The 56,001-nt window shown below is 63.7% G+C and carries 53 protein-coding genes, 1 tRNA gene and 1 riboswitch (2 of these 55 cut by a window edge); of the genes, 34 read left to right on the forward strand and 20 right to left on the reverse strand.

Going from position 1 to position 56,001, the window contains the following annotated elements; genetic code table 11:
- From FJW04_RS13925 to FJW04_RS13975, 11 genes are all read left to right on the forward strand, one after another.
- On the forward strand, window positions 1–355 hold the 3' portion of the coding sequence (locus FJW04_RS13925; RefSeq protein WP_140714751.1) for an NADH-ubiquinone dehydrogenase. The gene continues 341 nt to the left of window position 1, outside the view; only the last 355 of its 696 coding nucleotides appear in the window; its start codon lies off the left edge, out of view; its stop codon occupies window positions 353–355.
- Window positions 356–428: 73 nt separating this feature from the next.
- Entirely contained in the window at window positions 429–2,510 is a 2,082-nt protein-coding gene (gene nuoG / locus FJW04_RS13930) for an NADH-quinone oxidoreductase subunit NuoG (RefSeq protein WP_140615823.1), read from the forward strand.
- A 2-nt stretch (window positions 2,511–2,512) separates the two neighbouring features.
- Window positions 2,513–3,556: an NADH-quinone oxidoreductase subunit NuoH gene (gene nuoH, locus FJW04_RS13935; protein WP_015317345.1), complete on the forward strand. Its 1,044-nt coding sequence runs from the start codon at window positions 2,513–2,515 to the stop codon at window positions 3,554–3,556.
- On the forward strand, window positions 3,556–4,047 hold the full coding sequence (nuoI, locus tag FJW04_RS13940; protein ID WP_015317346.1) for an NADH-quinone oxidoreductase subunit NuoI: 492 nt from the start codon (window positions 3,556–3,558) through the stop codon (window positions 4,045–4,047). The genes nuoH and nuoI overlap by 1 nt, the downstream gene beginning before the upstream one ends.
- Window positions 4,048–4,282: 235 nt before the next feature.
- Window positions 4,283–4,903, forward strand: a complete 621-nt coding sequence (locus tag FJW04_RS13945; RefSeq protein WP_015317347.1) for an NADH-quinone oxidoreductase subunit J — start codon at window positions 4,283–4,285, stop codon at window positions 4,901–4,903.
- Window position 4,904: 1 nt separating this feature from the next.
- Window positions 4,905–5,213 (forward strand): NADH-quinone oxidoreductase subunit NuoK, encoded by a 309-nt coding sequence (gene nuoK / locus FJW04_RS13950; RefSeq protein ID WP_023798863.1) that lies wholly within the window; start codon window positions 4,905–4,907, stop codon window positions 5,211–5,213.
- A 10-nt stretch (window positions 5,214–5,223) separates the two neighbouring features.
- Window positions 5,224–7,197, forward strand: a complete 1,974-nt coding sequence (gene nuoL / locus FJW04_RS13955; RefSeq protein WP_140714753.1) for an NADH-quinone oxidoreductase subunit L — start codon at window positions 5,224–5,226, stop codon at window positions 7,195–7,197.
- Window positions 7,197–8,702: an NADH-quinone oxidoreductase subunit M gene (locus tag FJW04_RS13960; RefSeq protein WP_015317350.1), complete on the forward strand. Its 1,506-nt coding sequence runs from the start codon at window positions 7,197–7,199 to the stop codon at window positions 8,700–8,702. Before nuoL ends, FJW04_RS13960 begins: the two co-directional genes overlap by 1 nt.
- Before the next feature lie 19 nt (window positions 8,703–8,721).
- Window positions 8,722–10,158 (forward strand): NADH-quinone oxidoreductase subunit NuoN, encoded by a 1,437-nt coding sequence (gene nuoN, locus FJW04_RS13965; protein ID WP_015317351.1) that lies wholly within the window; start codon window positions 8,722–8,724, stop codon window positions 10,156–10,158.
- 4 nt (window positions 10,159–10,162) lie between these two features.
- The gene (locus tag FJW04_RS13970) at window positions 10,163–10,984 is read left to right on the forward strand and encodes a biotin--[acetyl-CoA-carboxylase] ligase (protein ID WP_140615830.1); all 822 of its coding nucleotides are present in this window, start codon (window positions 10,163–10,165) and stop codon (window positions 10,982–10,984) included.
- 91 nt (window positions 10,985–11,075) lie between these two features.
- A complete protein-coding gene (locus tag FJW04_RS13975; protein ID WP_140615832.1) occupies window positions 11,076–12,746 on the forward strand; it encodes a ribonuclease J in 1,671 nt (556 codons plus the stop codon).
- On the opposite strand, the gene FJW04_RS13980 is transcribed toward FJW04_RS13975, so the two are convergent.
- Complete coding sequence (locus tag FJW04_RS13980; protein ID WP_140714755.1) at window positions 12,736–13,626, reverse strand: MBL fold metallo-hydrolase; 891 nt, start codon at window positions 13,624–13,626, stop codon at window positions 12,736–12,738. The two genes, FJW04_RS13975 and FJW04_RS13980, sit on opposite strands and share 11 nt — an antisense overlap.
- Window positions 13,627–13,752: 126 nt before the next feature.
- Between FJW04_RS13980 and mce the strand changes: the two genes are divergently transcribed.
- From mce to FJW04_RS14010, 6 genes are all read left to right on the forward strand, one after another.
- The gene (gene mce / locus FJW04_RS13985) at window positions 13,753–14,157 is read left to right on the forward strand and encodes a methylmalonyl-CoA epimerase (protein WP_140714757.1); all 405 of its coding nucleotides are present in this window, start codon (window positions 13,753–13,755) and stop codon (window positions 14,155–14,157) included.
- The gene (locus FJW04_RS13990) at window positions 14,154–14,438 is read left to right on the forward strand and encodes a DUF1467 family protein (RefSeq protein ID WP_023769792.1); all 285 of its coding nucleotides are present in this window, start codon (window positions 14,154–14,156) and stop codon (window positions 14,436–14,438) included. The genes mce and FJW04_RS13990 overlap by 4 nt, the downstream gene beginning before the upstream one ends.
- 652 nt (window positions 14,439–15,090) lie before the next feature.
- Window positions 15,091–16,419, forward strand: a complete 1,329-nt coding sequence (proS, locus tag FJW04_RS13995; RefSeq protein ID WP_015317358.1) for a proline--tRNA ligase — start codon at window positions 15,091–15,093, stop codon at window positions 16,417–16,419.
- Window positions 16,416–17,702, forward strand: a complete 1,287-nt coding sequence (locus FJW04_RS14000) for a lipoprotein-releasing ABC transporter permease subunit (protein WP_015317359.1) — start codon at window positions 16,416–16,418, stop codon at window positions 17,700–17,702. Before proS ends, FJW04_RS14000 begins: the two co-directional genes overlap by 4 nt.
- Window positions 17,654–18,382 (forward strand): ABC transporter ATP-binding protein, encoded by a 729-nt coding sequence (locus tag FJW04_RS14005; protein ID WP_181172934.1) that lies wholly within the window; start codon window positions 17,654–17,656, stop codon window positions 18,380–18,382. Before FJW04_RS14000 ends, FJW04_RS14005 begins: the two co-directional genes overlap by 49 nt.
- A 647-nt stretch (window positions 18,383–19,029) precedes the next feature.
- Window positions 19,030–20,280 carry a site-2 protease family protein gene (locus FJW04_RS14010; RefSeq protein ID WP_140615838.1) on the forward strand — a complete coding sequence of 417 codons (1,251 nt, stop codon included), beginning with the start codon at window positions 19,030–19,032 and terminating at the stop codon, window positions 20,278–20,280.
- A 20-nt stretch (window positions 20,281–20,300) separates the two neighbouring features.
- Here FJW04_RS14010 and lipB read toward each other — a convergent pair whose 3' ends face one another.
- From lipB to FJW04_RS14045, 7 genes are all read right to left on the reverse strand, one after another.
- Entirely contained in the window at window positions 20,301–21,044 is a 744-nt protein-coding gene (lipB, locus tag FJW04_RS14015) for a lipoyl(octanoyl) transferase LipB (protein ID WP_140714761.1), read from the reverse strand.
- A 143-nt stretch (window positions 21,045–21,187) separates the two neighbouring features.
- A tRNA-Leu gene (locus FJW04_RS14020) sits at window positions 21,188–21,272 on the reverse strand.
- Window positions 21,273–21,460: 188 nt separating this feature from the next.
- Window positions 21,461–22,360 (reverse strand): succinate--CoA ligase subunit alpha, encoded by a 900-nt coding sequence (gene sucD, locus FJW04_RS14025; protein WP_015317363.1) that lies wholly within the window; start codon window positions 22,358–22,360, stop codon window positions 21,461–21,463.
- Between the two features lie 14 nt (window positions 22,361–22,374).
- Window positions 22,375–23,559: a malate--CoA ligase subunit beta gene (locus tag FJW04_RS14030; protein WP_015317364.1), complete on the reverse strand. Its 1,185-nt coding sequence runs from the start codon at window positions 23,557–23,559 to the stop codon at window positions 22,375–22,377.
- Window positions 23,560–23,580: 21 nt separating this feature from the next.
- Window positions 23,581–24,543: a CoA ester lyase gene (locus FJW04_RS14035; RefSeq protein ID WP_140714763.1), complete on the reverse strand. Its 963-nt coding sequence runs from the start codon at window positions 24,541–24,543 to the stop codon at window positions 23,581–23,583.
- A gap of 11 nt (window positions 24,544–24,554) precedes the next feature.
- Entirely contained in the window at window positions 24,555–25,745 is a 1,191-nt protein-coding gene (locus tag FJW04_RS14040) for an aminotransferase class V-fold PLP-dependent enzyme (protein ID WP_140714764.1), read from the reverse strand.
- A gap of 123 nt (window positions 25,746–25,868) precedes the next feature.
- Complete coding sequence (locus tag FJW04_RS14045) at window positions 25,869–26,537, reverse strand: response regulator transcription factor (RefSeq protein WP_140714952.1); 669 nt, start codon at window positions 26,535–26,537, stop codon at window positions 25,869–25,871.
- A gap of 387 nt (window positions 26,538–26,924) precedes the next feature.
- On the opposite strand from FJW04_RS14045, the gene mgtE reads away from it, so the two are divergent.
- Window positions 26,925–28,343 carry a magnesium transporter gene (gene mgtE / locus FJW04_RS14050; RefSeq protein WP_015317368.1) on the forward strand — a complete coding sequence of 473 codons (1,419 nt, stop codon included), beginning with the start codon at window positions 26,925–26,927 and terminating at the stop codon, window positions 28,341–28,343.
- A 139-nt stretch (window positions 28,344–28,482) separates the two neighbouring features.
- Window positions 28,483–28,869, forward strand: coding sequence for a MerR family DNA-binding transcriptional regulator (locus tag FJW04_RS14055; protein WP_006203215.1), 387 nt, complete (start codon window positions 28,483–28,485; stop codon window positions 28,867–28,869).
- Between the two features lie 6 nt (window positions 28,870–28,875).
- Here FJW04_RS14055 and FJW04_RS14060 read toward each other — a convergent pair whose 3' ends face one another.
- Together FJW04_RS14060 and FJW04_RS14065 are read right to left on the reverse strand one after the other, a co-directional pair.
- Window positions 28,876–29,382: an isoprenylcysteine carboxylmethyltransferase family protein gene (locus FJW04_RS14060; protein ID WP_140714766.1), complete on the reverse strand. Its 507-nt coding sequence runs from the start codon at window positions 29,380–29,382 to the stop codon at window positions 28,876–28,878.
- Window positions 29,379–30,377: a DUF1624 domain-containing protein gene (locus FJW04_RS14065; RefSeq protein ID WP_140714768.1), complete on the reverse strand. Its 999-nt coding sequence runs from the start codon at window positions 30,375–30,377 to the stop codon at window positions 29,379–29,381. The genes FJW04_RS14060 and FJW04_RS14065 overlap by 4 nt, the downstream gene beginning before the upstream one ends.
- Before the next feature lie 236 nt (window positions 30,378–30,613).
- Between FJW04_RS14065 and FJW04_RS14070 the strand changes: the two genes are divergently transcribed.
- The gene (locus FJW04_RS14070; protein ID WP_140714770.1) at window positions 30,614–31,813 is read left to right on the forward strand and encodes an MFS transporter; all 1,200 of its coding nucleotides are present in this window, start codon (window positions 30,614–30,616) and stop codon (window positions 31,811–31,813) included.
- A gap of 3 nt (window positions 31,814–31,816) precedes the next feature.
- Here FJW04_RS14070 and FJW04_RS14075 read toward each other — a convergent pair whose 3' ends face one another.
- The gene (locus FJW04_RS14075) at window positions 31,817–32,992 is read right to left on the reverse strand and encodes an aromatic ring-hydroxylating dioxygenase subunit alpha (RefSeq protein ID WP_140714772.1); all 1,176 of its coding nucleotides are present in this window, start codon (window positions 32,990–32,992) and stop codon (window positions 31,817–31,819) included.
- A gap of 143 nt (window positions 32,993–33,135) precedes the next feature.
- A riboswitch (cobalamin riboswitch) is annotated at window positions 33,136–33,335 on the forward strand.
- Between the two features lie 35 nt (window positions 33,336–33,370).
- Here FJW04_RS14075 and FJW04_RS14080 point away from each other — a divergent pair.
- From FJW04_RS14080 to cobO, 4 genes are read left to right on the forward strand one after another with little or no spacing between them, the layout of a single operon-like run.
- On the forward strand, window positions 33,371–33,550 hold the full coding sequence (locus tag FJW04_RS14080; RefSeq protein WP_015317373.1) for a CbtB domain-containing protein: 180 nt from the start codon (window positions 33,371–33,373) through the stop codon (window positions 33,548–33,550).
- A gap of 15 nt (window positions 33,551–33,565) precedes the next feature.
- The gene (locus tag FJW04_RS14085; protein ID WP_140714774.1) at window positions 33,566–34,369 is read left to right on the forward strand and encodes a CbtA family protein; all 804 of its coding nucleotides are present in this window, start codon (window positions 33,566–33,568) and stop codon (window positions 34,367–34,369) included.
- A complete protein-coding gene (gene cobU, locus FJW04_RS14090) occupies window positions 34,362–34,877 on the forward strand; it encodes a bifunctional adenosylcobinamide kinase/adenosylcobinamide-phosphate guanylyltransferase (RefSeq protein WP_015317375.1) in 516 nt (171 codons plus the stop codon). Before FJW04_RS14085 ends, cobU begins: the two co-directional genes overlap by 8 nt.
- Window position 34,878: 1 nt before the next feature.
- Window positions 34,879–35,493, forward strand: coding sequence for a cob(I)yrinic acid a,c-diamide adenosyltransferase (gene cobO / locus FJW04_RS14095; protein WP_140714776.1), 615 nt, complete (start codon window positions 34,879–34,881; stop codon window positions 35,491–35,493).
- Here cobO and cbiB read toward each other — a convergent pair.
- Complete coding sequence (cbiB, locus tag FJW04_RS14100) at window positions 35,490–36,464, reverse strand: adenosylcobinamide-phosphate synthase CbiB (protein WP_140714778.1); 975 nt, start codon at window positions 36,462–36,464, stop codon at window positions 35,490–35,492. The genes cobO and cbiB overlap by 4 nt on opposite strands.
- Here cbiB and cobD point away from each other — a divergent pair.
- Window positions 36,463–37,509, forward strand: a complete 1,047-nt coding sequence (cobD, locus tag FJW04_RS14105; protein ID WP_140714780.1) for a threonine-phosphate decarboxylase CobD — start codon at window positions 36,463–36,465, stop codon at window positions 37,507–37,509. The two genes, cbiB and cobD, sit on opposite strands and share 2 nt — an antisense overlap.
- Window positions 37,506–38,015, forward strand: a complete 510-nt coding sequence (locus FJW04_RS14110; RefSeq protein ID WP_140714782.1) for a tyrosine phosphatase family protein — start codon at window positions 37,506–37,508, stop codon at window positions 38,013–38,015. The genes cobD and FJW04_RS14110 overlap by 4 nt, the downstream gene beginning before the upstream one ends.
- Here FJW04_RS14110 and FJW04_RS14115 read toward each other — a convergent pair whose 3' ends face one another.
- Complete coding sequence (locus FJW04_RS14115) at window positions 38,016–38,819, reverse strand: creatininase family protein (protein ID WP_140661022.1); 804 nt, start codon at window positions 38,817–38,819, stop codon at window positions 38,016–38,018.
- 56 nt (window positions 38,820–38,875) lie between these two features.
- Window positions 38,876–39,259: a RidA family protein gene (locus tag FJW04_RS14120; RefSeq protein ID WP_140714784.1), complete on the reverse strand. Its 384-nt coding sequence runs from the start codon at window positions 39,257–39,259 to the stop codon at window positions 38,876–38,878.
- 267 nt (window positions 39,260–39,526) lie between these two features.
- Between FJW04_RS14120 and FJW04_RS14125 the strand changes: the two genes are divergently transcribed.
- The 7 genes from FJW04_RS14125 to FJW04_RS14160 all read left to right on the forward strand — a co-directional run bounded on the left by FJW04_RS14125 (window position 39,527) and on the right by FJW04_RS14160 (window position 46,284).
- The gene (locus tag FJW04_RS14125; RefSeq protein WP_140714786.1) at window positions 39,527–40,531 is read left to right on the forward strand and encodes an ABC transporter substrate-binding protein; all 1,005 of its coding nucleotides are present in this window, start codon (window positions 39,527–39,529) and stop codon (window positions 40,529–40,531) included.
- Window positions 40,532–40,542: 11 nt separating this feature from the next.
- On the forward strand, window positions 40,543–41,367 hold the full coding sequence (locus FJW04_RS14130) for an ABC transporter ATP-binding protein (RefSeq protein WP_140714788.1): 825 nt from the start codon (window positions 40,543–40,545) through the stop codon (window positions 41,365–41,367).
- Window positions 41,354–42,202 (forward strand): ABC transporter permease, encoded by an 849-nt coding sequence (locus FJW04_RS14135; protein ID WP_015317384.1) that lies wholly within the window; start codon window positions 41,354–41,356, stop codon window positions 42,200–42,202. The genes FJW04_RS14130 and FJW04_RS14135 overlap by 14 nt, the downstream gene beginning before the upstream one ends.
- A 3-nt stretch (window positions 42,203–42,205) precedes the next feature.
- Complete coding sequence (locus FJW04_RS14140) at window positions 42,206–43,507, forward strand: cytosine deaminase (protein WP_140714790.1); 1,302 nt, start codon at window positions 42,206–42,208, stop codon at window positions 43,505–43,507.
- Window positions 43,507–44,910, forward strand: coding sequence for an FAD-binding oxidoreductase (locus tag FJW04_RS14145; protein ID WP_140714954.1), 1,404 nt, complete (start codon window positions 43,507–43,509; stop codon window positions 44,908–44,910). Before FJW04_RS14140 ends, FJW04_RS14145 begins: the two co-directional genes overlap by 1 nt.
- Before the next feature lie 205 nt (window positions 44,911–45,115).
- The gene (locus tag FJW04_RS14155; protein ID WP_181172935.1) at window positions 45,116–45,697 is read left to right on the forward strand and encodes an NAD(P)H-dependent oxidoreductase; all 582 of its coding nucleotides are present in this window, start codon (window positions 45,116–45,118) and stop codon (window positions 45,695–45,697) included.
- On the forward strand, window positions 45,697–46,284 hold the full coding sequence (locus FJW04_RS14160) for an NAD(P)H-dependent oxidoreductase (RefSeq protein WP_140714794.1): 588 nt from the start codon (window positions 45,697–45,699) through the stop codon (window positions 46,282–46,284). Before FJW04_RS14155 ends, FJW04_RS14160 begins: the two co-directional genes overlap by 1 nt.
- A 48-nt stretch (window positions 46,285–46,332) precedes the next feature.
- Here the strand turns inward: FJW04_RS14160 and FJW04_RS14165 are convergent, their stop codons facing one another.
- From FJW04_RS14165 to FJW04_RS14185, 5 genes are all read right to left on the reverse strand, one after another.
- Window positions 46,333–48,798, reverse strand: coding sequence for an FAD-dependent oxidoreductase (locus FJW04_RS14165; protein ID WP_140714796.1), 2,466 nt, complete (start codon window positions 48,796–48,798; stop codon window positions 46,333–46,335).
- Window positions 48,795–49,976, reverse strand: coding sequence for a pyridoxal phosphate-dependent aminotransferase (locus FJW04_RS14170; RefSeq protein WP_140714798.1), 1,182 nt, complete (start codon window positions 49,974–49,976; stop codon window positions 48,795–48,797). Before FJW04_RS14170 ends, FJW04_RS14165 begins: the two co-directional genes overlap by 4 nt.
- Window positions 49,969–50,874 carry a homocysteine S-methyltransferase family protein gene (locus FJW04_RS14175; protein ID WP_140714800.1) on the reverse strand — a complete coding sequence of 302 codons (906 nt, stop codon included), beginning with the start codon at window positions 50,872–50,874 and terminating at the stop codon, window positions 49,969–49,971. Before FJW04_RS14175 ends, FJW04_RS14170 begins: the two co-directional genes overlap by 8 nt.
- Window positions 50,871–53,324: an FAD-dependent oxidoreductase gene (locus FJW04_RS14180; protein ID WP_140714802.1), complete on the reverse strand. Its 2,454-nt coding sequence runs from the start codon at window positions 53,322–53,324 to the stop codon at window positions 50,871–50,873. The genes FJW04_RS14175 and FJW04_RS14180 overlap by 4 nt, the downstream gene beginning before the upstream one ends.
- Before the next feature lie 70 nt (window positions 53,325–53,394).
- Window positions 53,395–53,991: an XRE family transcriptional regulator gene (locus tag FJW04_RS14185; RefSeq protein ID WP_224682457.1), complete on the reverse strand. Its 597-nt coding sequence runs from the start codon at window positions 53,989–53,991 to the stop codon at window positions 53,395–53,397.
- 171 nt (window positions 53,992–54,162) lie between these two features.
- Here FJW04_RS14185 and FJW04_RS14190 point away from each other — a divergent pair, with 171 nt between their 5' ends.
- Window positions 54,163–54,867, forward strand: coding sequence for a nitroreductase (locus tag FJW04_RS14190; RefSeq protein WP_041163815.1), 705 nt, complete (start codon window positions 54,163–54,165; stop codon window positions 54,865–54,867).
- 21 nt (window positions 54,868–54,888) lie between these two features.
- Here the strand turns inward: FJW04_RS14190 and FJW04_RS14195 are convergent, their stop codons facing one another.
- Window positions 54,889–56,001, reverse strand: the 3' portion of a protein-coding gene (locus FJW04_RS14195; protein ID WP_140714806.1) for an MFS transporter. Its footprint extends 330 nt past the window's final position; only the last 1,113 of its 1,443 coding nucleotides appear in the window; its start codon lies off the right edge, out of view; it ends in the stop codon at window positions 54,889–54,891.

A 56,001-nucleotide genomic window follows, 5' to 3' on the forward strand; every position in this document is an offset into this window, starting at 1 on the left:
GCAGTCCTTCGCCCAGGAAGTCACCGATATCGCAGCCAGGGAAGCCGCCACCACCGCGCCGGCCGCCAATGCCGCTCCGGCAACAAGCGAGGCGGCGGATGTGCTGCTGCCGGAAGATTTCAGGCAGCCCAAGGCCATGGAGAAGCCGACGAGGCCGTCCGACCTCAAGGCTATATCGGGCATCGGCCCGAAGCTGGAAAAGGTGCTGAACGGCCTCGGTATCTGGACGTTTGCCCAGATCGCCGCATGGTCGCCGCAAGAGATTGCCTGGGTCGACGACTATCTGTCGTTCAAGGGCCGCATCGGCCGTGACGACTGGACTGCCCAGGCGGCGGCGCTGGCCGCGAAGAAGTGAATGAAATCTCGGGCGCTGCGTCTGTCGCGCCCGGAAAATGAGATTGCGGGAAATCCGCAGGGGTTTGAGGCGAATGGCAAAGCTCAAGGTCGACGGGAAAGAAATCACTGTACCCGACCATTACACGCTGCTGCAGGCGGCCGAGGACGCGGGCGCGGAAGTGCCGCGCTTCTGCTTCCATGAGCGGCTGTCGATCGCCGGCAATTGCCGCATGTGCCTGATCGAGGTGAAGGGCGGACCGCCCAAGCCGCAGGCCTCCTGCGCCATGGGTGTGCGCGACCTGCGCCCCGGCCCGAACGGCGAGCCGCCGGAAATCTTCACCAACACGCCGATGGTCAAGAAGGCCCGGGAAGGCGTGATGGAATTTCTGCTGATCAACCATCCGCTGGACTGCCCGATCTGCGATCAGGGCGGCGAGTGCGACCTGCAGGACCAGGCGATGGCCTTCGGCGTCGATTCCTCGCGCTACCACGAGAACAAGCGCGCGGTGGAAGACAAGTATATCGGCCCGCTGGTCAAGACAGTGATGAACCGCTGCATCCACTGCACGCGCTGCGTCCGCTTCACCACCGAAGTTGCCGGCATTTCCGAACTCGGCCTGATCGGCCGCGGCGAGGATGCCGAGATCACCACCTATCTCGAACAGGCAATGACCTCGGAGTTGCAGGGCAACGTGATCGATCTCTGCCCGGTCGGCGCGCTGACCTCCAAGCCCTTCGCCTTCCAGGCGCGGCCGTGGGAGCTGACCAAGACCGAATCCATCGACGTGATGGATGCCGTCGGCTCGGCGATCCGCGTCGATAGCCGTGGGCGCGAAGTGATGCGCATCCTGCCGCGCGTCAACGAAGCCGTGAACGAGGAATGGATTTCCGACAAGACCCGCTTCATCTGGGACGGCCTGCGCACGCAGCGCCTCGATCGCCCCTATGTGCGCAAGGACGGCAGGCTGGTTCCGGCGAGCTGGGCCGAAGCGTTCGCGGCGATCAAGGGCGCGGTTTCGGCGGCGGCCCCCGACAAGATCGGCGCCATCGCGGGCGATCTCGCGGCGGTCGAGGAAATCTATGCGCTGAAGCTCCTGATGGCCTCGCTCGGTTCGAAGAACACCGATTGCCGTCAGGACGGCGCGGCGCTCGATCCGGCACTCGGACGTGCCAGCTATATCTTCAACCCGACCATCGAAGGCATCGAGCAGGCCGACGCGGTGCTGATCATCGGGGCCAATCCGCGCTTCGAGGCCTCGGTGCTCAACGCCCGCATCCGCAAGCGCTGGCGCCTCGGCAATCTGCCGGTCGGCGTCATCGGCGATGTCGGCGACACGCGCTATGACTACGAACAGCTGGGCGCCGGGCCGGATTCGCTGAAGGATCTGGCGGACGGCAACGGCAAGTTCTTCCAGACGCTGAAGAAGGCGACGCATCCCCTTATTATCGTCGGTCAGGGCGCTCTGGCGCGCGCCGATGGCGCGGCCGTGCTCGGCCAAGCGGCCAGGCTCGCCGCCGCCGTGAATGCCGCACGCGCCGACTGGAATGGCTTTGCCGTGCTGCACACCGCAGCGGCGCGCGTCGGCGGCCTGGACCTCGGCTTCGTGCCGGGCGAGGGCGGCAAGAACGTCGCCGGCATGCTGGGCGAGACGGATGTCCTGTTCCTGCTCGGCGCCGACGAGATCGATATGAGCAAGACCGGCGGCGCCTTCGTCGTCTATGTTGGCACGCACGGCGACGCCGGCGCGCATCGCGCCAATGTCATCCTGCCGGCGGCTGCCTATACCGAAAAGTCCGGCACCTACGTCAACACCGAAGGGCGCGTGCAGCAGACCAACCGCGCTGGCTTCGCGCCGGGCGACGCGCGCGAGGATTGGGCGATCTTGCGGGCGCTGTCCGACGTACTGGGCAAGAAACTGCCGTTCGATTCGCTGCCGCAGCTGCGCGCAAAGCTCTATGGCGAATACCCGCATCTGGCTCGCATCGACCAGGTCGCGGCCGGCAATGCCGAGGATATCGCCGGCGTGGCGAAGCTCGGCGGGCGGTTGAACAAGGGAACCTTCACCTCGCCGGTCAAGGATTTCTACCTGACCAACCCGATCGCGCGCGCATCGGCCGTGATGGCGGAATGCTCGGCACTGGCCAAGAGCGGCTTCAAGCAGGCGGCGGAATAAGCATGGACACCTTCTTCTCCTTCTACGTGCTGCCGGCGCTGCTGATCCTCTTGAAGTCGGTCGTGCTGATCGTGGTGCTGCTGATCTTCGTCGCCTACATCCTTTATGCCGACCGCAAGATCTGGGCGGCGGTGCAGCTTCGCCGTGGCCCGAATGTCGTCGGCCCCTGGGGCACGCTGCAGGCCTTCGCCGACCTGCTGAAATTCGTCTTCAAGGAACCGGTCATCCCGTCGGGCGCCAACAAGGGCGTCTTCCTGCTGGCGCCACTTGTCTCCGCCGTGCTGGCGATCTCGGCCTGGGCGGTCATACCGGTCAGCCAGGGTTGGGCGATCGCCAACGTCAATGTCGGCATCCTCTATGTCTTCGCCATCTCCTCGCTCGAGGTCTATGGCGTGATCATGGGCGGCTGGGCGTCCAACTCGAAATATCCGTTCCTCGGCGCGTTGCGTTCGGCGGCGCAGATGGTGTCATACGAAGTTTCGATCGGCTTCGTCATCGTCACCGTGCTGCTCACCGCCGGCTCGCTCAACCTCAGCGATATCGTGCTGTCGCAGCAGGGTGGGCTTGGTACGCGGCTCGGGCTGCCCAACACGTTCCTCGACTGGAACTGGCTGGCGCTGTTCCCGATGTTCGTCATCTTCTTCATCTCGGCGTTGGCGGAGACCAACCGTCCGCCCTTCGATCTGGTCGAAGCCGAATCGGAGCTGGTCGCCGGCCACATGGTCGAATATTCGTCGACGCCGTTCCTTTTGTTCTTCCTCGGCGAGTATGTCGCGATCGTGCTGATGTGCGCGCTGGCCACCATCCTGTTCCTCGGCGGCTGGCTCCCTCCCTTCGACTTCGCGCCCTTCACCTGGGTGCCCGGCGTGATCTGGTTCGTGCTGAAGGTCTGTTTCGTGTTCTTCGGCATCTCGATGGTGAAGGCCTTCGTGCCGCGCTACCGCTACGACCAGCTGATGCGGCTGGGCTGGAAAGTGTTCCTGCCGATCTCGCTGTTCATGGTGGTCGCCACCGCCGCCTTCCTCAAGATCACGGGGTTTGCGTGATGTCCGCTTTGTCCCAGGCCGCAAAATCGCTGCTGCTGCAGGATTTCGTCAGCGCCTTCTTCCTGTCGATGCGCCAGTTCTTCGCGCCGAAGGAGACGATCAACTATCCGCACGAGAAGGGACCGATCAGCCCGCGCTTTCGCGGCGAGCATGCGTTGCGCCGCTATCCCAACGGCGAGGAACGCTGCATCGCCTGCAAACTGTGCGAGGCGATCTGCCCGGCGCAGGCGATCACCATCGAGGCCGGCCCGCGCCGCAATGACGGCACGCGCCGCACGGTGCGTTACGATATCGACATGGTGAAGTGCATCTATTGCGGCTTCTGCCAGGAAGCCTGCCCGGTCGACGCCATTGTCGAGGGGCCGAATTTCGAATTCGCGACGGAAACGCGCGAGGAACTCTACTACGACAAGGACCGGCTGCTGGCGAATGGCGACCGGTGGGAGCGCGAACTGGCGCGCAACATCTCACTGGACTCGCCATATCGCTGACATCTGACGCATGGACGGGGCGAGGGGCCTCGTCCAGGGGATGATCCCGAAAGTTGCGGACTTTTCGGACAAGATCATCCTCCGGAAGACAAAAGTGTCGCATGTTTCTTTTGATCAGGTATTTCAACCCGATCGGAACATGCGATAGGACACAACGAAACTTGCCGACCGGAGGCGGTCGCAAACATCAAACAGGACGAGCGTCCTGTTTGGACAGGAACCCGGGGGATCCCCAATGCTGAGTGGACTAGAGGCGGCCTTCTTCTACCTCTTCGCCTTTGTCGCCGTGGCGTCGGCGTTCATGGTCATTTCGTCGCGCAACCCCGTGCATTCGGTGCTGTTCCTGATCCTGACCTTCTTCAACGCCGCCGGCCTGTTCATGCTGACCGGCGCCGAGTTCCTGGCGATGATCCTGCTCGTCGTCTATGTCGGCGCGGTCCTGGTGCTGTTCCTGTTCGTCGTCATGATGCTCGACGTCGATTTCGCCGAATTGAAGAGCGGCGCCCTGCAATACGCGCCGATCGGCGCGCTGGTCGGGCTGATCCTGGCGGCGGAGCTGATCGTGGTGCTGGGCGGCTACACCTTCGCGCCGAAGCTCGCCTCGACAGTCGCAAAGCCCATCCCGGATCTCGCCGCGCGATCGAACACGGCGGCGCTCGGCGACATCCTCTATACCGACTACCTCTACTACTTCCAGATTTCGGGCCTCATCCTGCTGGTCGCCATGATCGGCGCCATCGTCTTGACGCTGCGCCACAAGGAAGGGGTCAAGCGGCAGTCGATCGCAGCCCAGGTCGGCCGCACCGCGGCGACCGGCATGGAAATCCGCAAGGTCAAGTCGGGCGAAGGAGTCTGAGATGGTCGTCGGCATCGCACATTATCTGACCGTATCGGCGATCCTGTTCACGCTCGGCGTGTTCGGCATCTTCCTCAACCGCCGCAACATCATCGTCATCCTGATGTCGATCGAGCTGATCCTGCTGGCGGTCAACATCAATTTCGTCGCCTTTTCGGCGGCGCTCGGCGATCTGGTCGGCCAGGTGTTCGCGCTGTTCGTGCTGACGGTCGCGGCGGCTGAAGCCGCCATCGGGCTTGCCATTCTCGTCGTCTTCTTCCGCAACCGCGGCTCGATCGCGGTCGAAGACGTGAACATGATGAAGGGTTGACGGGGCGACTATGTATCAAGCGATCGTCTTCCTTCCGCTGCTCGGCTTCCTGATCGTCGGCCTGTTCGGCAATGCGCTCGGTGCCAAGGCATCCGAATACATCACCTCCGGCTTCCTGGTGATCGCGGCCGTGCTGTCATGGGTCGCCTTCTTTTCCGTCGGCTTCGGCCATGGCGAGGTGTTCACCGTGCCGGTGCTGCACTGGATCCAGTCCGGCGGGCTGGACGTCTCCTGGGCGCTCAGGATCGACACCTTGACGGTGGTGATGCTGGTGGTGGTCAACACCGTGTCGGCGCTGGTTCACATCTATTCGATCGGCTACATGCATCACGATCCGAACCGGCCGCGCTTCTTCGCCTATCTGTCGCTGTTCACCTTTGCCATGCTGATGCTGGTGACGGCCGACAACCTCGTGCAGATGTTCTTCGGCTGGGAAGGGGTCGGCCTGGCGTCCTACCTGCTGATCGGCTTCTGGTACAAGAAGCCGTCGGCCAATGCCGCGGCAATAAAGGCCTTCGTCGTCAACCGCGTCGGCGATTTCGGTTTTGCGCTCGGCATTTTCGGCGTGTTCGTGCTGTTCGGCTCGGTCAATCTTGGCACCATCTTCGCCAATGCGGCGACGTTCATCCCGGCCGAAGGCGCGCCGCAGGGTGCCGCCGTACTCACCTTCCTCGGCCATGCGCTCGACAAGCAGGCGGCAATGACCGTCGTCTGCCTGCTGCTGTTCATGGGTGCCATGGGCAAGTCGGCGCAGGTGCCCCTGCACACCTGGCTGCCGGACGCCATGGAGGGCCCGACCCCGGTGTCGGCGCTGATCCATGCCGCCACCATGGTGACGGCCGGCGTGTTCATGCTGGCGCGGCTTTCGCCGCTGTTCGAATTGTCGCACTCGGCGCTGACGGTGGTCACCTTAATCGGCGCCTTCACCGCCTTCTTCGCGGCGACCGTCGGCCTGGTCCAGAACGACATCAAGCGCGTCATCGCCTATTCGACCTGCTCGCAGCTCGGCTACATGTTCGTGGCGCTCGGCGTCGGCGCCTATGGCGCGGCGATCTTCCATTTGTTCACGCACGCCTTCTTCAAGGCGCTGCTGTTCCTCGGTTCCGGCTCGGTCATCCACGCCGTCTCCGACGAGCAGGACATGCGCAAGATGGGTGGCCTGAGGCAGCTGATCCCGACCACCTACTGGATGATGGTGATCGGCACGCTGGCGCTGACCGGCGTCGGCATTCCGGTGACCGTCATCGGCACCGCCGGCTTCTTCTCCAAGGACGCCATCATCGAGGCCTCCTTCGCCGGCCACAATTCGGTCGCCGGCCTGGCTTTCATCCTGCTGGTCATCGCCGCCTGCTTCACCTCCTTCTATTCCTGGCGGCTGATCTTCATGACCTTCCATGGCAAGCCGCGGGCGAGCCACGAGGTGATGCACCACGTCCATGAATCGCCGCCGGTGATGCTGGTGCCGCTGTTCATCCTGGCGGCCGGCGCGCTGTTTGCCGGTGTCATCTTCCACAATTCCTTTATCGGCGAAGGCTATGCCGAATTCTGGAAGGCGTCGCTGTTCACGCTGCCGGACAACCATATCCTGCACGAGATCCACGAATTGCCGCTGTGGGTGGAGCTCTCGCCCTTCATCGCCATGCTGATCGGTTTCGCTCTGGCCTGGAAGTTCTACATCCGCTCGCCGGAGATGCCGGTCAATCTGGCCGCCCAGCATCGCGGGCTTTACGCCTTCCTGCTCAACAAGTGGTATTTCGACGAGCTTTACGACTTCCTGTTCGTTCGCCCTGCCAAGCGTCTCGGTCACTTCCTGTGGAAGACCGGTGACGGGACCATCATCGATGGGCTCGGGCCTGACGGCATTTCGGCGCGCGTCGTCGACGTCACCAACCGCGTCGTCAAGCTGCAGACCGGCTACCTCTATCACTACGCCTTCGCCATGCTGATCGGCGTTGCCGCACTCGTCACCTGGATGATGCTCTGATGACCGCCTGGCCAATCCTCTCGCTGGTCACCTTCCTGCCGCTGGTTGGTGTGCTGCTGATCCTGTTCATCAACGATGACAGCGAAAACGCGCGCCGCAACATCCGCGCCATTGCGTTCATCACCACGGCGTTCACCTTCCTGGTGTCGCTGTTCATCTGGGCCGGCTTCGACAATTCGCAGGCCGGATTCCAGTTCGTCGAAAAGGTCGCCTGGCTCGATTCCGGCATTTCCTACCATATGGGCGTCGACGGCATTTCCATGCTGTTCGTCATTCTGACGACCTTCCTGATGCCGCTTTGCATCCTGGCGTCGTGGGAAGCGATCGAAAAGCGCGTCAAGGCCTACATGATCGCCTTCCTGCTTCTGGAAACGCTGATGATCGGCGTGTTCTGCGCGCTGGACATCGTGCTGTTCTACGTCTTCTTCGAAGCCGGACTGATCCCGATGTTCATCATCATCGGCGTATGGGGCGGCAAGCGGCGCGTCTACGCCTCGTTCAAGTTCTTCCTCTATACGCTGGCCGGCTCGGTGCTGATGCTGCTCGCCATCATGGCGATGTTCTTCCAGTCCGGCACCACCGACATCCCGACGCTTCTGACGCACAGCTTCCCGGCCAACATGCAGACCTGGCTGTGGCTTGCCTTCTTCGCCTCCTTCGCGGTGAAGATGCCGATGTGGCCGGTGCACACCTGGCTCCCCGACGCCCACGTCGAGGCGCCGACGGCGGGCTCGGTCATCCTGGCCGGCATCCTGCTGAAAATGGGCGGATACGGCTTCCTGCGCTTCTCCTTGCCGATGTTCCCGCTGGCCTCCGAAATGTTCGCGCCGCTGGTGTTCACGCTGTCGGTCGTCGCCATCATCTACACCTCGCTGGTGGCGCTGATGCAGGAGGACATGAAGAAGCTGATCGCCTATTCGTCGGTCGCCCATATGGGCTTCGTCACCATGGGCATCTTTGCCATGAACCAGGAAGGCGTGCAGGGCGCTATCTTCCAGATGCTCAGCCACGGTCTGGTGTCGGGCGCGCTGTTCCTGTGCGTCGGCGTCATCTATGACCGCATGCACACCCGCGAGATCGCCGCCTATGGCGGTCTCGTCAACAACATGCCGAAATACGCGACCGTGTTCCTGATCTTCACCATGGCCAATGTCGGCCTGCCGGGCACGTCAGGTTTCGTCGGCGAGTTCCTGACCATGCTTGGCGTGTTCCGGGTCAACACCTGGGTGGCGTTCTTCGCCGCCACCGGCGTCATTCTGTCGGCGGCCTATGCGCTTTGGCTCTACCGCCGGGTGATCTTCGGCGCGCTGACCAAGGACAGCCTGAAGGGGCTGCTCGACCTGTCGACCCGCGAGAAGGCGATCATCTATCCGCTGGTCGTGCTGGTCATCTTCTTCGGCGTCTATCCCGCACCCGTCTTCGACGCGACGGCCCAGTCGGTCAAGTCGCTCGTCACCAATGTCACCGCATCCATCGGCGCCGCGCAGACCGCGGCGGCGAACTGACCCAGGGGTTTTGCGAACCATGACGCCGGACCTTCTCTCCAGCCTTTCGCTCTCGACGCCCGAGCTGATCCTTGCCATCGGCGCGCTCGCGCTGCTTATGGTCGGGGCCTATTCGCGTTCCAACACCGCCAATACCGTGACCGGCCTTGCCGTCGCCGTGCTGGTGATCGCAGGCGCCTGGCTGATCTTCCACGCAGGGCAGGGCAGCGCCTATGGCAATGCCTTCATCCAGGATTCCTTCGCCCGCTTCATGAAGGTGCTGGCGCTGATCGGCTCGGCGGTGACGCTCATCATGTCGATGCGCTTTGCCAAGGCGGAGCGTTTCGACAAGTTCGAATATCCGGTGCTGATCCTGCTTTGCACGCTCGGCATGATGCTGATGATCTCGGCCAACGGCATGATCGGGCTCTATCTCGGCCTCGAACTGCAGTCGCTTGCGATCTATGTGCTGGCGGCGATCAATCGCGACAATCTGCGTTCGACAGAAGCCGGCCTGAAATATTTCGTCCTCGGCGCGCTGTCCTCGGGCATGCTGCTCTACGGCATCAGCCTGGTCTACGGCTATACCGGCAACACCGGCTTCCAGGAGATCGCCACGGCGCTGGGCGGCGGCGAGCGCCAGCTTGGCCTTGTCGTCGGCCTCGTCTTCGTGCTGGCCGGGCTTGCCTTCAAGATCTCGGCGGTGCCGTTCCACATGTGGACGCCAGACGTCTATGAGGGCGCACCGACACCGGTGACGGCCTTCCTGGCGGCAGCGCCGAAAATGGCGGCGATGGCGCTGATCGTGCGCGTCACCATGGGTGCGTTCAAGCCGATCGCCTCCGACTGGCAGCAGATCATCGTCTTCATCTCGATCGCCTCGATGGCGCTTGGCTCCTTCGCCGCGATCGGCCAGACCAACATCAAGCGGCTGATGGCCTATTCCTCGATCGGCCATATGGGCTACGCGCTGGTCGGCCTTGCCGCCAATAGCCAGGCCGGCGTGCGCGGCGTCGCCATCTACATGCTGATCTACCTGGTGATGACGCTCGGCACCTTCGCCTTCATCCTTGCCATGCGGCGCAAGGAAGGCAATGTCGAGCAGATTAGCGATCTCGCCGGCCTCTCGTCGACCAACCCCATCATGGCGACGATCCTGACCATCCTGATGTTCTCGCTGGCCGGCATTCCGCCGCTCGCCGGCTTCTGGGGGAAGTGGTACGTCTTCCTCGCCGCCATCAACGCCAACCTTTATGCGCTGGCAATCATCGGCGTGCTCGCTTCCGTGGTGGGCGCTTACTACTACCTGCGCATCATCAAGATCATGTGGTTCGATGAGCCGGTCGGCGGCTTTGTGCCGATGGCCAGCGAGTTGCGTGTCGTGCTCGGCGTCAGTGGCGCCTTCGTGCTGTTCTACGTGCTGATCGGCGGACCGATCGGGACCTATGCCGAAGCCGCCGCCAAGACATTTTTCTGACGGGATGGCATTTCGGCTGGCTCCAACCTCGGCGTCGGAAGGGTTCCGGCTCGAGGCGCATGACAGTGTCGGCTCCACCAACGCGCTGGCGCTGGACCATGCCCGGGCGGGCGACCCGGGCAAGCTCTGGGTTGTTTCCAAGAAGCAGGAAAGCGGGCGCGGCCGGCGTGGCCGTGCCTGGGCAACGCCGGAAGGCAATCTGGCGGCGACGCTGCTCCTCATCACCGGCGGCGAATTGCGCCTTGCCGCGACGCTCGGCTTCGTCGCGGGGCTGGCGCTGGCCGACGCGCTCGACGCGGTGGTGCCGAAGGGCCGCATCGCGATAGGCCTCGACGGAGCGAGCCAGGGACAGAACCGTTTCGAGCTGAAATGGCCAAACGATGTGCTCGCCTCCGGCGCCAAGCTGGCCGGCATCCTGCTGGAGTCGGCGATGCTTGACGGTAGCCGCTTCGCGGTGGCGGTGGGCATCGGGGTCAATGTGGTGGCGCACCCGCGGGATTTGCCTTATCCCGCGACATCACTCCATGCGTTGGGCGCGGCTTGCGATGCCGAAACGCTGTTTCTGGCGCTGTCGGATGCCTGGAGCGAGAATGCCCGCCTGTGGGACGAAGGACGTGGCCTTGCCGCCATCAGGAAGCGTTGGCTGGCCCGCGCGGCGGGCCTTGGCGGCGAGGTTGCTGTCAGAATTGACGGTAATGTGGTGCGTGGCGTGTTCGAGACCATTGACGAGGACTGCCGTTTCGTGATCCGCGACGATGACGGGTCTGTTCTGACGGTCGCCGCCGGCGATGTGCATTTCGGCGCGGTGGCGTCCGCGCGGATATAATTTGTTTTTGGGCAATTCCGGACGGAAAACCGGTAGGCACTTGCTGGAATTGCTTTAACGGCTTGGCCCGAGGGTCAGGAAGGAAAAAATCATGGCGAAAGCGGACAACGCCGAACTCGTCTTCGTGCCGCTCGGCGGCGTCGGCGAGATCGGCATGAACTTCGCCCTCTACGGCTATGGCCCGCCGAGCGCGCGCGAATGGATTATCATCGATGTCGGCGTCACCTTTCCCGACGCGGCGCATCCGGGCGTCGACCTGATCCTGCCCGATACGCGCTTCATCGAGGAGAACCTCGCCAATCTGCGCGGCATCATCATCACCCACGCGCATGAGGACCACTACGGCGCGCTGCTCGACATCTGGCCGAAGCTGAAGGCGCCGGTCTGGATGACGCCGTTCAGCGCCGGGCTGCTGGAAGCCAAGCGTCAGGGCGAGCAGGGCGCGCCGAAGATCCCGCTGACAATCTACCGGGCGGGCGAAAAGTTCACGGTGGGCCCCTTCGAGATCGAAGCCATTCCGGTTGCACACTCCATTCCCGAACCCATGTCGCTGGCGATCACCTCGCCGGCCGGCACCGTCATCCACACCGGCGACTGGAAGATCGATCCGGAGCCGACGATCGGTCCCAAGACCGACGAGGCGCGGTTCCGCGCCTATGGCGACAAGGGCGTGCTGGCGCTGATCTGCGATTCGACCAATGCGCTGCGCGAAGGCGAGTCGCCTTCGGAAGTGGCCGTGGGCGAGGGCCTGAAAGGCGTCATCCAGGCGGCCAAGGGCCGCGTCGCCGTCACCACCTTCTCCTCCAATGTCGGACGCATCGTTTCCATCGCCAGGGCAGCGCGCGATGCCGGCCGCCAGTGCCTTGTGCTCGGCCGCTCGTTGAAGCGCGTCATCGATGTGGCCGGCGAGCTTGGCTACATGGACGGCCTGCCGGAGTTCATCGCCGAGGAGGATTTCGGCTTCATCCCGCGCGAGAATCTGGTCATCATCTGCACCGGCAGCCAGGGCGAGCCGTTGGCGGCACTTGCCAAGCTGTCGCGCGACGAGATGAAATCGGTGTCGCTGACAGCGGGCGACACGGTGGTGTTTTCCTCGCGCACCATTCCCGGCAACGAGAAGGCGATCCTCGAGATCAAGAACCGCCTCATCGATCTCGGCATCAAGATCATCGAAGACGGCGATGCTCTGGTGCATGTCTCCGGCCACCCCCGCCGCAGCGAACTGCGCAAGATGTATGAATGGGTGCGTCCGCAAATCGGCGTTCCCGTGCATGGCGAGGCGGCGCATCTGGTGGCGCAGGGCTCGCTGATGTCCACCTCCGGCATCGGCCAGGTGGCGCAGGTGCGCGACGGCGACATGCTGCGGCTCGCTCCCGGTCCCGCCACGATCATCGACCAGGTGCCGTTCGGCCGCGTCTACAAGGACGGCAATCTGATCGGCACCGATCAGGCGATGGGTATTCGCGACAGGCGCAAGCTGTCCTTTGCCGGTCACGTCGCGGTCAATGTCGTGCTTGATGACAAGTACGAGCTGGCCGGCGATCCCGACCTGGTCGCCATTGGCGTCGCCGAAACCGACGCCCGTGGCGAGATGCTCGAGGACCTGATGATCGATGCGGCCGTCGGTGCGGTCGATTCGATCCCCCGCCAGCGCCGCAAGGACCTCGACCTGGTGCAGGAGGCGGTGCGGCGCGCGGTGCGCGGCGCGGCCAACGAAGCGTGGGGCAAGAAACCGCTGGTGACGGTTTTCGTCACCCGGTGACGGAGGCGTCGGGGGCTCGGATGTTCAGCTGATAGCTGACCGGAATCCAGCGAAAGGAATGGTCTGTCCGCTCGACATAGCCCAAGCCCGGAAACGGCATGTGGTGGCCGGCGACGAGCAGGCGCCGCTCGGCAGCCATGCCGAGCAGCCGCTTGCGGGTCTCGATTGCCTTTTCCTTGTCGTCATCGAAATCGGCATGCCACTGCGGACGCTGGATCGACACGACATAATGCAGGAAAGCGTCCGACCAGATCAGCAATTGCTGTCCGTCGTTTTCGACAAGGAAGGCCAAAAGCCCGGCGGAGTGACCGGCCGCGTCGATGGCAGTGATGCCCGGCACCACTTCGTCTCCAGGCGCTATGAACGTCGCGCGGTCGGCCAAGCCGGTGCAAATGCGCCTAAAGAGATCACGATTGGCCAACCTGGCCGGACGCACCGCATTTCCTTCGGTCCAGAACGCGAATTCCGCTGCGCCGAATACCAGGCGTGCGCGGCTGAAAACGGATGCGCCATTCCGGACAAGCCCGCCAATGTGGTCCGGGTGCCCGTGGGTGATGACCACCACATCGATGTCATCAGGGCCGAGCCCAAGGGCTTGCAAACACTCCAGGAGTGAACTGTCTTCATCTCCGCAGCCAGTGTCGAACAGGATCTTTTCGGAACCGGTATCGATCAGCGTCGGGATGAAGCAATGCTCGTAGCGATCCTGGTCGATGAAGTTCGAAACCGCGAGTTCGAGCACGGCCGCCGGCGGCTGTCCGGCCGCGAAGGCCGATGCAAGCCCGTCTCTGACATCGACGGCATCGAGCAGAGCGGCAATTTTGAACGACCCGAGATCGAAGGTGAAAACGCGGGGGCGGGCAGGGCTGATTCCGGACATTGGCCTTTGTACTTTGTGGCTGCTGGTTGCAACAGGTGCGACAGTGCGCTCCTCGCGAAAGGCTGTTGATCTCGGCTGATTTGACGTATGACGCCAGTCGTTGGACCTGGGAGAAAAAGCTCGGACATGCTCGGACGGCTGAACCATGTCGCGCTTGCGGTGCCGGATTTGACCGCCGCCGTTGCAGCTTACCGCAACACGCTCGGCGCCGAAGTGACCGAGCCGCAGGCGTTGCCGGAGCATGGCGTCACCGTGGTGTTCGTCGATGTCGGCAACACCAAGGTCGAGTTACTGGAGCCGCTTGGCGAGGGCTCGCCAATCGCGGCATTCCTGGCGAAGAATCCGTCGGGCGGCATGCATCATCTCTGCTACGAGGTCGACGACATCCTGGCCGCGCGCGACCAGCTCAAGGCCGCCGGCGCCCGGGTGCTTGGTGACGGCAATCCCAAACCAGGCGCGCACGGCAAGCCGGTGCTGTTCCTGCATCCGAAGGATTTCTTCGGCACGCTGATCGAACTGGAGCAATCATGAGCTGGGTCTCGTTCACCGCGCTGTTTTTCGCGACCTGGTGGGTGGTGCTGTTTGCCGTCCTGCCGTTCAGCGTCAGAACGCAGGACGACGATCACGACGTGACGCTGGGCACGGTGCCGAGCGCGCCGCGCGGGCCGCATATGCTGCGTGCCGTGATCCGCACCACCATCGCAACGGCGGTCCTGATGGGCATTTTCTACGGCCTGACGCACGGGTTGGGATACAGCCTCAACGACATCCCGCACATCGTGCCGGATTTCAGCCCGACCCCAGGGAAATAGACGTGGCGGCAAGGGTGCTCCGATAAGGTCGGAGCGCTGCGGACGGGATTGAGATGCCGCCCTGTCCGGCGGCTACTGGCTGCTGACGCAAGGTCATGTAGCCTGCCAATTCGCGGCGCTAACCAGATGATTGCACAAAAAAAATGCAAGGCACAAGGCCTTGCAATTAAACGCGTCCGATCTGTTTCCGGTATCCGGCGGCAGCGAGTAACCGCGCCTAGATCGCATCCTCCCAAGACTTTGACCGCGTAGGAGAGCAGATTTTTTTCTACCCTCTCGGTTATCGGGGCACATTAGCCCAACGGAAATGAAAATGTCACGAAGAATTTTGCCTTGAAACGGGCATTCTCGTGCTGCACTGCACAATAGTGCGGCAGGCTTTGCTTTTGAAACGTCCAGTCAGGGTCGACAGAGCCTTTGCGGCATGTTCGCAATTGACGCGCGCAAAGAATTGACGGCCAAACACGAAGAGGTTCGGTGCGTTCCATTGTCGGCGCGGGTTGTTCCGGAAGCGAGGGATTCGGGCTCGGAAGGGGCCTACGTGGTGGGATGGCCGGGTTTCCATTCGGTCATGAAATCGCTATGAAGCCGGGGCAAGCAAGCCTGCGCCGCGCCGATTCTGGCGTGGCCATTCTCATTCACGGACCTGTCCATGCGTTTGTCGCGCTATTTCCTGCCTATCCTCAAAGAAAACCCGCGCGAGGCCGAAATCGTCTCGCATCGGCTGATGCTGCGCGCCGGCATGATCCGCCAGCAGGGGCAAGGCAGTTTTTCCTGGCTGCCGCTGGGCAAACGGGTGCTGGACAAGGTCTGCAAGATCATCCGCGAGGAGCAGAACCGCGCCGGTGCGCTGGAGATCCTGATGCCGACCATCCAGTCGGCCGATCTGTGGCGCGAGAGCGGCCGTTACAACGACTACGGCAAGGAGATGCTGCGCATCAAGGACCGGCAGGACCGCGACATGCTCTACGGTCCGACCAACGAGGAAATGGTCACCGAGATTTTTCGCGCTTACGTCAAATCCTACAAGGACCTGCCGCTCAACCTCTACCACATACAGTGGAAGTTCCGTGACGAGGTGCGGCCGCGCTTCGGCGTGATGCGTTCGCGCGAATTCCTGATGAAGGACGCCTATTCCTTCGATCTCGACTTCGAAGGCGCGAGAGCCGCCTATAACCGGATGTTCGTGTCCTATCTCAGGACCTTCACGCGCATGGGCCTGCAGGCCATTCCGATGCGGGCCGACACCGGTCCGATCGGCGGCGATCTCAGCCACGAGTTCATCATCCTGGCCGACACTGGTGAAAGCCAGGTCTTCTGCCATCGCGATTACCTGTCGCTTGCCGTGCCCGGCGCGAACACCGACTTCGCCAATGACGGCGAGATAGCAGATATCGTCAAGACGTGGACGACGCCTTACGCCGCCACCGACGAGATGCATGACGAGGCGGCCTGGGAGAAGGTTCCGACTGGCGACCGGGTCTCGGCGCGCGGCATCGAGGTCGGCCATATCTTCCACTTCGGCGAGAAATATTCCAAGCCGATGGGGGCCAAGGTGACGGGGCCCGACGGCAAGGATCATTTCGCCTCGGGCGGCTCCTACGGTATCGGCCCGTCGCGGCTGGTCGCGGCGATCATCGAGGCCAGCCATGACGAGAACGGCATCATCTGGCCGGAAGCGGTGGCGCCGTTCGATATCGGCCTGATCAACATGAAGGCGGGCGATGCCGACTGCGATCGCGTCTGCGACGAACTCAACGCCGCCTTCACCGCCGCCGGCAAGGACGTCCTCTACGACGATACCGACCAGCGGCCGGGCGGCAAATTCGCCACCGCCGACCTGATCGGCCTGCCCTGGCAAGTGATCGTCGGGCCGCGCGGCGTCGCCGCCGGCGAGGTCGAGATCAAGAATCGCAAGACCGGCGAGCGCGTGACGCTGCCGATCGCCGACGCGGCCAAACATTTCGGTGCCGCCGCATGAGCGAGGCGGCGGCAGCGCGATCGGCGGGCGCCGGCCCTTTTTCCATCTTCGAGCGCACGGTCGCCTGGCGCTATTTGCGTTCGCGGCGCAAGGAGACGGTGATCTCGGTGATCGCCTCGATCTCTTTTCTCGGCATCATGCTGGGCGTCGCGACGCTGATCGTGGTCATGGCGGTGATGAACGGGTTCCGCGCCGAGCTTTTGACGCGCATCCTCGGCGTCAACGGCCATCTGATCGTGCAGCCGCTCGATTCGCCGCTTGAGGATTATGCCCAGGTCGCCAGCCGCATCAACGGCGTACCCGGGGTCAAATACGCCATCCCGCTGATCGACGGCCAGGTGCTCGCGCAAGGCAATGTCGGCGGCGGCACCGGCGCGCTGGTGCGCGGCATCCGGGGTGAAGATCTCGGCAAGATCGCCATCGTGGCCAGCAACATCAAGCAAGGCACGCTCGCCGATTTCGATACCGGCGAGGGTGTCGCCATCGGCAAGCGCATGGCCGAGAATCTCGGCCTGACGCTCGGCGATACCATTACCTTGATCTCGCCGGACGGGGATGTGACGCCGCTCGGCACCACGCCGCGCATGAAGGGCTACAAGATCGCGGCGATCTTCGAGGTCGGCATGTCCGAATATGACACGTCGATCGTCTATATGCCGTTCTCCGAAGCGCAGCTCTACTTCAACATGGACGGCCGGGCGCAGACGATCGAGATCTATGTCGACAATCCCGACGATGTCGACGCGCTGAAACCCAAGGTGGAAGCGGCGGCGCAGCGGCCGATCGACATGGTCGACTGGCGCCAGCGCAACGAGACCTTCTTTTCGGCTCTGCAGGTCGAACGCAACGTCATGTTCATGATCCTGACGCTGATCGTGCTGGTGGCGGCACTCAACATCATTTCCGGACTGATCATGCTGGTGAAGGACAAGGGGCATGATATCGCCATCCTGCGCACCATGGGCGCCTCGCGCGGCGCCATCCTGCGCATCTTCCTGATGACTGGGGCGGCGATCGGCGTGACGGGCACGCTCGCCGGCGTGCTGCTCGGCGTCGTGATCTGCACCAACATCGAATCGATCCGCCAGTTCTTCTCCTGGATGACCGGCAAGGTGCTGTTCAACCCGGAGCTCTATTTCCTCAGCCAGTTGCCGGCCAAGATGGATCCGCGCGAGACGACCTATGTCATCATCATGGCGCTTGCGCTGTCCTTCCTGGCAACGGTGTTTCCGGCATGGCGGGCGGCCCGCCTCGATCCAGTCGAAGCCTTGAGGTACGAGTAGTGGCCGAGGTCCTTATCGAGCTGAAGAGCGTCGAACGGCACTACGTCCAGGGGCCGCGCAAGCTCACCATCCTGAACGGCGCCGATTTCGCGCTGCGGCGCGGTGAAATGGTGGCGCTGGTGGCCCCGTCGGGCACCGGCAAATCGACGCTACTGCATACGGCCGGGCTGTTGGAGCGGCCGGATGCCGGCGACGTGATCCTGTCCGGACGCGCCTGTGGCCGGCTGTCCGACGACGAGCGCACCTCGATCCGCCGCAACGATGTCGGCTTCGTCTATCAGTTCCATCATTTGCTGCCGGAGTTTTCCGCGCTGGAAAACATCATCATGCCGCAGCTCATCAAGGGCCTGCCGCGCAAGGAAGCGTCCGAGCGAGCGGCGCAACTGCTCGACTACATGCAGATCGGCAAACGGGCGTCGCACCGGCCGTCGGAGCTTTCCGGCGGCGAGCAGCAGCGCGTCGCCATCGCGCGTGCGGTCGCCAATGCGCCGCTGGTGCTGCTCGCCGACGAGCCCACCGGCAACCTCGACCCGGTCACAGCCTCCTACGTGTTCGAGGCGCTGGAGGCACTGGTGCGGCAATCGGGCCTCGCGGCGCTGATCGCCACCCACAATCACGAGCTTGCATCGCGCATGGACCGGCGCGTCACGTTGGCCGACGGCAAGGTGGTGCCGCTCTAAGGACGATTCTCACCCGACGTGTACCGCGCGGGGGTAGCTTAGAACCGCCAGTGAGCGCTCATTGCGATCAGAGTGGACGATATCGCGCTCGTCGCCAGGATGGCCAACCAAATTACGAGATTGCGAGAGAGGCGCCGCCGGCGACCTTGTCGCATACGCTTTCGCCAGCGTTCACCTTGATTTGCGCCTCCGTATTTCCCCATGTCGATCGCTCAGCAATGCCTCAGGCCCAGGCATTTTCGGCTCAGCCAAAATTTAATACAAGCGCTCGCTAATTTGTTCTTCCCGGGCTGAAGCCTACCCTGGCAAGCTTCCAACTCCCTCTCTTGGCGACCAATTAACGTTTCGCTAACCGTGCAAAGTTCCCCGCCCATGGCCATACCTCCCAGCGGTTGACAATGGAACAAAATTAGAACAAATTAGAAACATATCAACAACAGGAGAGAGTTATGACCGATCTGGTTCAGGATGTCATCTCGCTGGTTTGCATGAGCGCGTTTCTTGTCTCCATGGCGATCTGGATCGGAGCCATGTGATTTGGCAGCGTCGGCCGTCGCTGTTTCTCGATGGCCATGCCGCCCCGCCGTTAAGCTTTTCTTGCCGCCGCGACGTTAGGGTGCGGCTCCAAGGCAGGGAGCAACGTCCAGGTGTCGCCCATCGTCACGGCCATTCTCGTGGCCAGCAATCTCGGGCTGATCTTTCTCCTGATGACCGTGCCGCTTGGTTTGCGCACGGTCAGGTCGAGCCGCATCGTGGCGATGGACCGGCAGCGCCTGTGGCAGGCGCTGTGGCCGCTCGGCAGCGATGCCGGCTGGTCCGGCGAGATCCTGTCGGCGCAGCCGCTGGACGAAGAGGGCGTCGCCCGCATCACGCTCTCTTGGGAAGGCCGCGATGGCAAGCCGATAGAGCGCAGGGCGCGGTTTGAAGATGTCGTCGAGGGCAACCGCTTCTCGATGCGGGTGATCGAGGACACCGCGCTCGATAGCTCGTTCTGGAAGGACTATGGCGAGACCGCCGAACTGGTTTCGGAGGGAAGCGGCACGCGCGTGACGCTCAGCCGGACCGACCGGTACCGCGGCGTGGCTTTCCTGGTGTTTCGCTATTTCGCCATGCGCCGCGAGCTCTCCAAGCTGCAGCGTTGGGCAAGGACCGGGCAGTATCGCAAGGGTGGCTGGTTCGAGCATCCGCTGAGCCAGGTCGGCTTTGCCGTGCTGTCGGCATTGATGCTGTGGCCGTTCTTCGGGCTTCACCTCGGCGGGCTGGCGCTGGCCGCGATCCTGACGTCGGTGGTGGCGCTGCACGAACTCGGCCACATGGCGGCGTTCCGGCTGACGGGCCATCGCAGGGCGCGGATGATCTTCATCCCGCTGCTTGGCGGCATCGCCATTGGCGGCCGGCCCTATAACAGCCGTTTCGAAGTGGCCTTCGTGGCGTTGATGGGGGCGGGGTTCTCCGCCTTCCTGGTGCCGATCGTCATCGCCGCCAGCGTGCTTGCCGGCGGCGAGGGTCACAAGGCGGCTGCCGCGCTGCTCGCCGCACTCGCAGGCTGCGCTGCCCTGTTCAATATCGCGAATCTGGTGCCTGTGTGGAAATTCGACGGTGGCCAGGTGCTGCGCCAGATCTGCCCGGGGCCGGTCGTCCTGGCGCTGGCGTCCTTCTCGCTGCTCTCGGCCTTTCTGGCGCTTGGCTGGCGGGCCGGTTTTTCCCTGGGCTTCCTGCTCGCGGCCGGTGCGGTATTTTCGATTCTCAGCCTGCTCACCGTCGGCAGCGGGGTGAAGCCACGCCACGAACTGGAGCCGATCGGCACTGTCGATCGTTTGGTCATCGCCGGGGCCTTGCTGGCGGTGTTCGCCATCCACGGCTGCGGCGTGTTGTGGGCGTCAGGGCAGTTGCTCTGAGCTGGTTGGGTCCGAAAGGATCAACCCGTCTTGCGGGCAGCCTCGACCGGCAAAGCCGCCACGGGACCAAAAACATCCTCGAAGGCTGATTTCAGCGCCAGATCCAGATCGGCCATGCCGACGGGCAGGCCGAGGTCGACGAGGCTAGTGACGCCGTGGTCCTGGACCCCGCACGGCACGATGCCGCCGAAATGCTCAAGCTCCGGTTCGACATTGATGGCGATGCCATGGAAGCTCACCCAGCGCCGCAGCCTTATGCCGATTGCCGCGATCTTGTCCTCGGCAGTTGAGCCGTCGGGCAAAGCTGGGCGATCAGGCCGTACCACCCAGACGCCGACCCGGTCCTCGCGGCGTTCGCCGCGCACGTTAAAGGCGGCGAGCGTGCCGATGATCCACTGTTCGAGCGCCGCGACGAAGGCGCGCACGTCCTCGCGCCGGCGCTTCAGGTCGAGCATGACATAGGCGACCCGCTGGCCTGGCCCATGATAAGTGTATTCGCCGCCGCGTCCGGCCGCAAAGACCGGAAAGCGATCGGGTTCGATCAGGTCCTCGATGCGGGCGCTGGTGCCGGCGGTGTAGAGCGGCGGATGTTCGACCAGCCAGACCATTTCGCCGGCAGCCCCGCCGCGGATCGCCTCGGCGCGCGCCTCCATGAAGGCAAGCGCATCGGGATAGGGGGTAAGGCCGGGCTCGACCAGCCATTCCACCGGTGCCGAACCGGGCAAGGGCAGGAACGACGTGGCGATCTGGCTGCGTTCTGTCATGGGGTCTCTCTTGTCGCCTTCCATATGGCGATATCAAGCAGAAACGTCCAGTTCGCCGTGCGTTTGGGCGCCGGGCATCCGACGCGCCGGCAAGGCGATGAGTGCTTGCCGGTTCAGTTCGCAGCTGTGTCGTCAGGATGATTTGGTGCGGTCGAGAAGACTCGAACTTCCACGGGTTGCCCCACAGCGACCTCAACGCTGCGCGTCTACCAATTCCGCCACGACCGCACGTGGTAGAGCCGGAACCGACCGGCTCGCGGCGTGTAGCAAATCGTTTCCAGCGAAACAAGTGCGCCACGAGTATTTAATCGCTGGGAATGGCTATAACGGATCAATCGCTTTGCGCGCCCGGAAACGAAGGCGGCGGCGCGTCTTGGAGACTGCGTCGCCGCGTCGGCTTTCGTCCGACCCTGAGTCTACGCCGCCTGCTTCCTCCGCGCCAGCGTGTCCGCCACCACCTCGCCAAACGAGGACGGCGTCGGCACGATGATAACGCCGGCCTCTTTCAGGATCTCGACCTTTTCCTGCGCGGACTCGCCGAAGGCCGAGATGATGGCGCCGGCATGACCCATGCGGCGGCCTTTGGGGGCGGACAGGCCGGCGATGTAGGCGATCAGCGGCTTCCTCATATTGTCGCGCGCCCAGATCGCGGCTTCGGCTTCCTGCGGTCCGCCGATCTCGCCGATCATGACCACGGCGTCGGTCTCGTCGTCCTGCTCGAACAGCTTCAGAACGTCCTTGAAGGAGGAGCCGTTGATCGGATCGCCGCCAATGCCGACGCTGGTCGACACGCCGATGCCGAGCGCCTTCATCTGCGAGGCGGCTTCATAGCCCAGCGTTCCCGAGCGGCCGACGATGCCGATGCGGCCGGGCAGGTAGATCGAGCCGGGCATGATGCCCATCAGCGCCTGTCCCGGCGTGATGATGCCGGCGCAATTCGGCCCGACCAGCCGCATGCGGTCCTCGAAGCGGTAGCGGCGCATGTAGCGCTTGACCTGCATCATGTCCTGCGACGGGATGCCGTCGGTGATGCAGACGCAGAGCTTTATCCCCGCATCCGCCGCTTCCATGATCGAATCGGCTGCAAAGGGCGGCGGCACGAAGACGATGCTGGCTTCGGCACGGGTCTCGCGCACCGCGCCCTTGACCGTGTTGAAGACGGGCAGGCCGAGATGCGTCTGGCCGCCCTTGCCGGGCGTGACGCCGCCGACGAGCTTGGTGCCGTAGCGCTTCATGTCCTCGGCATGGAAGCTGCCGATCTTGCCGGTGAAACCTTGCACGATGACGCGTGTGCTGCGGTTGAGCAGGATTGCCATTTTTCCGTCCTCCCTCAGGCTGCTTTTTTGTTGGTGGCCACGCGCCAGGCGGCGACGGCTTTTTCGGCGGCTTCGGCGAGCGTGTCGGCGACGATCACCGCCTCGCCGGAATCGGCCAGGATCTTGCGCCCTTCCTCGGCCCTGGTGCCGGACAGCCGCACCACCAGCGGCACGTTGACGCCGACCTCGCGGATCGCCTTGATGACGCCCTCGGCGACCCAGTCGCAACGGTTGATGCCGGCAAAGATGTTGACCAGGATGGTCTCGACATTCTTGTCGCCGAGCACGGCGCGGAAGGATTTCGCGACCCGCTCGGGCGAAGCGCCGCCGCCGATGTCGAGGAAGTTGGCCGGCTCGCCGCCAGCGATCTTGATCATGTCCATCGTCGCCATGGCGAGCCCGGCGCCATTGATGATGCAGCCAATATTGCCGTCGAGGCCGACATAGGAGAGGCCGCGATCGCTGGCGAAGGTTTCGCGCGGGTCTTCCTGGCTCTTGTCGCGCAATTCGGAGATTTCGGGCCGCCGGAACAGCGCGTTCTCATCGAACGACATCTTGGCGTCGAGCGCCACCAGGCTGCCGTCACGGGTCACCACCAGCGGATTGATCTCCAGCATCGAGGCGTCGTAGTCGCGGAACACCTGGTAACAGCTGAAGATGGTCTCGGTCGCCTTGCCGATCAGGCTGTCCTCCAGCCCGAGCCCGAAGGCGATCTCGCGCGCCTGGAAGCGCTGCATGCCGACGCCGGGATCGACGGTGGCGCGGATGATCGAATCGGGTGCCTTCTCGGCGATCTCCTCGATTTCCATGCCGCCGGCGGCCGAGGCCACGATCATGACGCGCTCTTCCTTGCGGTCGAGCACGAAGCCGAGATAGAGCTCCTGCGCGATGTCGACGGCTTCCTCCAGATAGAGGCGCGAGATCAGCTTGCCGCGCGGGCCGGTCTGGTGGGTCACCAGCTTGCGCCCGAGCATGGCTTCGGCGGCGCTGGAAATTTCCTCGTCATTGGCGCAGAGCTTGATGCCGCCGGCCTTGCCGCGCGCGCCGGAATGAACCTGCGCCTTCAGCACCCATTTGCCGCCGCCGATCTCGCGCGCCCGGTAGGTCGCCTGTTCGGGGCTGTAGGCCAGGCCGCCACGCGGCACGTGGATCCCATGCCGGGCGAGCAGTTCCTTGGCTTGGTATTCGTGGATGTCCATTCTTTTCTCCTCCCCAAATCGTCAAAGTGCCGCGACGTGCTGCTGGCCGGCGCGTTCGATGGCGTCGTTGACCACCAGAACGTTGCGCGCCATGCGTTCCGACGCGGCGTCGATCATCTTGCCGTCGAGTGCGGCGGCACCCTTGCCCTGCGCCTCCGCCTCCTTCAGCACTTCGAGGATGCGGCGGGCGCGCGTGACTTCCTTCTCCGGCGGCGAGAAGACGTCGTTGGCCAAGGCAATCTGCGAGGGATGGATCGCCCATTTGCCTTCGATGCCGAGCGCGGCGGCGCGCCTGGCGGCCGCCTTGTAGCCTTCCGGGTCGGAGAAATCGCCGAACGGTCCGTCGATGGCGCGCAGGCCGTAGGCGCGGCAGGCGACGGTCATCCGCGACAGGGCGAACTGCCACTGGTCGCCGGGATAGTCGGGATTGAGGCCGCCAATATTGACGGTCCGCGCCTTGCAGCTTGCCGCATAGTCGGCAACGCCGAAATGCATGGCTTCCAGCCGTCCAGGGGTGGCGGCGATAGCCTCGACATTGGCCATGCCGAGCGCGGTCTCGATCAGGGCTTCCAGGCCGACACGGGTCTTGAAGCCCTTGGCCATCTCGATCTGGTTGACCATGGCCTCGACCATGTAGAGGTCGGCCGGAACGCCGACCTTGGGCACCAGTATGGTGTCCAGCCGGTCGCCGGCCTGCTCCATGACGTCGACAACGTCGCGGTACATGTAGTGCGTGTCCAGCCCGTTGATGCGCACCGAGACGGTCTTGCCCTTGGCGCGCCAGTCGATGTCGTTCAGGGCCTGGATGATGTTCTTGCGTGCGCGTTCCTTGTCGGGCGGCGCGACGGCGTCCTCAATGTCGAGGAAGACGAAGTCGGCGGCGCTGTTGGCCGCCTTGTCGATCATCTCCGGGCTGGAGCCTGGAACCGCCAGTTCGCTGCGCTGCAGCCTGAGTTTCTTGAGGTGGTTAATGGTGTGGCTCATCGTCGACTCCCTCAGGCGGCTTCGGCGACCGGCAGCGCGGCCGAGGCGCGGAAATGCTGGATGGCGGCGCCGACGCCGGAGCCCGGCGCCAGCCGGACGCCACAATCGAGCAGCGCCATTTCCGCCGCCGAAAGCGAGGCCAGAACCATCACCTCGTTCAGCCAGCCGAGATGGCCAATGCGGAAAACCTTGCCGAACACCTTGTCGAGGCCGCCGCCCAGCGACGTCTGGTAGGCCTGGTAGGCGCGCTTGACGACGTCGCCGCTGTCGATGCCATCCGGCACGAGAATGGCGCTGACCGTGTCCGAATGCCATTTCGGCGCCTTGGCGCAGAGCTTCAGGCCCCAGGCGTCGACCGCCTTGCGCACACCTTCGGCGAGGCGATGGTGCCGGGAGAAGATGGTCTCCAGCCCTTCCTCGGCGATCAGGTCGAGCGAGGCGCGCAGGCCGCGCAGCAATTGTGTCGCCGGGGTGTAAGGGAAATAGCCGGCATCGTTGGCGCGGATCATGTCCTCGAAGGAGAAGAAACAGCGCCGGTGGGTGGCGGTTCTCGAAGCGACGAGCGCCTTCCTGCTCACCGACAGGAAGCCGAGGCCGGCCGGCAGCATGAAGCCTTTCTGCGAGCCGCTGACGGCGCAGTCGACGCCCCATTCTTCCTGGCGAAAGTCGATCGAGCCGATCGACGAGACGCCGTCGACGAAAAGAAGGGCAGGGTGGTTCACATCGTCGAGCGCGGCGCGGCAGCCGGCGACGTCGCTGGTGACGCCTGTCGCCGTCTCGTTCTGTGTGCAGAAAATCGCCTTGATGCGGTGCGTCTTGTCCGCCTTCAGCCGCTCCGCATAGAGTTCCAGCGGAACGCCGGTTCCCCATTCGCAGTCGATGACGTCGACCTCGAAACCGAGCCGTTCGGCCATGTCGACCCACAGATGCGAGAACTGGCCGAAACGCGACATCAAAACGCGGTCGCCTGGGCTGAGCACATTGGTCATCGCCGCTTCCCAGGCTCCGGTGCCCGAGGACGGGTAGATGAAGACGCGGCCGGTCTCGTTCTTGAAGACCCGTTTGATGTCCTCGAACAGCGGCAGGGTGAGGTCGGGAAAGGTGGCCGCGCGCATGTCCTCCATCGGCAGGTTCATCGCTTGGCGTACCTGCTCGGGGATGTTGGTCGGCCCGGGAATGAAAAGATGGGTGAAACCGGCCATGATGCGAACTCCTCCTGATCCAGCAAAGCGGTGGTGGGAGTTTCGTTTCGACGGCCGATGCCGACAACACCTTGGCGGGTAAGATCTCACCGCATGCGGGTGGGTATGGCCTACCCGGTCGCCCTACCCGAAAGGCTGCCTTTGGCTACGCCTCTCTCGTGAATAGAGCGCGACCGCCATGGCGCGGTTGCGGACGTCCAGCTTGTCGTACAGATTCTTGAGATGGTACTTCACGGTATTTTCGGAGATGCCGGTCCGGGTGGCGATCTGCAAATTGGTCCAGCCGTCGGACAATACCGCCAGCAGTTCACGCTCGCGCACGGTAAGCCGGGATAGAGGCGTGTCGTTGACCTTGTTGATGTCGATATAGGGTATGCAGATGCGGCCGTGCGCGACAGCCAGGATCGTCTCGAAGATGATGGCGGGATCGTCGAACTGGAAGCAGTAGCCCTGGGCCCCCAGGCGCACGCACTGTTTCAGGATGCCGATGTCATGGTCGTTTGAAAAGACCGCGATGCGAACGTCGAGCTTGCGGGTCTGGACCTCGGCCAGGACATCAGCGCCGTCCATGTCGGAGAGCTTCCAGCCGATCACGGCGACATCGAACTCCTGGACCGCTGCCAACTCCAGGAAATGCCTGCCGCTTTGTACGGAAGCCAAAAGCTCGAAGCGCCCGTCGCAGTCCAGCATTTCGCGCAGAGCCGATATGACGAGCGGATTGCGTTCGGCCACGACCACGCGAACGCGCCGCTCGTCGATTACCTTGTTTTCTGTCCGCGACCTGATCTTCAAGGGCTTCCGGCTTTTTTGTTGCGGCTTGGGGGTCCAGCCGATGCCTGGACCTGCATCATGACAATTCTGCCCCAATCGCGCACGGGTGCTCTTTCCCCAGCGACATGCGCTGTCGCGTGGCCGGGCCACAACCACACCCGCTTTTGACGGAATCGACTAGGTTGCGCACGCCGGACAATGTCGCGTCGGCGGAAAACGACGCCTTTGCGCAAGCGGGATTTTCGGCTGGAATTCCAGTGCGTTGGAGCGACGGGCTGCGAAATCGAATCATGCCGCCGCTCCAAATTTCTTGTTTGTGGTCGGACCCAAAACCGATTTCCACTTTTCGGAATCATGGTCTAGACCTGACTGGCAACCTTTCCGGGATTCTGATGGCTGGAGACGCTGGTGGAAGGCCAGGACAAGCAGACGACCTCCGCCAAGGCGGCTGACGACGCCCACGCCGACATCTATGGCGAGGACGGCGCGGTCCTCTCGTCCTTCCTTGCCCAGATCGGTGCGGCGATCGCCGACCGCGATACGCTGACCCTCAAGCGCGAAGTCGACGACCTGCACCAGTCGGAACTTGGCGACCTCATCGAGGCGCTGCATCCCGAGCAGCGGCGCGCGTTGGTCGAACTGCTGGGCGCCGACTTCGATTTTTCCGCGCTGACCGAAGTCGACGAGGCGATCCGCATGGATATCGTCGACAATCTGCCCAATGCGCAGATCGCGCAGGCCGTGCAGGCACTCGATTCCGACGACGCGGTCTACATTCTCGAAGACCTCGAGCCGGAAGACCAGGACGAGATCCTGTCGCAGCTGCCGTTCACCGAGCGGATCAGGCTGCGGCGCTCGCTCGACTACCCGGAAGAGACCGCCGGGCGGCGCATGCAGACTGAGTTCGTCGCTGTGCCGCCTTTCTGGACCATCGGCCAGACCATCGACTACATGCGCGAGGACAAGAACCTTCCGGACCGCTTCAGCCAGATCTTCGTCATCGATCCGACCTTCAAGTTGTTGGGGGCCATCGATCTCGACCAGATCCTGCGCGCCAAGCGCGCGGTCAAGGTGGGGGAGGTCATGCATGAGACGCGGCACGCCATTCCCGCCACCATGGACCAGGAAGAGGCGGCGCGGGAATTCGAACAATACGACCTTCTGTCGGCCGCGGTCGTCGACGAAAACGAACGGCTGGTCGGCGTGCTGACCATCGACGATGTCGTCGACGTCATCCAGCAGGAGGCGGAGGAAGACCTGCTGCGCATGGGCGGCGTCGGTGACGAAGAGCTCTCCGACAGCATTCTGGCGACCTCGCGCTCGCGCGTTCCCTGGCTGCTCGTCAATCTGCTGACGGCATTCCTGGCGGCATCGGTGATCGGCCTGTTCGACCACACGATCGAGCGGATCGTGGCACTCGCCGTGCTGATGCCGATCGTGGCCGGCATGGGCGGCAATGCCGGTTCGCAGACCATGACCGTCACCGTGCGGGCGCTGGCGACCAGGGATCTCGACATCTACAACGCCGGCCGCATCATCCGCCGCGAGATGGGCGTCGGCTTCATCAACGGCATCGTCTTCGCCGTGCTGATCGGCATCGTCGCCGCAAGTTGGTTCCACGACCCTAATCTCGGCGGCATCATCGCGGCGGCTATGATCATCAACATGTTCGTGGCGGCCCTTGCCGGCATCCTGATCCCGCTGCTGCTCGACAGGTTCAAGGTGGATCCCGCGGTCGCTTCGGCGGTTTTCGTCACCACGGTCACCGACGTCGTTGGATTCTTTGCCTTCCTCGGCCTCGCGAGCTGGTGGTTCGGCGTCCGGTAACGGTCTCAATTGACTTTTACGTAAATGCCGTGCGAGGCTTGTGCGGGGTGTCGCGTCGATTCCGGCGGACAAGGGTTTAGTTCGGGACAGAAGGGCGACGCCGCATGGCGAGCGCCTGGAATTCCGGCAGGGAGTGACAATGCGGGAATATTATTCGATCACCGAGCTGACCCGCGAATTCGACGTGTCGACGCGGACACTGCGTTTCTATGAAGACGAGGGATTGGTGCAGCCGGTGCGGCGCGGCCGCACACGCCTGTTTCGCCCTTCCGACCGCCACCTCATCCGGCAGATCATGCGCGGAAAACGCCTCGGCTTCTCGATCAACGAGATCCGCGAGATCATCCAGATGTACAAGGAGCCGCCGGGCGAGGTCGGGCAGCTCAAGCTGATGATCAAGCGCATCGAGGAAAAGCGCGAAGACCTCAGGCAGAAACGTCGCGACCTTGAGGAGACACTAGCCGAACTCGACCAGGCCGAGGAGTCTTGCGTCGAGCGGCTGGTCGAGCTCGGCGTCAACACGTAGCCCTGCTCAAATCCAGCGCCGGACTCTTTTTGCATAGTCGCGGTATTTCTTGCCGAATTTCGCCGCCAATATCTTTTCCTCGCCCTCGATCGCGACCTTCTGGGTGACGAAGGCGGCCACGAAGGCAAGCAGGAAGAACCAGGCGATGCCCGAGACGAAGGCGACGCCGATCAACAGCAGCGTGTTGGCCAGGTACATCGGATTGCGGCTGACGCCGAAGGGGCCGGTCGTGACGAGATGATCGGGCACGGCGTTGGGATTGAGCGTGGTCCTGGCCCGTATCATGGTGCGGATCGCTGTGAACCAGAGTACGGCCACGGCGAACAATGCCACCCAGCCGGCGGCGAACAGGATGTCGCCAAGGAGATCGCCGATCCAGGGCAGCGGGATGTAGAGGCCGAGCACGACACTGACGAGGATGGCGGCGGCGTAGATCACCGGCGGCCACGGTATCAGCCCAGGCTTCGGCCCGGTCCCAGGCTTCGGTTCGATCCCAGGTTTTGGCCCGATCATTGTGTCCCTCCCTCCGTCATCTTGTCCTCGGTCTTGGCGGTGCACGTTGCGGCAAGATCGGACAGATGCGCCCTGAAGTCCGCAGTCTGGTCGTTGTTGAAGAGCCGATCAAGAGAGGCTTCGCCTTCGAGCGTTTCGAGCATGCAGCCGCAATAGCTCGAACAGAAGGTTGCGTTGCGCATCTGCTCGCACGATCGCTGGCAGGTTTTCAGGAAATTGACCTGCGGGGTTTCGACCTGCGCCGGCATCACTTGCGAGAACAGCCAGACGCACCCGATCAGCAGCGGCTGGTGGACCAGGTAGAAAGCCAGGCTGTGGCGGCCGATGAAGACCAGCGGGTTGGACCAGCGTCCGGGCGCCAGGTTCGCCAGGCGTGCCCTTATGCCGGAAGTGGAAGCGAATTTGGCCACCGCAATGCCCGTAAGCACGGCGCCGAACCAGGGGAACAGCGGAACGTAGTCGTTGGAGCGCGGGTTGATCGCCGACAGGCCGATCCACCAGAGCCAGGGATGATCGAGGGCCTCGAAGCGCAGGTAGACTGGTGCCGCGATGACGGGCGCGGCGACGGCAAGCGTCAGCAGCGCCGGCAGGCGCAGGAAGGCGAGGCCGAGCAGGCTGGCGAGCGCGATCTCGTGCAGGATGCCGAAGAAGATGAATCCGTCGGGCGTGGCGATGCGGGTGACGACCGAAATGGCGACCGCCGCGCCGGCGACCATGGCGAACCGCTTCCAGAAGCCGTTCCAGCGGATCTGTCGGCCATGGGCGAGATAGAGGCTGACCCCGACCAGGAACAGGAAGGTCGATGCGATGCAGCGGGCGTAGAACTTCCACCAGCCGAAGGCGGTGAGGCCGGGATCGGTGTAGCCGAAGAATTCCAGGTCCCAGGTGAAGTGGTAGCTCGCCATCGCGATCAGCGCGATGCCACGCAAGATATCGATGGCGACGATGCGCTTCGATGGCTGCGGGACGGGTACGGTCGGCGTGTGAATGCTCATGGTCTCGCGATCTGATTCAGCCCCTCCACGACGACTATCACGGTTGCACCGGATAGAAGAAGACCGGGCGCCTTGGCCTGCACCGCGCGGCGGGGTCCGCGCCAGCCGCCGGGTTGGGCCAGCGCGGAAAAGCCTTTGACCGGCTTCGCTTTTTGCCGGATGTGCGTCGGTTTCCTCTTAATGGGCCTGAAATGTCCACGGCAGATTTGACGCCGCGATTCTGCTTTGGGGAAGCAATGTCCACCCATGTTCGTCATCCGATCTGGCTTCCGGCCCTCAAGGCCGCGGATGCGCGCACCTTCGCCTCGCTTTACGCGGTCGAATCCTTCGCCCGCGCCATGGTGTCGAGCGTCATACCGATCCAGGCCTACGAGATCCTCCACAACGAGCAGATCGTCTCCATACTTTACACCGCCGTGTCCCTGCTCGGCCTGTCGGTGACCTTATTCATGCCGATGCTGATCCGCCGCTTCGCGCGGCGCTGGGTCTACACGGCGGGCGCCTGCCTGCTCGCCATCGGCTCGCTGTTCTTCGTCACCCATACGCTCGCCGGGCAACTGGCCGGGATGCTGTGCCGGGTGATGGGTGCCAGCGCGCTGTCGATCACGCTCAACCTCTACATCATGGATCACATCCGCAAGACCGATTTCATGCAGGCCGAATCGCTGCGCATGGCGTGGTCGATGGTTGCCTGGACCTGCGGGCCGACGCTCGGCATTTTTCTCTATACGCGCTTCGGCATTTGTGCCGCGCATGGCGCGGTGGCGGTGTTCGCCATGGCCTTGCTGGCGCTGTTCTGGACCTATCGGCTGAGCGACAACCAGTCGATCCGCCCGGGCAAGACACGACCGGCCAATCCGCTCGCCAATATCGGCCGCTTCGTCGCCCAGCCGAGGCTGAGATTGGCCTGGCTGATAGCCTTCGGCCGTTCCTGCTTCTGGACGACCTTCTTCGTCTATGGACCGCTGTTCATGGTCATCACCGGCGAGGGTGAATTGGCCGGCGGCCTGCTGGTCTCGGCCGGCAACGCGCTGCTGTTCATGGCGATCTTCTGGGGCAAGGCGGGGAAACGCTTCGGCGGCCGCAGGACCATGACATTTGCCTATTTCGCCATGTCGGCGACGCTGCTGGCGGCCGGTGCCGTGGGCGAAACCGTGCCGTTGCTCACCGGTGCCTTCCTGCTGTGCGGCGCCTTCTTCACCATCGCGCTCGACGCGCTGGGTTCGACCGCCTTCATGCGCTCGGTGCGCTCTTATGAGCGCGCGCAGATGGCGGCGGTCTACCGCACCTATCTCGATTTTTCCGAACTGACGCCGCCGCTGGTCTATTCGGTGGTGCTGGCCTTCTTCGGCCTGGGCTCGGTGTTCGTCACGCTTGGGCTACTGGCAGCCTTTTGCGGCTTCATGACCTGGCGATATCTGCCGAAGTCGCTGTAATCTTCAGGCCTCGGGTGAGCGTGCAGCGTGCCGTTCGCGCACCCAGTTGTGAAAACGGTGCAGGTCGTACTCCTCGGGCATCAGCACGCCAGCTGTATGACGCATCGAGCGGAGGCCCTTCTGGTTGACCTCGCAGATTGCCGCGTCCTCCTCCAGCACCTGTGTGCCGAAGGCAACGATGTTGTCGATGTCGGTCTCGGCGAGCGCCTCGGGCGCGAACAGCCATTCCGCGGTCAATTCGGTCTGTTCGGGACCGAGCGGCGTAAGCCGCACGGTCCTGACATAGTCGACATGGCCGACGATGAACATCGACGGCAGGCTGGTGGCATAGGTCTGACCGGCGCTGCGTTCCGCCGGCGTCAAGCTCGGGAAGATCGGCCCGTGCGTCTGCCCATCACGCGACCATGTCTCAGCCCCGGCGCGCAGGCCGCCGGAAAATTCTGGCGCGTCATTGTCGGCGTGGCGGAGCCATTCGGGATCGTCATGCCGGCTCGTCAGGCCGCGGCCATAGATCGGCACCAGCCGCGACAGGTCCTTGTGGACGCCCGGGCAGTGCAGGCACTCGTTGAAGTTTTCCCAAAAAATCTTCCAGTTGCAGTTCATCACCTTGCGCAGCACGTGGCCCGATACCAGCGTTTCCAGCGGCCAGTTGCCGAAGTCGCCGGAGGCCGGGTCGAAGGAGGATTGCGCCGAGCTGGCGGCATCTTCCGCAAGATTGACGAAGACGAAGCCCCGCCACACCGAGAGCGCGACGCGATAAAGCGGGTGATCGGCCTTGTCGAAGCCGTCAGGCAGCGATTTCGACGGCACGCGCACCAGATCGCCACGCAGCGAATAGGACCAGGCATGATACGGGCAGTTGATCAGCCGCGCCTTCAGCCGGCCCTGGCTTTCCTGGCAAAGCTGCGAGCCGCGATGCCGGCAGGTGTTGTGGAAGGCATGCAACTCGCCGGTGTCGTCGCGCAGCAGGAGGATTTCCTGCGTACCGACGCGGAAGGTGCGGAACGCCAAAGGCTGGGCAAGGTCGGCCTCGCGGCAGACGAGCAGCCAGTTCCTGTACCAGATGGCATCGAGATCGCGCTGATAGTTGTCCTGGTCCCAATAGGCCGACGAGGGCAGCGTCGGCTCGGTTCGAGTCAGGCCGTTATAGGGCACGCGCTCGCTGGCATTGGGCTGCATGGCTGGCTTCCCGTGAGGGGTGCCAGCCGACACCCGGCCATGAAGTTTGTCAATCGGGACGGGAGGAGGGCAGCTTCGCCGATACGGCGCTCCTGCGCTGGCGGCTGTCGGAATTTGGTTTGCCGGGCGCGGCGAATTTCCCTATAGTCACCGATGTCGTCGGTTCCTTTTTGGAGCCAAGAGGGAATGCGGTGCGGGCAGGAATTCCTGCCCAATGCCGTGGCTGCCCCCGCAACTGTGTGCGGTAGTCCTCTCCATATGCCACTGAAGATTTTTCTTCGGGAAGGTGGGGAAGGGCGCTTATCCGCGAGCCAGGAGACCTGCCGGCGACAGGAAACTGACTTCGATGCCCTCGGGTGGAGGGCGAAAGGACAAGACATGACTACCGCTTCCGTCTCCCTCGGCGCCTCCGTCTCCTCGCAGTCGCGCTTCATGCAGCTCGCGCTCGCGGCGCTGCTCGGCATCTTCGTCGTCGGCTTTGTCGGCTTCTCGCATATCGATGCGGTCCACAATGCTGCCCACGACTATCGCCACTCGATGGCGTTTCCCTGCCACTAACGAGGATCCGACATCATGAATCTGTTTCGCAACGTCGTGTTCGTCGCGGCGATCGCGGGGCTCGTGGCCGGTGTCGTTCTCGCCTGCATGCAGGCCTATGCCACCGTGCCGCTGATCCTCAAGGCGGAAGTCTACGAAAAGGCCGGCGGCGGCCACCACCATGATCACGCGGCCGCACCAGCGGCGACCAATGATGCCATGAGCACGGTGGCGCCCGCTGGGAATGCCATGAGCTCTGCCGCGCCCGCGGGCACCGATGCCGTGACACCGGCGGAGGAAGACGAAGGCTGGGCGCCAGCCGACGGTTTCGAGCGTTTCGCCTTTAGCGTGGTTGCCAACATCGTCACCGGGATCGGCTTCGCGCTGGTCCTGGTCGCGGTTTCCGAGTTCTTCGGCGGCGTCGGCAACTGGCGCCAGGGTGTGTTCTGGGGCTTGGCCGGCTTTGCCGTGTTCGCACTGGCACCGGGTCTCGGACTGCAGCCGGAACTGCCGGCAATGCCGGCGGCCGATCTTCTGCCGCGCCAGATCTGGTGGACGGCGACGGCGGCCGCGACCGCGACCGGCCTGGGCCTGATCGTGTTTCGCAGATCGTTGCCATTGACCATCCTCGCCGTCTTGCTGATCGTCGCGCCGCATGTCGTCGGCGCGCCGCAGCCCGACAGTTTCGAAACACCGATCCCGGAAGGCCTACACCATCAGTTCGTGGTGGCGGTGACGGTGACCAATCTGGTGTTCTGGCTGGTGCTCGGCGCGATCGTGGGCGTGGTGCGCAGGCGCTTCACCGGCATGGCGACCAGCCTGCGCGACAGCTTTGCCTGATCGCGGCAGGCTGACCTTCATCATCGGTGGTGCGCGCTCCGGCAAGAGCGCGCACGCCGAAACCCTGATGACGGCATTGCCCTCGCCATGGGCCTATATCGCCACGGCGCAAGCCTATGACGACGAGATGCGCGAGCGCATCGCGCTGCACCGCTCGCGGCGCGGTGAGGGCTGGTCGACCATCGATGCGCCACTCGACCTCGCCGAAGCGCTGGAGGCGTTGCCAGACGGGCAGCCGGTGCTTGCCGACTGCCTGACGCTGTGGCTGACCAATCACACGCTGGCCGATCACGACGTCGAGGCCGCGTGCCGGCGGCTGGCGGACGTGCTGTCGCGGCCGCGCGGACCGTGGTTCGTGGTAACGAACGAGGTCGGGCAAGGCATCGTGCCCGACAACGCGCTGGCGCGTCGGTTTCGTGACGATGCCGGCCGGCTCAACCAGCGGGTCGCCGCGATTGCCGACACGGTGCTGCTCATGGTGGCGGGGCTACCGCTCAAGGTGAAGTGAAATGACCGATATCGACGACAAGGATGAAGAACGCCATCGCGCCAAGATGGCCAAGCGCAAGGCGGTGCAGGACGCCGAGGTTGCGGGCAAGACGATCGAGAAGGGGTTGCTGATCGTCAACACCGGTCCCGGCAAGGGCAAGACCACGGCCGCCTTCGGTCTCGCGCTGCGCGTGCTCGGCTACGGCAAGCGCGTCGGCGTCGTCCAGTTCATCAAGGGCAAGTGGCACACGGGCGAGAAGGACGCCTTTGCCGTCTTTGGCGATCGCGTCGTCTGGCACGCAATGGGCGAGGGTTTCACCTGGGAGACGCAGGACCTGAAGCGCGATATCGCTGCCGCCGAGGCCGCCTGGGCCAAGGCTCTGGAATTGATCGACGATCCCTCGATCAGCCTTGTCGTGCTCGACGAGCTCAACATTGCCCTGCGCTACGACTATCTCGCTCTCGACAAGGTGGTTGCGGCGCTCAAGGCTCGCCGCGAAGGCCTGCATGTCGTCGTCACCGGCCGCAACGCCAAGCCGGCACTGATCGAGGCGGCGGACCTGGTCACCGAGATGGGGGTGACAAAGCACCATTTCTCGGCGGGCGTGAAAGCGCAGCAAGGCATCGAGTTCTAGAAAACCAGAACGGCGATCAGCGCGACCAGGCCGAACAAGCCGATCAGCAGGTAGTCCGCGACCCGGTAAAGCTTGAGCGCCCGCCTGATATCGCCGCTGTCGACATCGCGGCGGCCGCCTTCGCCCATGAAGATGTCGTCGACCATGACACCGCCATAGCTGCGTGGTCCGGCGAGCGCGAGCCCGAGCGCGCCGGCCATGGCCGCTTCCGGCCAGCCGGCATTGGGCGAGCGGTGTTTTTTCGCGTCGCGCCGTACCGCCTTCCAGGCGTCGCGGGGGTCGGCGCCCTCGACCAGGAGGGAAGCGAGCACGATCAGCAGCGCCGTCAGCCGCGATGCAGGCAGGTTGATCCAGTCGTCGAAGCGCGCCGCCGCCCAGCCGAAGGCCTCATGGCGCGGAGTCCGGTGGCCGACCATCGAATCGGCGGTGTTGGCCGCCTTGTAGGCCGCGCCGCCGGCGAGCCCTCCGACCCCGGTCCAGAAGGCGGGGGCGACGATGCCGTCGGAAAAATTTTCCGCCAGGCTCTCGATCGCCGCGCGGCAGACGCCGGCGCGGTCGAGCATCTCGGGATCACGGCCGACGATCCGCGAAACGGCGGCTCGGCCCATGTCGAGGCCTCCGCTGTCGAGCGCGTCGGCGACGGCTTCGACATGTTCGTAAAGGCTTTTCTGCGACAGAAACGATGTCGCCAGAAAGACGGCAATGATCCACCCCAGGGGGACGAACCAGAGCAGAACAAGCTGCACGCAAAGGCCCGCTATCGCCGGCACCAGCACGATGACCAGAAGCGCCTGGACACCACGTTGGCGACGCAGCGCGTCGGGATCAGTGGCGCGGTTGAGCCGCAAGTCGAGAAAGGATATCAGCCTGCCGAACCATGTCACCGGATGGCCGATGGCGCGAAACAGCCAGTCGGGATAACCAAGGGCGAATTCGACAATTAATGACAGGAAAGCGATCAGGACTGACATGAAGCTTCTTGAAGGAGCGGTGGACCATGGTGGAAGTCTTGGCCGGGCAAGGGCGCTTTTCCCCAATGCCGTGCTGCCTTTCGTCGACCTCTCGACCGGTATCAATCCGCACTCCTACCCGCTTTTCGACCTGCCCGCCACCTCGCTGTGGCGATTGCCAGAGGCCGCGCGTGGGCGCGAACTGGTAGAGATCGCGGCCAACACCTATGGGGCGCCTTCCCCAGCAAGCGTGGTGGCGGCCCCTGGCACACAGATCCTGTTACCGCGCGTCGCCTCGCTGGTGAGGCCCGGCAAGGCAATGGTGCTGGGGCCGACCTATGCCGAACACGCCCGGGCGGCGGCGATTGCCGGGCACGAGGTGGTCGAGGTCAGCGATTTCGCGGCGCTGGCGGAAGCCGACCTCGCCATCATAGTCAATCCGAACAATCCCGATGGGCGCGTCGTCGAGCGCGACCGGTTGCTGGTGCTGGCCGCCGGACTTCGCGCCAAGGGCGGGCTGCTGGTCGTCGACGAGGCGTTCATGGATGTCGGTCCACGCGAGCACAGCCTCGCCGGCGATGTCGGCCAGGGCGGCATCGTCGTGCTGCGTTCCTTTGGCAAGTTCTTTGGTTTGGCCGGCCTGCGGCTCGGGTTCGCGCTTGCCGACGCGCCGACGGCTGAACGGCTGGACATGCAGTTCGGGCCGTGGGCTGTCGCAGGACCGGCCCTGGAATATGGCATCCGCGCGCTCGCCGATCTCGATTGGCAGGATGCGATGCGGGCCTCGCTGGCGGAAGCGACGGTGCGGCTCGATGCGCTGTTTAGCCGTTTCGGCGTTCCCGTCGCGGGGGGCACCACGCTGTTCCGCTATCTCAGCCTGCCCGATGCCGGCGGCCTGTTTTCCGGGCTTGGCCAGGGCGGCATCCTGCTGCGGCATTTCTCCGAACGGCCGCATGCCTTGCGCGCCGGCCTGCCGGGGAGCGAGGAGGAGTGGCGCAGGCTCGAATCCGCTCTTGCCGATTGGGCGTCGCGGCGCGAGGATCGTTCGAAAGGTTTCAAACAATGATCCATGTCTGCTCATTGGCGAAAATCGAGGAAGTGGTGGCCAGGACCGGCGCCGACCGCATGCTGTCGCTGCTCGCCGCCGGAACGGACGTAGTCCGACCGGCCTCGATCCCAAGGGAAAACCATCTGCACCTGGTCATGCACGACATCGCCGTGGCGCAGGACGGCATGACCATGCCGGGCGAGGAGCATGTCCGTAACCTGCTCGGTTTCGCACGCCGCTGGGACCGGGCGAAACCAATGCTGGTGCACTGCTATGCCGGCATCAGCCGTTCGACCGCCTCGGCCTATATCATCGCCGCGGCTTTGGCGCCGAAACGCAACGAGGTGGAACTGGCGCGGACGCTGCGAGCGCTATCGCCTTCGGCGACGCCCAATCCGCGGCTGATCGCGGTGGCCGACGCGCTGCTCGAGCGCAACGGCCGCATGATCGAGGCGATCGAGTCGATCGGGCGCGGCGCCGACGCCTTTGAAGGCACGCCGTTCGCCCTCCAGATCGACGGTTAGCTATTTCAGCCACTCCGCGAGCTTGGCCTTGCGCACATCCCGCACCAGGTTGATGAACCCGTCAGCCTGATATTCCGCGGTCAGCCGGCCTTTCTCGGCTGTCGCGATGCTGGCGTCGCCGACCACGCCGTTCGGGTTGAGATCCCCGGCAATCCAGGCGAAGGCGTGGGTGCCTGTGTGGCGCAACAGCGAGAATTCCTTCTCGGCCTTGGCGACGTTGGAAACGAAATTGTCGGCCTTGCCCATGTCGACGAGATCTGGCCGGAAATGCAGCATCAGCGACGTCTCGACATCGCCGCCATGAATGCCGTGACGATCCTCGAGTTCGGTGTACATGCCGGCCGGGCGGCCAAAGCGCTGCCAACTGGTCTTCACCGCCAGCATCTTTTCGCGCACGCGCAATTCGCGCGTGACGATGCCCATGATCTCCTCATTGCCGCCATGCGAATTGACGACGATAAGCTTGCGCACGCCGGCGCGCGCGATCGACAGGCCAAGCTCGGTCCAGGCGTCGACCAGCGTCGTTGCCGGCAAGGTGAGAGTGCCCGGCGCGTGCAGATGCTCGTTCGACTTGCCAACCGCCTGGACCGGCAGGATGCGGATGTCGAGATCGTCGGGCAAGCGTGAAATCACCGTGTCGAGCATGCCGTTCATGATCGAAGTGTCGGTCGACACAGGCAGATGCGGTCCATGCTGCTCGATAGCCGCCAGCGGCAGCACCGCGATTGTCGCCTCGGGATCGATCGAGGCGTATTCGGTGGTCCGGTAGTCGCCCCACCATACGCGTTTCTTGCCAGCAGTCATGTCACGCCTCTTCAAATGATCAGGTCAGACCTAGCGCGGTGCGGCCGGCCTGTCGATCACCCGGCCGCGATGGCCTCGACCTCGACCTTGAATTCGGGCCGGGCAAAGCCGGAAACGATCATCAGCGTCGAGGCTGGCGCCGGGCTCGAAAACAGCCGGTCGCGAACCTCCATGTAGGGCCGCAGATGCGCGCGGTCGGTGACATAGGCGTTAATGCGAACGACATCGCCAAGCCCCAGGCCGGCTTCGCCCAGAACCGCCGCGATGTTCCTGAAGCAGAGTTCGGCCTGCGCGCCGGCATCTTCCGGTATCTGGTCGTCCGCCGTGATGGCGACCTGACCCGAGCACAGCACCAGCCGCTTGCCGGCCGGCACCTCGACGCCGTGGCTGTAGCGGGCAAAGGGTGGCTTGATCGACTTAGGGGTAAGGAATTTGAACATGGCAATCTCCTGGATATCGCCAGCCTAAGGCCGGATGCATTGCACCATCAAGATGGTGGTGCATGTCGCCGGTGCGATTGTGGACAGGCGTTCAAAAAATAGGCACGATGCCCTTCGGTGCAGCACGACCTTTCCGGCTTTCGCAGATGGCTGTGGTGCAGGCGGGCGGGTCCCGGCGCGCGACGCCGGTGGCATGTGTCTTGCTTCTTGAATCTTTGGTGTCAAGCACGGCGCGCAACGCGCCGGTGCAAATAAAGGGCGGTGTCAATGTACGTGAAACAGAAGATTTCGGCCGCGGTGGTGGCCCTGCTTGCAGCCAGCACGCTGGGCGCGGCGGCGAATGAAAAAGTCACTTTCGGCACCAACTGGCTCGCCGAGCCGGAACATGGCGGCTATTACCAGGCCGTGGCCGATGGCACCTATGCCGCCTGCGGTCTCGACGTCACCATCATGCAGGGCGGCCCGCAGGTCAGCGGCCGGCCGATGTTGCTCGCCGGCAAGATCGATTTCTACATGGGCGGCAATCTGCTGTCGGCCTTCGACGCCGTCCAGCAAGGCATTCCGATGCGTGTGGTGGCAGCCGACTTCCAGAAGGACCCGCAGGTCATCATGTCCCACCCCGGCGAGGGGCTCGACAAATGGGAAGACCTGAAGAACGCCGAGCAGTACATTCTGGGTGACGAAGGCGTGCAGACCTTCTTCCAGTGGATGGTCATCGAGCTCGGTTTCGACGCTTCAAAGCGCGTGCCCTACACCTACAACACCGCGCCTTTCCTTGCCAACAAGAAGTCGATCCAGCAGGGCTACGTCACCTCGGAGCCGTTCGCGGTCAAGAGGGAAGGCGGCTTCGTGCCGAACCAGTTCCTGCTCGCCGACTACGGCTGGGACACCTATTCGACTACGATCGAGGTGATGCAGGAGACGATCGACAAGAAGCCTGAGGTGGTCCAGTGCTTCGTCGATGGCTCGGCCAAGGGCTGGTACAAGTACCTCTACGGCGACAACAAGGCCGCCAACGACATGATCAAGAAAGACAATCCTGACATGAGCGACGAGCAGATCGCCTTCTCGATCGAGCAGATGAAGAAGTTCGGCCTGGCCGATTCCGGCGACACCGAGAAGCTCGGCATCGGCGCCATGAAGGAAGAACGGATCAAGAGCTTCTACGACAAGATGGTCAAGGCCAAGGTCACGCCTGAAGGCATCGACATCACGAAAGCCTACACGCTGGCCTTCATCAACAAGGGGGTCGGGCTCGAGCTGAAGAAATAGGCCGGCCCGGCATGATGCGGGAACAGGTGGCGCAAACGCCCGCCTCGGACATGGCTCCGACCTTGCTGGCGCTTCGTGGCGTCGGCAAGGTCTTTTCCAACGGCGTGACGGCGCTCAGCGATGTCGACCTGACGATCCGGGAAGGCGATTTCCTCAGCCTGCTCGGACCGTCGGGCTGCGGCAAGTCGACGGCGCTGCGGCTGATTGCCGGCCTGTCCACGCCGACATCCGGCGTGCTCGACTGGCGCGGCGGCGGCTCGCTCGACCGTGCCAATATCGGCTTCGTCTTCCAGGAGCCGACGCTGCTGCCCTGGGCCAGCGTCTTCGACAATGTCTGGCTGCCGCTCAGGCTGAAAGGCATTTCCCGCGCCAAGGCCGCCCCGGCGATAACGGAGATGCTGGCGCGGGTGCACCTCACCGGCTTCGAGGACGCCGTGCCGCGCGAACTCTCCGGCGGCATGAAGATGCGCGTCTCGATCGCGCGCGCCATGGTGACCAAGCCACGCGTGCTGTTGATGGACGAGCCGTTCGCGGCCCTCGACGAGATCACCCGCTTCAAGCTCAACAACGACCTGCTGGAACTGTGGCAAGACGAGCGCTTCACCGTCGTCTTCGTCACCCACAGTGTGTTCGAAAGCGTGTTTCTCTCCAACCGCGTCGTCGTCATGGCGGCTCGGCCGGGGCGGGTGTTCGACGAACTCGCGATCGAGGCCTCCTATCCGCGCGATGATGCGTTTCGCACCTCGCCTGACTATGCGGCCCTTTGCCGGCAAGCCTCGGATGTGCTGGTCAATGCCATCAATTCAACAGTGGGCTCGCATCATGACGGCCATTGACGGCACGTTGAAACTCGACCCCGAGGAAGCGCGCCGCGTGCGCCAGGAGCGGTTTGAGCGGATCGGCCGCTGGGTTCTGCCGCTGGCGATCATGATCCTGGCGATCTGGCTGTGGGACCGCATCTGCGTGTGGAACGAGATCCCGCAATACATCCTGCCGCGCCCCGGCGTTGTGCTGACAACGCTCTACAACGATGCCGGCCTGCTGTTTTCCGCACTGCTGGTCACCTTGCGCATCACCTTCCTCAGCCTGCTGCTGGCGGTGGTCGGTGGCGTCGGCCTGGCGGTCTTGTTCGCGCAGTCGAAATGGGTGGAGATGTCGTTCTTCCCCTTCGCCATCGTGCTGCAGGTGACACCGATCGTGGCGATCTTTCCGCTGATCAACATCTATGTCGACAATCAGACGACCAAGCTCCTGCTCTGCGCCTGGATCGTCGCCTTCTTCCCGATCCTGTCGAACACCACGCTCGGCCTCAACTCGGTCGACCGCAACCTGCGCGACCTGTTCAAGCTCAACGGCGCGACGCGCTGGCAGCAGCTGCGCTATCTCAGGCTGCCGGCGGCTATGCCGTATTTTCTCGGCGGGCTGAAGATCGCCGGCGGCCTGTCGCTGATCGGCGCCGTGGTGGCCGAGTTCGTCGCCGGCGCCACCGGCCAGTCGTCCGGGCTTGCCTCGCGCATCATCGAAGCGGGTTACCGGCTCAACGCGCCAAGGCTGTTCGCGGCGCTGTTCCTGATATCGCTGACAGGCATCCTGATCTTTCTCGTGCTGTCGCTGATTTCGCATCTCATTTTGCGGCGCTGGCACGAGAGCGCGCTGAAGCAGGAGCGGTAGACCTTGATACCAGCCTCTGGCTCTTACCGCCTTGCCAACGCGCGTGTTCATCAATCTGTCACGCTTGGTCTGGCTGCGACCTTCGACAGCGACGGTTTCGCCCTTGCCGACATTACCGTCGCGGACGGCAAGATTTCCAGCATCGCCGCGCAGGCCGCATCGAAGCTACCGCCGGGCGTCATCGACCTTGCCGGCCGTATCGTGCTGCCGTGTTTCGTCGACTGCCACACGCATATCGACAAGGGCCATATCTGGCCACGAAAGCCCAATCCAGACGGCAGCTTCATGGGCGCTCTGAACGCCACGGGCGCCGACCGCGTGGCGCGCTGGAGCGCCGAGGATGTGGCGCGTCGCATGGATTTCTCGCTGCGCTCGGCCTACGCGCATGGCACCAGGGCGCTTAGAACTCATATCGACAGCGTCGCGCCGCAGGAGGAAATCTCCTGGCCCGTGTTCGAGACGATGCGCGAGGCATGGCGTGGCCGCATCGAATTGCAGGGTGCCTGCCTGCTCGGCATCGAGGGCGTGCGCGACAAGAAATGGTTCGACAGGCTGGCCAAACGCGTAGCCGCCGCCAAGGGCGTGCTTGGAGTCGTCACCTATATGGTGCCGGACCTGGAAGAGCTGCTCGACCACGTTTTCGCGCAGGCAATCAAGCACGGGCTCGACCTTGATTTCCACGCCGACGAGACTGATGACATCGCCGCGATCTCGCTGAAGAAGATCGCCGAGGCAGCGCTGTGGAACGGCTTCGAGGGCAACATCCTCATCGGCCATTGCTGCTCGCTGGCGCGCCAGCCCGATCTCGAGGTGCTGGACACGCTGGACAAGGTGGCGAAGGCCGGGCTGGCAATCGTGTCGCTGCCGATGTGCAATCTCTATTTGCAGGACCGTCGCGCTGACCAAACCACACCGCGCTGGCGTGGCGTGACGCTGCTGCATGAGATGAAGGCGAGGGGCATTGCGGTGGCCGTCGCTTCGGACAACACGCGCGATCCCTTCTATGCCTATGGCGATCTCGATATGCTGGAGGTCTACCGCATGGCGACGCGCGTCCTGCATTTCGATCATCCGGTCGGCGACTGGCCGCAGGCGGTCACCGCGACGCCGGCCCATGTGATGCGGCTCGATGGCTTCGGCACGCTCACCGCCGGAGGCGATGCCGACTTCGTGCTGTTCAAAGGTCGAAGCTGGACGGAATTGCTGTCGCGCCCCGAATCGGATCGCATCGTCGTGCGTGCGGGGCGAGCGATAGACCGGCAATTGCCCGACTATGCCGAACTCGACGGACTGATGGTGGAATGATGGATGTTTCGGCGCTCAAACGCGATCTCGACGGGATAAAACTCGACGACAATCCGGCCATCGTCCAGCAGAAGAGCCGCGACTTCTACTGGTACAGTCCGGTGCTGAAACAACAGCTCGACCATGTCACCGGCGACCTCATCGTGACGCCCAGGAACGAAGCCGAACTGATCCGCGTGCTTGCCGCCTGTCATCGGCATGGCGTGGCGGTGACGCCGCGCGGCAGCGGCACCGGCAATTATGGCCAGGCAATGCCGCTTTCGGGCGGTGTGGTGCTTAATCTCGCCGAGATGAACGAGATCAAGTCGATCGCGCCGGGGCGTGTGGTGACCGGACCGGGCGCGGTCCTGGCCGACATCGACAAGGCGACGCGCGCGCATTCCGGGCAGGAGCTGCGACTGTCGCCCTCCACCTACAACACCGCCTCGATCGGCGGTTTCATCGCCGGCGGCTCCGGCGGCGTCGGCTCGATCAATTTCGGCGGATTGCGTGATTTCGGCAATGTGCTGCGCCTGCGCGTGGTGACGATGGAGGCTGAGCCGAGGGTGCTCGAACTCACCGGCGAAGACCTGCACAAGGTGACCCACGCCTATGGCACCAATGGCATCATCTCGGAAGTCGAGATGCCGCTGACGGCGGCCTATGACTGGATCGACGTCATCGTCGGCTTCGACCAATTCATGGATGCGGCGCGCTATGGCAATGCGCTGGCCTGCCAAGACGGCATCCTGACCAAGCTGATCACGCCGGTCGCGGCACCCGTGCCGCAGCTTTATTTCAAGCGGCACCAGAAATTCTTCAGGGAAGGTCAAAGCATCTGCGTCGTCATGGTGGCGCGACATGGGCTGGATGCTTTTCTGGCCTTTACGCGCCGCGCCGGGGGTGAGGTGACCTACAACGCCACCACTGCGACCCCTGAGGAGAAAAAGGGCCTGCCGCCGGCCTATGAGCTGGCCTGGAACCACACGACGCTCCGGGCGCTGCGCGTCGACCCCGCCGTCACCTACCTGCAGTCGCTCTATCCCTTTCCCAACCAGCTGGCGCTGGTAGAGAAAATGGATGCGATGTTTCCCGGCGAAGTGTTCTCGCATCTCGAATTCGTGCGGCTGGATGGCAACATCACCTGCTTCGGCCTGCCGCTGGTCAAGTTCACCACCGAGGCGCGGCTTAACGAGATCATCCGCCTGCATGAGGAAAATGGCTGCCCGATCTTCAACCCGCACCGCTACACGCTGGAAGAGGGCGGCATGAAGCAGACCGACGCGGTGCAACTCGCCTTCAAGCGCGAGACCGACCCGCAAGGCCTGCTCAATCCCGGCAAGATGATCGCCTGGGAAAACCCGGACTATGACTACCGTTCGGGCCGGACGTTCCTGTTCAAGGGGTTGCAGAGGACCGGATGAGGAGAAGTTCGCGCTTGAACACCCCCCTCTGGCCTGCCGGCCATCTCCCCCGCAAGGGGGGAGATCGGACTGCCTCATTGCTTTCGCCAATTGTCAGCGTGGCAGGTTGGCGGCAGCGTTTAAGCTGCCAATCTCCCCCCTTGCGGGGGAGATGGCTGGCAGGCCAGAGGGGGGTGCCTCGCGCCGACCTGCGGAATATCCTCCCGTGAAAATCCTCGTCCTCTACGCTCATCCGGTCGAGACCAGCTTCAATGCCGGGCTGCACGGGACGATCGTCGAGCGCCTGACGGCGGCGGGTCACGTGGTCGACGATTGCGATCTCTATGCCGAAGAATTCGATCCGCGTCTGACGCGCAGGGAGAGGCTGGATTATCACAATTTCCGCGGTCCTGGGGATCCTGCGGCGCCATACGTCGAGCGCCTGTTGCGGGCCGATGCGCTGGTGCTTTCCTATCCGGTCTGGAATTACGGTTTCCCGGCGATCCTGAAAGGGTTTTTCGATCGCGTCTTCCTGCCGGGCGTGTCGTTCAAGCTGGTCGACGGCAAGGTGGAGCCGTCGCTGCACAACATAAGAAAGGTCGCGGCGGTCACCTCCTATGGCGGCAGCCGGTTCCGCGCCTTTCTGATGGGCGACCCGCCGCGAAAACTGATCAAGCGCATGCTGCGCGCCACGGTAAAGCCGGGTGCTCCGGTGACCTACCTCGCGCATTATTCGATGAACCTGTCGACCGATGAAACCCGGAAGTCCTTCACGGCGAAGGTCGCGGCCAGCATGGATGCATTCTGATGCGTGCGCTTGTCGTCTATTGCCATCCGGTGCCGGAGAGCTTCTGCGCCGCCATTCGCGACATCGCCGTGGATGTGCTGACGCGTCGAGGCTGGGACGTGCGGCTGCTCGACCTCTACGCCGAAAAGTTCGATCCGGTGATGAGCTGCGAGGAGCGGCGTACCTACAATAGTCAGGCGCCGCAGGATCCGGCGCTGAAACCGCATTTCGAACTGCTCAACTGGGCCGAGGCGATCCTGTTCGTCTACCCGACCTGGTGGTACGGGCTGCCGGCGATGCTGAAGGGCTGGCTCGACCGGGTGTGGGCGACCGATGTCGCCTTCAAGCTGCCGGCGGGCAGGGGAGGGATCAAGTCGCTGATGACGCATGTCACCAGGGTCGGCGTCATCACCACTTGCGGCGCGCCGACCTGGTGGAGCGTCGTCGTCGGCCAGCCCGGGCGCAAGACCTTGCTGCGCGGCATGCGGGCGCTGTGCGCCAGGCGCTGCAAGACGTTCTTCCTGGCGCATTATTTGATGGACGCCTCGACGCCGAAGACGCGAGCGGCGTTTCTGGTCAAGGTGCGGGCGAAGTTGGAGCGGTTTTGAAAGATTAGCACCTTCTCCCCGTGAACGAGGGAGAAGGAAAAAGCGCCGCTACATCTTCGTCCGTTCCGATTTCGGATCGTACATCGGTTTCAGCGATGCCTCAGCCGCAAACCGTTCGCCGGCGATCTCGATTTCATAAGTCGAGGCGAGCACATCCGCCTCGCTCTGCCCTTGGCACGGCACATAGCCCAGCCCGATCGCTCCGCCGAGATGGTGGCCGTAATTGCCCGAAGTGATCGGACCGATGATCTTGCCATCGCGCAGGATCGCTTCGTTGTGGAAGAGCAGAGGCTGCGGGTCCTTGAGGCGGAACTGGACCAGGCGGCGGTCCAATCCGGCCTCCTTCTTCTTCAGCACGGCATCGCGGCCGATGAAATCGCCCTTGGCCGTCTTCACCGCGAAGCCGAGGCCCGCCTCCAGCACATTGTCCTCATCGGTGATGTCGTGTCCGAAATGGCGGAAAGCCTTTTCTATGCGGCAGGAATCGAGCGTGTGCAGTCCACAGAGCTTTAGCCCGACATCGGCACCGGCCTCATCGATGGCCTCGAAGACATGGGCGGCCTGTTCGGTCGAGATGTAAAGCTCCCAGCCGAGCTCTCCGACATAGGTGACGCGGTGCGCCCGGGCGAGGCCCATGCCGATTTCGATCTCCTGGAACGTGCCGAACGGATTGTTCTCGTTGGAGAAGTCGTTGGGGCTGACCTTCTGGATCAGTTTTCGCGCATCCGGGCCCATCACGCAGAGCACGCTTTCAGCGGCGGTTACGTCCGTGATGATGACGAACTGGTCGCCGACATGCCGGTGCAGCCAGGCGAGGTCGCGCTGCAGCGTGGCGCCCGGCACGACGAGGAAATAGGCCGTATCCGAAAGCCGCGACACGGTGAGGTCGCTCTCTATGCCGCCGCGCTGGTTGAGCATTTGCGTATAGACGATCTTGCCCGGCGCCACATCCATGTCGTTGGCGCAGAGTCTTTGCAGGAAGGCGCAGGCGTCGCGGCCCTCGACGCGGATCTTGCCGAACGACGTCATGTCGAACAGACTGACCTTGTTGCGGACCGCCAGATGCTCCTCGCGCTGGTTGTCGAACCAGTTCTGCCGCTTCCAGGAATAGCGATATTCGCGCTCTTGGCCCTCACGCGCGAACCAGTTGGCGCGCTCCCAGCCGGCGACTTCGCCGAACACGGCGCCGCGCGCCTTCAGGTGCTCGTGCAGGGGAGAGCGGCGCACACCACGCGAGGTTGCCATCTGGCGATAGGGGAAATGGTCGGCATAAAGCAGGCCGAGCGTTTCGGAGACGCGTTCCTTGAGATAGCGGCGGTTCTTCTGGAAGGGTTGAGTGCGGCGGATGTCGACTTCCCACAGGTCGAACGGGGCTTCGCCATCGTTGATCCACTGCGCCAGCGCCATGCCGGCGCCGCCCGACGAGACGATGCCGATCGAATTGTAGCCGGTCGCCATCCAGTAGCCGCGCAACTCCGGCGCCTCGCCGAGATAATAGCGGTCGTCAGGGGTGAAACTTTCAGGCCCGTTGAAGAAAGTGTGGATGCCGGCGGTCGCCAGCATCGGCATGCGGCTAACGCCCATTTCGAGGATCGGTTCGAAATGGTCCATGTCCTCCGGCAACTGGTCGAAGCAGAAATCCTCGCGGATGCCGTCCATGCCCCATGGCTTGGCCACCGGCTCGAAGGCACCGAGCATCATCTTGCCGGCGTCTTCCTTGTAGTAGGCGCACTCGTCCGGCACGCGCAGCACTGGCAGGCGGCCAAGGCCGGGGATCGGCTCGGTGACCAGATAAAAGTGCTCGCAGGCGTGCAACGGGATGTTCACGCCGTTCTGGGCGCCGAGGTCGCGCGCCCACATGCCGGCGCAGTTGATGACGATGTCGGTCTCGATCGTGCCCTGGCCTTCGCCTTGCGCCCAGGACACGCCGGAGACGCGGCCATTTTTCGTATGGACCTTGGTGACCTTCACATTCTCCGCGATTGTGGCGCCGCGTTGGCGCGCACCCTTGGCCAGCGCCATGGCGATGTTGGCCGGGTCGCACTGGCCGTCGAGCGGCAGATGCACGGCGCCGACCACGTCCGAGACATTGAGATGCGGGTACATCTCCTTGACCTCATTGGGAGAAATCTCGCGCACGTCGACGTCGAAGGCGCGGGCGAGCGACGCCTGCCGGTAGATCTCGTGCTTGCGCTCTTCGGTCAGCGCCACGGTGATCGAGCCGACCTGGCGCATGCCGGTGCCGACCTCGGTCTCGGCTTCCAGCTTGACGTAGAGATCGGCCGAATATTTCGCCAGCCGGGTCATGTTCTGCGAGCCGCGCAACTGTCCGATCAGCCCGGCGGCGTGCCATGTCGTGCCCGAGGTCAGTTGCTTGCGCTCCAGAAGCACGATGTCGGTCCAGCCAAGCTTGGCCAGGTGGTAGGCGACCGAGCAGCCGGAGACGCCGCCGCCGATGATGACGGCCCTTGCCTTGGTGGGGATGGCTTTCGTGGGAAGGCTCCTGGCGGTCATGCGGCCTCACGACGGTAGCTGGAAACGAAACGGCGCAGCCGGGCGGCTGCTTCCCTGAGCACGGGTTCGGGCTGGCACAGGCTGATTCTGATATGGCCGGCCGCGGCTTCGCCGAAACTCGAGCCCGGCATGACGCCGACCTTCTCCTTGTCGAGAAAGGCGAAGGCGAATTTCTCGTCGTCGGGTTCGACATCGGATATGTCGAGCATGACATACATGCCGCCTTCGGAACCGCGCACGGTGACATCGTTCATGCCGCGCACCGCATCGAGCAGGACGGTGCGGCGCGCCGCATAGCGTTCGGCGATATCCTTGACGCCATGGTGCTGCTCCAGCGCCTCGGTGCAAGCGATCGAGATGAAGGCCGGCAGGCCGTAGGTCGTCACCAAATTGAGATTGATCAGCAGCGTGATCATTTTTTCCGGACCGGTCAGCCAGCCCATGCGCCAGCCGGTCATGCCGTGGCTCTTGGACATCGAATTGATCACCAGCGTGCGCTCGGCCATGCCGGGCAGTGAGCGCGGCGAGACATGCTCGCCGCCGCCCAGCGTCCAATAGACCTCATCGGACAGCAGCCAGAGATCGTGCTCGCGGCAGATTTCGGCCAGCTGTTCCAGCCGCTCGCGCGAATAGACGGCACCGGTCGGGTTGTTCGGCGTGTTGATCAGTATGGCGCGCGTGTTGGGCTTGAGTGCCGCACGGATCATGTCCGCGCGCGGTTGGAACCCATCCTCGGCCGGTGTCTCTACGACGGTGAAACTGGCACCGGCGGCACTGAAGGTGTTGGGATAGGTGGCATAGTAGGGGGCAACCACGATGGCGTGGTCGCCCGGGTCGAGAACGGCCTGCACGGCCGCGTAAAGTGCTGCCTGGCCGCCCGGCGTGGCGATGACCTCTTCCGGCGTCGTCTCGACACCGGTGCAGGCGCTGGAGGCCGCCGCCATCGCCTTACGCAGGCGCGGCAGGCCGGGCAGCGGCGTGTAGTGATGGTTGCTGCCGCGAACCGCCGCAACGCAGGCTTCGATCGTCTCCGACGGCGTGTCGAAATCATGGTCGCCGACCGACAGCATGATGATGTCCTCGCCGGCTTCCTTGCGGGCCCAGGCGGCGAAATGAACTTCCCAGCCGTCCTTGCCCGATGGCACGATGCCGGTGATGCGCGATGATGGTTTAGGCATGTGAGACTCCCGAGATCGCGTAGCCGTCCTGTTGCAGCCGGTCGCGCAAGGCGGCGATATGGGCCGGACCGACCTCGCAGCAACCGCCGACGATGTCCGCACCCGCTTCCACCCAGCCGACAGCCTGGTCGGCGTAGGCATCCGGACCGAGGTCGTGGCGGGCATGCAGTACATCCACCGTGCCGCCATGCTTGAGCGCTTCGGTGGAAGTGAAGCCATTGGCATAGGCACCGACCGGGCCGCCGAGCTCGATCAGTTCAGGCAAGGCCGCCGCGATCGCTTCCGGGCGGCAGCAGTTGAGCAGCCGCGCCGCCACCGGCAGATTTCCGAGCGCATCGGCCGCCGACGCAATCGTCTCGCCGCTGCGCAAGCGCGGCGTGCCGTGATCGGCCAGCGTCCATGACACCCAGACAGGCTTGCCGCTTTCCGATGCGGCGGTGACCGCCGCGCGCGCTTCCTCCGACGACGCCATGGTCTCGCAAAGGAACAGGTCGACACCGTCCGCCTGCTCGGCGACGATGCGGCGGTAGATGTCGAGCGTCTCTTGGTAGGAGATCGTCAGCGCCGGCGCGTAGCTGCCGAAGAGCGGCGACAGGCAGCCGGCGATCGCCGCGTCGCCGGCCTCGTCTCGCGCTTGCCTGGCGAGCTCGATGCCACGCTTCTGCAACGGCTTGAACAGGTCTTCCGCGCCTTCGCGCGCCAGGCGTTCGGGCGTCGCCGAATAGGTGTTGATGGTGATGACGCGGGCGCCTGCGTTGATGAATTCGGCATGCAGGCCGCGCACAAGGTCCGGTTCGTCGATCAGCACCCTGGCCGACCACAGCGGCGTCGGCTCGGACTGGCTGCGCCGCACCAGCTCCTGGCCCATGCCGCCATCGGTGAGGATAACGTTCTTCATGCGCGCAGTCTTTCGTTCCTGGGATCCCACAAGGGCTCGTCCTGTTGCACGATCGCCTTGAAGCGATCGCCGAAGATCTCGACCTCAACCGATGTGCCGGGTTCGGTCAGGTCGGCGCGCAGCATGCCGAGCGCGATCGACTTGTCGACGCGATGGCCCCAGCCCCCCGATGTCGTCTCGCCGACGATCTGGCCGTCATGCCAGAGCGTCGACATGTAAGGCGCGTCGCAATCGCCGGGATCTTCGACCACCAGCGTGACGAAGCGTTTTTTCACGCCTTGCTGTTTTTCGTTCTGGAGGGCCGCCTTGCCGCGGAAATCGGGCTTTTCCCATTTGACGAAGCGCTCCAGACCGCCCTCCAGGATCGAATAGTCGGTCGACAGGTCGCCCTTCCAGGTACGGTAGCCTTTTTCGAGCCGCAGCGAATCCAGCGCGTACATGCCAAACGGCTTCAGCCGATGATTCTGCCCGGCAGCGCAGATCGCATCGAAGATCGCGGCAGTGTCGTCGACCCTGGTATGGATCTCCCAGCCGAGCTCGCCTGCGAAGGAGACGCGGACCAGCTTGGCCCAGCGCCCGGCAATCCTGGTCTCCTGATGAGTCAGCCAAGGCAAGGTCAGGTCGGCGTCACAGACGTCGGCAAGGATTTTTCGCGAGTTGGGACCTGCCAGGATCTGCGTCGAGAATTCTTCCGTCCGGTCGATCAGCTTGAACGCCGCATCCCCGGGCATGTGCGATTTCAGCCATTCGAAGTCATGCCACTGTGCCACCGCCGCGGTGATCAGCGTCATGGACTCCTCGCCATGGCGCACCACCGACATTTCGGTGACGATGCGGCCCTTGTCATCGGAGAAATAGACGAGGCCGATGCGGCCGGGTTTCGGCACCAGGCCGGTCACCTGCGCGCTCAGCCATTCGGCGGCACCAGGGCCTTCGAGATTGAAGCGCGAGAAGCCGGGCAGGTCGAGGATGCCGGCGGCGTCGCGGACAGCCAGGCACTCTTCGCGCACGCGCTGCTGCCAAGGCCCGTCGCGACGGAAGGTTAGCGTGGCCTCCTCGGAGACGTCGTCGCCGTCCTGCGCGTACCAGGTGGCGCGTTCCCAGCCATTATAGGCGTCGAAACGGGCACCCAGCGCCTTGATTCGATCGTGGATCGGCGACAGTTTCCTGTCACGTCCTTCCGGCCAGGCATGGCGCGGGAACTGGATGGCGTATTCGTTGCCGTAGATCTCCATGCCCTTGGCCACGCAATAGTCCGGCGCGGAAGCAAAGGAGGTGAAGCGGCGCGAATCGCACGACCACATGTCCCATTCGGTCTGGCCTTGCGTCACCCATTCGGCCAGCACCTTGCCGGCACCTCCGCCCTGGGCGATGCCGAAAGTGAAGACGCAAGCCTCGAAGGCGTTGGGAACGCCGGGCATCGGCCCGATCAGCGGATTGCCGTCCGGCGCATAAGGGATTGGGCCGTTGATGACCTTGGAGAGGCCGGCGGTGCCAAGGATCGGCACACGGGCGACGGCGTCGGCCAGGTAATGTTCCAGCCGGTCGAGGTCGTCGGGGAAGAGCTGGAAGGAAAAATCGTCCGGCATGGGATCGTTGTGGGTGGCCCAGTGCGCGCGGCAATTTCGCTCATAGGGGCCGAGATTCATGCCCGCCTTTTCCTGGCGCAGATAATAGGAGGTATCGACGTCGCGCAGCAGCGGCAGCTTCTTGCCCTGTTCCTTCGACCAGGCGGCGAGTTCGGGGATTTCCTCGAACAAAATGTACTGGTGGCTCATCACCATCATCGGCACTTCGCGGCCGAACATCCTGCCGACTTCGGCGGCACGGTAGCCGGCTGCATTGACGACGGTCTCGCAGCGGATATCGCCTTGGGGCGTCTCGACCACCCACTCGTCCTTTTCGCGGCGCACGCCTGTCACGGGGCAGAACCGGATGATTTTCGCACCCATGTCGCGCGCGCCCTTGGCCAGCGCCTGCGTCAGCTGTGCCGGGTCGATGTCGCCGTCGCTCGGATCGTACAGCGCGCCCTTCAATTCATGCGTTTCGAGGAAGGGGTAGCGGTGCTTGATCTCGTCGAGTCCGATCACGTCTATGTCCATGCCTTGGTAACGGCCCATGCCCTTGGCGCGCTGGAATTCCTGGATGCGCTCCTTTGTGTGGGCGAGCCTGAGCGAGCCGGTGACATGGTAGTTCATGGGATAGTCGACGGCGTCGGCCAGGCCACGATAGAGCTCGGTCGAATAGCGCTGCATGTTCATCAGCGACCAGGAGGAGGAGAAGGTCGGCACATTGCCGGCCGCATGCCAGGTCGAGCCGGAGGTCAGCTCGTTCTTTTCCAGGAGCACGCAGTCGGTCCAGCCGGCCTTGGCCAGGTGATAGAGCGACGAGGTGCCGACAACGCCACCTCCGATGATCACCACGCGCGCCGTGCTCGGCAAACCCGCCATGTTCTTCTCCCAATCTTCAAGCGCGCCGCGCTTCTTTTGCTTTATGGATGCATGTCGTCGGCGACATGCATCAATAGACCGGTGGCGAAACCACCCAGATGACAACCGCCGGTTCGCTGCCTGGATTGCGCCAGCGGTAAGGCTTGCCTTCGAAGCGGAAGGAGTCGCCTTCGCCAAGCCGGTGCCAGACGCCCGCAATCTCGATGTCGAACTGCCCGGACGCGATGTATCCGGCCTCCTCGGTCGGCCGGCGGGCCTCGTTCTTCAACTCCGCGCCCGGCGCGAAGACAGACCGCACCATTTCGAAGGTACCACCGAGGTCTGGTGACAGAAGCTCCTCCACGAGGCCGGATTCGCTGGTGCCAAGCGTGCGGCGCTTGCCGGCGCGTACCACCACGCCGCGCTCGCTTTCCACGGGCACGTCATGGCTGAAGAAGAGGCTGATCGGCACGCCGAACAACTCGGCGAAGGCCCTGAGGTCGCTGAGCGACGGCGTCGACAGGCCGCGCTCGACTTGGCTTACCCAGCCGACCGAACGGCCGAGTTTCAGCGCGATCTCGGCCAGCGTAAGCCCGCGCACCCGGCGCAACGCCCTGATGTCGCCGGCCAGCACTCGTTCGTCAGGTCCCTGCAATGTTCGTGCGGTAGGGGAGGCCAAATCGCTCAATTCATGAAAATGTTCAGTCGAATTTCATGAGAAATGAAGCTCATGAAAAAATCAAGTAGATTTTCACCAATGCTCAAGATTTGCTTGCAGGATTTTGACGGTTCATGCAAAGCCTCCGCCGCGAGCGGCGAGTGGGGACGTCCGATCGAGAACATGGCTAAGGGACGGCCCATGCTGGAAAAGAAGGCTCGAATCGCGGTTGACGCCGAAATCGTCGACGATGCGATCATGTCGCGCCGTTCGGTGCGCGCATTTCTGCCCGACATGATCGACGACGAGACGATCCGTGACATACTGACTGTTGCGGCGCGCGCTCCTTCCGGCACCAACATGCAGCCGTGGCGCGTCTACGTTACCAAGGGCGGGAGCAAGCAGCGGATCACGGATGCCATCATGAATTCCGGCATCCGCGCGGAAAAAGCCGACTGGGACGAATATCGCTATTATCCCACCCAGTTCTTCGAGCCTTATCTCACCCGCCGCCGTGCCAACGGTTTCGGCCTGTACGGCGCGCTCGGCATAGGCCGTAGGGAAGTCGACAAGATGCGCGCTCAGCACGACCGCAACTTCGTTTTTTTCGACGCTCCGGTCGGCATGATCTTCACCATCGACCGCCGGCTCAACCAGGGTTCGTGGATCGATTACGGCATGTTCCTGCAAAACATCATGGTCGCGGCGCGGGGCAGGGGTCTGCATACCTGTCCGCAAGCGGCCTTCGCGCCCTATCACCGGCAGATCCGGCCGGTGCTCGGCATTCCCGACGAGGAGATCGTCGTCTGCGGCATGGCGCTCGGCTATGAAGACACTTCCAAGCCCGAGAACGCCTTCCGCACCGAGCGTGAGCCGCTCGAGGAATGGGTGACGTTCAGCGAATAGGCTCCCGTCCGGCGCAAGCCGCTATTCCGTATTCATGTGCGCGCCGTGGCCACTGACATGAGCGCCGTCCTGCGGCGTCAGCTTGAGATAGGCGGATAGTGCGCAGAGCGTGATGACGCCTTCGATCACGAACAGGATCCGGAAGTCGCTGGCGACGGCCGGCCCGCCGCCGGCGAGAAACGACAGCATCGCAGCCGCCAGGCCGACGCTGATGGCGACCGCCAGTTGCCACAGGATATAGTAGAGCGCGCTGAAACGGGCGAGCTGTTCGGGCGCGATGTCGGAATAGGCGAGGTTGCCGGTTGAGGCCCATTGCACCGAGCGGAAGACTCCGAAGACGAAGATGTAGGTGAGCGTGATCCACACCGGGGTCGTTGCCTGCACCAAGGCGAAGCCCGCGACCATGGCGGCAACCACGGGCGTGTTCAAGACCAGCACGCGGCGAAAACCGAAACGGTTGAGGAGGCGTGGCATGAAGATACGCATACCCACCGAACCGACCGCCGCCACGAAGGTCAGCGATCCCGCCTGCACCGCGCTCATGCCGAAGCCGAGCTGGAACATCAGCGGCAGCAGGAAGACGACGGAGCTGAGACCGATCGTGTCAAGGCCGCCGCCAGTAAGAAACGAGATGCGGAAGGTGCGGATGCGCAGGAGCTTGAGATCGAGCAGCGGATTGCGCACGCGCAGGCAGTAGAGGGAGGCGGCCGTCAGGATGATGAGCGCCAGCGCAAGCTCGGCCGCGATGATGCCGCCGGCGGCGTCTTTCGCCGCCAGCGAGTCCATGCCGAAGACCAGCAGCACCATGCCGCTGCCGACCAGCAAAAAGCCTGGAAAATCGAACCGCGTGCGCACCGGCTTGGTCATTGTCGGGAACAGCGAGGCGGCAAGAATTGCGGCCGCGAGCGCGAACGGCACGTTGATGAAGAAGATCCAGCGCCAGGAGATGTAGGTGGTCAGCGCGCCGCCGACGAGCGGACCGACCAGCGGTCCGGACTGGCCGGCCAGCGAGATGTACATGTTGATCTTCAAGGTCCGGCTGCGCGGGAAGGTCGACAGGATGACGACCTGGCCGAGCGTTCCCATCAGCGCGCCGCCGAAGCCCTGCAGCGCGCGGGCGCTAACCAGCATCCA

The sequence above is a fragment of the Mesorhizobium sp. B2-7-3 genome (genome assembly GCF_006440715.1).
In the GTDB taxonomy this organism is placed as follows: domain Bacteria; phylum Pseudomonadota; class Alphaproteobacteria; order Rhizobiales; family Rhizobiaceae; genus Mesorhizobium; species Mesorhizobium australicum.

Bases quoted from the DNA above. Each gene is read 5' to 3' on its own strand.
- nuoG (WP_140615823.1), top strand. From the start codon at position 429: ATGGCAAAGCTCAAGGTCGACGGGAAAGAAATCACTGTACCCGACCAT.
- nuoH (WP_015317345.1), top strand. From the start codon at position 2,513: ATGGACACCTTCTTCTCCTTCTACGTGCTGCCGGCGCTGCTGATCCTC.
- nuoI (WP_015317346.1), top strand. From the start codon at position 3,556: ATGTCCGCTTTGTCCCAGGCCGCAAAATCGCTGCTGCTGCAGGATTTC.
- FJW04_RS13945 (WP_015317347.1), top strand. From the start codon at position 4,283: ATGCTGAGTGGACTAGAGGCGGCCTTCTTCTACCTCTTCGCCTTTGTC.
- nuoK (WP_023798863.1), top strand. From the start codon at position 4,905: ATGGTCGTCGGCATCGCACATTATCTGACCGTATCGGCGATCCTGTTC.
- nuoL (WP_140714753.1), top strand. From the start codon at position 5,224: ATGTATCAAGCGATCGTCTTCCTTCCGCTGCTCGGCTTCCTGATCGTC.
- FJW04_RS13960 (WP_015317350.1), top strand. From the start codon at position 7,197: ATGACCGCCTGGCCAATCCTCTCGCTGGTCACCTTCCTGCCGCTGGTT.
- nuoN (WP_015317351.1), top strand. From the start codon at position 8,722: ATGACGCCGGACCTTCTCTCCAGCCTTTCGCTCTCGACGCCCGAGCTG.
- FJW04_RS13970 (WP_140615830.1), top strand. From the start codon at position 10,163: ATGGCATTTCGGCTGGCTCCAACCTCGGCGTCGGAAGGGTTCCGGCTC.
- FJW04_RS13975 (WP_140615832.1), top strand. From the start codon at position 11,076: ATGGCGAAAGCGGACAACGCCGAACTCGTCTTCGTGCCGCTCGGCGGC.
- FJW04_RS13980 (WP_140714755.1), bottom strand. From the start codon at position 13,626: ATGTCCGGAATCAGCCCTGCCCGCCCCCGCGTTTTCACCTTCGATCTC.
- mce (WP_140714757.1), top strand. From the start codon at position 13,753: ATGCTCGGACGGCTGAACCATGTCGCGCTTGCGGTGCCGGATTTGACC.
- FJW04_RS13990 (WP_023769792.1), top strand. From the start codon at position 14,154: ATGAGCTGGGTCTCGTTCACCGCGCTGTTTTTCGCGACCTGGTGGGTG.
- proS (WP_015317358.1), top strand. From the start codon at position 15,091: ATGCGTTTGTCGCGCTATTTCCTGCCTATCCTCAAAGAAAACCCGCGC.
- FJW04_RS14000 (WP_015317359.1), top strand. From the start codon at position 16,416: ATGAGCGAGGCGGCGGCAGCGCGATCGGCGGGCGCCGGCCCTTTTTCC.
- FJW04_RS14005 (WP_181172934.1), top strand. From the start codon at position 17,654: ATGGCGGGCGGCCCGCCTCGATCCAGTCGAAGCCTTGAGGTACGAGTA.
- lipB (WP_140714761.1), bottom strand. From the start codon at position 21,044: ATGACAGAACGCAGCCAGATCGCCACGTCGTTCCTGCCCTTGCCCGGT.
- sucD (WP_015317363.1), bottom strand. From the start codon at position 22,360: ATGGCAATCCTGCTCAACCGCAGCACACGCGTCATCGTGCAAGGTTTC.
- FJW04_RS14030 (WP_015317364.1), bottom strand. From the start codon at position 23,559: ATGGACATCCACGAATACCAAGCCAAGGAACTGCTCGCCCGGCATGGG.
- FJW04_RS14035 (WP_140714763.1), bottom strand. From the start codon at position 24,543: ATGAGCCACACCATTAACCACCTCAAGAAACTCAGGCTGCAGCGCAGC.
- FJW04_RS14040 (WP_140714764.1), bottom strand. From the start codon at position 25,745: ATGGCCGGTTTCACCCATCTTTTCATTCCCGGGCCGACCAACATCCCC.
- FJW04_RS14055 (WP_006203215.1), top strand. From the start codon at position 28,483: ATGCGGGAATATTATTCGATCACCGAGCTGACCCGCGAATTCGACGTG.
- FJW04_RS14060 (WP_140714766.1), bottom strand. From the start codon at position 29,382: ATGATCGGGCCAAAACCTGGGATCGAACCGAAGCCTGGGACCGGGCCG.
- FJW04_RS14065 (WP_140714768.1), bottom strand. From the start codon at position 30,377: ATGAGCATTCACACGCCGACCGTACCCGTCCCGCAGCCATCGAAGCGC.
- FJW04_RS14070 (WP_140714770.1), top strand. From the start codon at position 30,614: ATGTCCACCCATGTTCGTCATCCGATCTGGCTTCCGGCCCTCAAGGCC.
- FJW04_RS14075 (WP_140714772.1), bottom strand. From the start codon at position 32,992: ATGCAGCCCAATGCCAGCGAGCGCGTGCCCTATAACGGCCTGACTCGA.
- FJW04_RS14080 (WP_015317373.1), top strand. From the start codon at position 33,371: ATGACTACCGCTTCCGTCTCCCTCGGCGCCTCCGTCTCCTCGCAGTCG.
- FJW04_RS14085 (WP_140714774.1), top strand. From the start codon at position 33,566: ATGAATCTGTTTCGCAACGTCGTGTTCGTCGCGGCGATCGCGGGGCTC.
- cobO (WP_140714776.1), top strand. From the start codon at position 34,879: ATGACCGATATCGACGACAAGGATGAAGAACGCCATCGCGCCAAGATG.
- cobD (WP_140714780.1), top strand. From the start codon at position 36,463: ATGAAGCTTCTTGAAGGAGCGGTGGACCATGGTGGAAGTCTTGGCCGG.
- cbiB (WP_140714778.1), bottom strand. From the start codon at position 36,464: ATGTCAGTCCTGATCGCTTTCCTGTCATTAATTGTCGAATTCGCCCTT.
- FJW04_RS14110 (WP_140714782.1), top strand. From the start codon at position 37,506: ATGATCCATGTCTGCTCATTGGCGAAAATCGAGGAAGTGGTGGCCAGG.
- FJW04_RS14115 (WP_140661022.1), bottom strand. From the start codon at position 38,819: ATGACTGCTGGCAAGAAACGCGTATGGTGGGGCGACTACCGGACCACC.
- FJW04_RS14120 (WP_140714784.1), bottom strand. From the start codon at position 39,259: ATGTTCAAATTCCTTACCCCTAAGTCGATCAAGCCACCCTTTGCCCGC.
- FJW04_RS14125 (WP_140714786.1), top strand. From the start codon at position 39,527: ATGTACGTGAAACAGAAGATTTCGGCCGCGGTGGTGGCCCTGCTTGCA.
- FJW04_RS14130 (WP_140714788.1), top strand. From the start codon at position 40,543: ATGATGCGGGAACAGGTGGCGCAAACGCCCGCCTCGGACATGGCTCCG.
- FJW04_RS14135 (WP_015317384.1), top strand. From the start codon at position 41,354: ATGACGGCCATTGACGGCACGTTGAAACTCGACCCCGAGGAAGCGCGC.
- FJW04_RS14145 (WP_140714954.1), top strand. From the start codon at position 43,507: ATGGATGTTTCGGCGCTCAAACGCGATCTCGACGGGATAAAACTCGAC.
- FJW04_RS14160 (WP_140714794.1), top strand. From the start codon at position 45,697: ATGCGTGCGCTTGTCGTCTATTGCCATCCGGTGCCGGAGAGCTTCTGC.
- FJW04_RS14165 (WP_140714796.1), bottom strand. From the start codon at position 48,798: ATGACCGCCAGGAGCCTTCCCACGAAAGCCATCCCCACCAAGGCAAGG.
- FJW04_RS14170 (WP_140714798.1), bottom strand. From the start codon at position 49,976: ATGCCTAAACCATCATCGCGCATCACCGGCATCGTGCCATCGGGCAAG.
- FJW04_RS14175 (WP_140714800.1), bottom strand. From the start codon at position 50,874: ATGAAGAACGTTATCCTCACCGATGGCGGCATGGGCCAGGAGCTGGTG.
- FJW04_RS14180 (WP_140714802.1), bottom strand. From the start codon at position 53,324: ATGGCGGGTTTGCCGAGCACGGCGCGCGTGGTGATCATCGGAGGTGGC.
- FJW04_RS14190 (WP_041163815.1), top strand. From the start codon at position 54,163: ATGCTGGAAAAGAAGGCTCGAATCGCGGTTGACGCCGAAATCGTCGAC.